The sequence below is a fragment of the Pseudomonas sp. NPDC088885 genome (genome assembly GCF_044750025.1).
Taxonomy (GTDB): Bacteria; Pseudomonadota; Gammaproteobacteria; order Pseudomonadales; family Pseudomonadaceae; genus Aquipseudomonas; species Aquipseudomonas rustica.
Window position 1 is genome coordinate 240,629 of the sequence record NZ_JBIVJB010000002.1, and the last position, 47,426, is coordinate 288,054.

The 47,426-nt window shown below is 58.5% G+C and carries 41 protein-coding genes, 1 tRNA gene and 2 pseudogenes; 21 read left to right on the forward strand and 23 right to left on the reverse strand.

The window, feature by feature from the left end:
* Positions 1–259 (forward strand): annotated as a pseudogene (locus tag ACIP1X_RS03445) (hypothetical protein); the annotation flags it as partial.
* 102 nt (positions 260–361) lie between these two features.
* Here ACIP1X_RS03445 and ACIP1X_RS03450 read toward each other — a convergent pair.
* The 3 genes from ACIP1X_RS03450 to ACIP1X_RS03460 form a co-directional block, all read right to left on the reverse strand.
* A complete protein-coding gene (locus ACIP1X_RS03450) occupies positions 362–1,054 on the reverse strand; it encodes an anti-sigma factor domain-containing protein (RefSeq protein WP_400749385.1) in 693 nt (230 codons plus the stop codon).
* The gene (locus tag ACIP1X_RS03455) at positions 1,051–1,587 is read right to left on the reverse strand and encodes a sigma-70 family RNA polymerase sigma factor (RefSeq protein WP_053121868.1); all 537 of its coding nucleotides are present in this window, start codon (positions 1,585–1,587) and stop codon (positions 1,051–1,053) included. The genes ACIP1X_RS03450 and ACIP1X_RS03455 overlap by 4 nt, the downstream gene beginning before the upstream one ends.
* A 145-nt stretch (positions 1,588–1,732) precedes the next feature.
* The gene (locus ACIP1X_RS03460; protein WP_053121866.1) at positions 1,733–2,254 is read right to left on the reverse strand and encodes a DUF3455 domain-containing protein; all 522 of its coding nucleotides are present in this window, start codon (positions 2,252–2,254) and stop codon (positions 1,733–1,735) included.
* 201 nt (positions 2,255–2,455) lie between these two features.
* Here ACIP1X_RS03460 and ACIP1X_RS03465 point away from each other — a divergent pair, with 201 nt between their 5' ends.
* Positions 2,456–3,079, forward strand: coding sequence for a glutathione S-transferase N-terminal domain-containing protein (locus ACIP1X_RS03465; RefSeq protein ID WP_212545692.1), 624 nt, complete (start codon positions 2,456–2,458; stop codon positions 3,077–3,079).
* Positions 3,080–3,218: 139 nt separating this feature from the next.
* Here ACIP1X_RS03465 and ACIP1X_RS03470 read toward each other — a convergent pair whose 3' ends face one another.
* A complete protein-coding gene (locus ACIP1X_RS03470) occupies positions 3,219–3,659 on the reverse strand; it encodes a CBS domain-containing protein (protein ID WP_053121863.1) in 441 nt (146 codons plus the stop codon).
* A gap of 227 nt (positions 3,660–3,886) precedes the next feature.
* On the opposite strand from ACIP1X_RS03470, the gene ACIP1X_RS03475 reads away from it, so the two are divergent.
* Entirely contained in the window at positions 3,887–8,806 is a 4,920-nt protein-coding gene (locus ACIP1X_RS03475; protein WP_400749388.1) for an NEL-type E3 ubiquitin ligase domain-containing protein, read from the forward strand.
* A gap of 64 nt (positions 8,807–8,870) precedes the next feature.
* On the opposite strand, the gene ACIP1X_RS03480 is transcribed toward ACIP1X_RS03475, so the two are convergent.
* A complete protein-coding gene (locus ACIP1X_RS03480; protein ID WP_400749391.1) occupies positions 8,871–11,585 on the reverse strand; it encodes an RHS repeat-associated core domain-containing protein in 2,715 nt (904 codons plus the stop codon).
* A 183-nt stretch (positions 11,586–11,768) separates the two neighbouring features.
* Between ACIP1X_RS03480 and ACIP1X_RS03485 the strand changes: the two genes are divergently transcribed.
* Positions 11,769–14,129, forward strand: coding sequence for a DNA polymerase II (locus ACIP1X_RS03485; protein WP_400749394.1), 2,361 nt, complete (start codon positions 11,769–11,771; stop codon positions 14,127–14,129).
* On the opposite strand, the gene ACIP1X_RS03490 is transcribed toward ACIP1X_RS03485, so the two are convergent.
* From ACIP1X_RS03490 to ACIP1X_RS03500, 3 genes are all read right to left on the reverse strand, one after another.
* Positions 14,094–14,564 (reverse strand): DUF1810 domain-containing protein, encoded by a 471-nt coding sequence (locus tag ACIP1X_RS03490; protein WP_053121859.1) that lies wholly within the window; start codon positions 14,562–14,564, stop codon positions 14,094–14,096. The genes ACIP1X_RS03485 and ACIP1X_RS03490 overlap by 36 nt on opposite strands.
* A gap of 25 nt (positions 14,565–14,589) precedes the next feature.
* Positions 14,590–15,411: an aldo/keto reductase gene (locus ACIP1X_RS03495; RefSeq protein WP_400749396.1), complete on the reverse strand. Its 822-nt coding sequence runs from the start codon at positions 15,409–15,411 to the stop codon at positions 14,590–14,592.
* A gap of 276 nt (positions 15,412–15,687) precedes the next feature.
* Positions 15,688–16,836, reverse strand: a complete 1,149-nt coding sequence (locus ACIP1X_RS03500) for an aldose epimerase family protein (RefSeq protein WP_400749399.1) — start codon at positions 16,834–16,836, stop codon at positions 15,688–15,690.
* Between the two features lie 350 nt (positions 16,837–17,186).
* Between ACIP1X_RS03500 and ACIP1X_RS03505 the strand changes: the two genes are divergently transcribed.
* The 3 genes from ACIP1X_RS03505 (at position 17,187) to ACIP1X_RS03515 (ending at position 20,343) form a co-directional block, all read left to right on the forward strand.
* Positions 17,187–17,936 carry a hypothetical protein gene (locus ACIP1X_RS03505; RefSeq protein ID WP_400749401.1) on the forward strand — a complete coding sequence of 250 codons (750 nt, stop codon included), beginning with the start codon at positions 17,187–17,189 and terminating at the stop codon, positions 17,934–17,936.
* Positions 17,937–18,131: 195 nt separating this feature from the next.
* Entirely contained in the window at positions 18,132–19,346 is a 1,215-nt protein-coding gene (locus ACIP1X_RS03510; RefSeq protein WP_053121850.1) for an MFS transporter, read from the forward strand.
* Positions 19,347–19,557: 211 nt separating this feature from the next.
* Positions 19,558–20,343 carry a sulfite exporter TauE/SafE family protein gene (locus ACIP1X_RS03515; protein ID WP_053121848.1) on the forward strand — a complete coding sequence of 262 codons (786 nt, stop codon included), beginning with the start codon at positions 19,558–19,560 and terminating at the stop codon, positions 20,341–20,343.
* A gap of 314 nt (positions 20,344–20,657) precedes the next feature.
* On the opposite strand, the gene ACIP1X_RS03520 is transcribed toward ACIP1X_RS03515, so the two are convergent.
* A complete protein-coding gene (locus tag ACIP1X_RS03520) occupies positions 20,658–21,128 on the reverse strand; it encodes a GNAT family N-acetyltransferase (RefSeq protein WP_159815637.1) in 471 nt (156 codons plus the stop codon).
* Positions 21,129–21,336: 208 nt separating this feature from the next.
* Here ACIP1X_RS03520 and ACIP1X_RS03525 point away from each other — a divergent pair, with 208 nt between their 5' ends.
* Positions 21,337–21,903 (forward strand): DUF4174 domain-containing protein, encoded by a 567-nt coding sequence (locus ACIP1X_RS03525; protein ID WP_400749404.1) that lies wholly within the window; start codon positions 21,337–21,339, stop codon positions 21,901–21,903.
* Positions 21,904–22,018: 115 nt separating this feature from the next.
* On the opposite strand, the gene ACIP1X_RS03530 is transcribed toward ACIP1X_RS03525, so the two are convergent.
* The 3 genes from ACIP1X_RS03530 to ampC all read right to left on the reverse strand — a co-directional run bounded on the left by ACIP1X_RS03530 (position 22,019) and on the right by ampC (position 27,798).
* Positions 22,019–25,597 (reverse strand): ATP-binding protein, encoded by a 3,579-nt coding sequence (locus tag ACIP1X_RS03530; RefSeq protein WP_400749406.1) that lies wholly within the window; start codon positions 25,595–25,597, stop codon positions 22,019–22,021.
* A 3-nt stretch (positions 25,598–25,600) separates the two neighbouring features.
* Entirely contained in the window at positions 25,601–26,224 is a 624-nt protein-coding gene (locus ACIP1X_RS03535) for a response regulator transcription factor (protein WP_159815634.1), read from the reverse strand.
* Positions 26,225–26,643: 419 nt separating this feature from the next.
* The gene (gene ampC / locus ACIP1X_RS03540) at positions 26,644–27,798 is read right to left on the reverse strand and encodes a class C beta-lactamase (RefSeq protein WP_400749430.1); all 1,155 of its coding nucleotides are present in this window, start codon (positions 27,796–27,798) and stop codon (positions 26,644–26,646) included.
* 172 nt (positions 27,799–27,970) lie between these two features.
* Between ampC and ACIP1X_RS03545 the strand changes: the two genes are divergently transcribed.
* Both ACIP1X_RS03545 and ACIP1X_RS03550 read left to right on the forward strand, forming a co-directional pair.
* The gene (locus tag ACIP1X_RS03545; RefSeq protein ID WP_400749408.1) at positions 27,971–28,843 is read left to right on the forward strand and encodes a LysR family transcriptional regulator; all 873 of its coding nucleotides are present in this window, start codon (positions 27,971–27,973) and stop codon (positions 28,841–28,843) included.
* 190 nt (positions 28,844–29,033) lie between these two features.
* Positions 29,034–29,264 (forward strand): hypothetical protein, encoded by a 231-nt coding sequence (locus tag ACIP1X_RS03550; protein ID WP_053121836.1) that lies wholly within the window; start codon positions 29,034–29,036, stop codon positions 29,262–29,264.
* A gap of 317 nt (positions 29,265–29,581) precedes the next feature.
* On the opposite strand, the gene yegQ is transcribed toward ACIP1X_RS03550, so the two are convergent.
* The gene (yegQ, locus tag ACIP1X_RS03555; RefSeq protein ID WP_400749410.1) at positions 29,582–30,919 is read right to left on the reverse strand and encodes a tRNA 5-hydroxyuridine modification protein YegQ; all 1,338 of its coding nucleotides are present in this window, start codon (positions 30,917–30,919) and stop codon (positions 29,582–29,584) included.
* A 205-nt stretch (positions 30,920–31,124) separates the two neighbouring features.
* Here yegQ and ACIP1X_RS03560 point away from each other — a divergent pair, with 205 nt between their 5' ends.
* The gene (locus ACIP1X_RS03560) at positions 31,125–32,186 is read left to right on the forward strand and encodes an AI-2E family transporter (protein WP_159815807.1); all 1,062 of its coding nucleotides are present in this window, start codon (positions 31,125–31,127) and stop codon (positions 32,184–32,186) included.
* On the opposite strand, the gene ACIP1X_RS03565 is transcribed toward ACIP1X_RS03560, so the two are convergent.
* The 3 genes from ACIP1X_RS03565 to ACIP1X_RS03575 all read right to left on the reverse strand — a co-directional run bounded on the left by ACIP1X_RS03565 (position 32,183) and on the right by ACIP1X_RS03575 (position 33,247).
* Positions 32,183–32,365: a hypothetical protein gene (locus ACIP1X_RS03565; protein ID WP_159815806.1), complete on the reverse strand. Its 183-nt coding sequence runs from the start codon at positions 32,363–32,365 to the stop codon at positions 32,183–32,185. The genes ACIP1X_RS03560 and ACIP1X_RS03565 overlap by 4 nt on opposite strands.
* Positions 32,366–32,468: 103 nt before the next feature.
* Positions 32,469–32,663 carry a hypothetical protein gene (locus ACIP1X_RS03570; RefSeq protein ID WP_053121828.1) on the reverse strand — a complete coding sequence of 65 codons (195 nt, stop codon included), beginning with the start codon at positions 32,661–32,663 and terminating at the stop codon, positions 32,469–32,471.
* A gap of 230 nt (positions 32,664–32,893) precedes the next feature.
* Positions 32,894–33,247 (reverse strand): hypothetical protein, encoded by a 354-nt coding sequence (locus ACIP1X_RS03575; protein WP_053121826.1) that lies wholly within the window; start codon positions 33,245–33,247, stop codon positions 32,894–32,896.
* A gap of 257 nt (positions 33,248–33,504) precedes the next feature.
* On the opposite strand from ACIP1X_RS03575, the gene ACIP1X_RS03580 reads away from it, so the two are divergent.
* Positions 33,505–34,323, forward strand: a complete 819-nt coding sequence (locus ACIP1X_RS03580) for a shikimate 5-dehydrogenase (RefSeq protein ID WP_400749413.1) — start codon at positions 33,505–33,507, stop codon at positions 34,321–34,323.
* A 199-nt stretch (positions 34,324–34,522) separates the two neighbouring features.
* Entirely contained in the window at positions 34,523–35,041 is a 519-nt protein-coding gene (locus ACIP1X_RS03585) for a cupin domain-containing protein (protein WP_400749433.1), read from the forward strand.
* Between the two features lie 137 nt (positions 35,042–35,178).
* On the opposite strand, the gene ACIP1X_RS03590 is transcribed toward ACIP1X_RS03585, so the two are convergent.
* The gene (locus ACIP1X_RS03590; protein WP_400749416.1) at positions 35,179–35,826 is read right to left on the reverse strand and encodes a YceH family protein; all 648 of its coding nucleotides are present in this window, start codon (positions 35,824–35,826) and stop codon (positions 35,179–35,181) included.
* 126 nt (positions 35,827–35,952) lie between these two features.
* Here ACIP1X_RS03590 and ACIP1X_RS03595 point away from each other — a divergent pair, with 126 nt between their 5' ends.
* The gene (locus ACIP1X_RS03595; RefSeq protein ID WP_053121818.1) at positions 35,953–36,462 is read left to right on the forward strand and encodes a DUF1993 family protein; all 510 of its coding nucleotides are present in this window, start codon (positions 35,953–35,955) and stop codon (positions 36,460–36,462) included.
* 72 nt (positions 36,463–36,534) lie between these two features.
* Here ACIP1X_RS03595 and ACIP1X_RS03600 read toward each other — a convergent pair.
* Both ACIP1X_RS03600 and sstT read right to left on the reverse strand, forming a co-directional pair.
* Positions 36,535–37,681 (reverse strand): annotated as a pseudogene (locus ACIP1X_RS03600) (integrase core domain-containing protein).
* A gap of 398 nt (positions 37,682–38,079) precedes the next feature.
* Complete coding sequence (gene sstT / locus ACIP1X_RS03605) at positions 38,080–39,312, reverse strand: serine/threonine transporter SstT (RefSeq protein ID WP_400749418.1); 1,233 nt, start codon at positions 39,310–39,312, stop codon at positions 38,080–38,082.
* A gap of 337 nt (positions 39,313–39,649) precedes the next feature.
* Here sstT and ACIP1X_RS03610 point away from each other — a divergent pair, with 337 nt between their 5' ends.
* Complete coding sequence (locus ACIP1X_RS03610) at positions 39,650–40,813, forward strand: MFS transporter (RefSeq protein WP_212545706.1); 1,164 nt, start codon at positions 39,650–39,652, stop codon at positions 40,811–40,813.
* Here ACIP1X_RS03610 and nhaR read toward each other — a convergent pair.
* Positions 40,808–41,707, reverse strand: coding sequence for a transcriptional activator NhaR (nhaR, locus tag ACIP1X_RS03615; protein WP_212545707.1), 900 nt, complete (start codon positions 41,705–41,707; stop codon positions 40,808–40,810). The two genes, ACIP1X_RS03610 and nhaR, sit on opposite strands and share 6 nt — an antisense overlap.
* Before the next feature lie 236 nt (positions 41,708–41,943).
* On the opposite strand from nhaR, the gene ACIP1X_RS03620 reads away from it, so the two are divergent.
* A complete protein-coding gene (locus ACIP1X_RS03620; RefSeq protein WP_053121810.1) occupies positions 41,944–42,186 on the forward strand; it encodes a hypothetical protein in 243 nt (80 codons plus the stop codon).
* A gap of 30 nt (positions 42,187–42,216) precedes the next feature.
* Positions 42,217–42,966, forward strand: coding sequence for a TerC family protein (locus ACIP1X_RS03625; RefSeq protein ID WP_053121808.1), 750 nt, complete (start codon positions 42,217–42,219; stop codon positions 42,964–42,966).
* A 247-nt stretch (positions 42,967–43,213) separates the two neighbouring features.
* Here ACIP1X_RS03625 and ACIP1X_RS03630 read toward each other — a convergent pair whose 3' ends face one another.
* The gene (locus ACIP1X_RS03630; RefSeq protein ID WP_400749420.1) at positions 43,214–43,381 is read right to left on the reverse strand and encodes a hypothetical protein; all 168 of its coding nucleotides are present in this window, start codon (positions 43,379–43,381) and stop codon (positions 43,214–43,216) included.
* A gap of 234 nt (positions 43,382–43,615) precedes the next feature.
* On the opposite strand from ACIP1X_RS03630, the gene ACIP1X_RS03635 reads away from it, so the two are divergent.
* The 3 genes from ACIP1X_RS03635 to ACIP1X_RS03645 all read left to right on the forward strand — a co-directional run bounded on the left by ACIP1X_RS03635 (position 43,616) and on the right by ACIP1X_RS03645 (position 44,802).
* Positions 43,616–44,287: a peptidase C39 family protein gene (locus ACIP1X_RS03635; RefSeq protein ID WP_282357044.1), complete on the forward strand. Its 672-nt coding sequence runs from the start codon at positions 43,616–43,618 to the stop codon at positions 44,285–44,287.
* Between the two features lie 89 nt (positions 44,288–44,376).
* Positions 44,377–44,583, forward strand: a complete 207-nt coding sequence (locus ACIP1X_RS03640) for a DUF6021 family protein (protein WP_053121804.1) — start codon at positions 44,377–44,379, stop codon at positions 44,581–44,583.
* A 12-nt stretch (positions 44,584–44,595) separates the two neighbouring features.
* Positions 44,596–44,802 carry a hypothetical protein gene (locus tag ACIP1X_RS03645; protein ID WP_053121802.1) on the forward strand — a complete coding sequence of 69 codons (207 nt, stop codon included), beginning with the start codon at positions 44,596–44,598 and terminating at the stop codon, positions 44,800–44,802.
* Positions 44,803–45,002: 200 nt separating this feature from the next.
* On the opposite strand, the gene pbpG is transcribed toward ACIP1X_RS03645, so the two are convergent.
* On the reverse strand, positions 45,003–45,941 hold the full coding sequence (gene pbpG, locus ACIP1X_RS03650) for a D-alanyl-D-alanine endopeptidase (RefSeq protein WP_053121800.1): 939 nt from the start codon (positions 45,939–45,941) through the stop codon (positions 45,003–45,005).
* A 230-nt stretch (positions 45,942–46,171) separates the two neighbouring features.
* The gene (gene folD / locus ACIP1X_RS03655; RefSeq protein WP_053121798.1) at positions 46,172–47,026 is read right to left on the reverse strand and encodes a bifunctional methylenetetrahydrofolate dehydrogenase/methenyltetrahydrofolate cyclohydrolase FolD; all 855 of its coding nucleotides are present in this window, start codon (positions 47,024–47,026) and stop codon (positions 46,172–46,174) included.
* A 276-nt stretch (positions 47,027–47,302) separates the two neighbouring features.
* Between folD and ACIP1X_RS03660 the strand changes: the two genes are divergently transcribed.
* Positions 47,303–47,379 (forward strand) — tRNA-Arg (locus ACIP1X_RS03660).
* Positions 47,380–47,426 lie beyond the last annotated feature (47 nt).

A 47,426-nucleotide genomic window follows, 5' to 3' on the forward strand; every position in this document is an offset into this window, starting at 1 on the left:
GCAAGCGATCAGAACCATCTGCCGCAACTGCGTTCTGGTACAGACGATCCGAGCCGTCGGCGGCGATCATCGTGTGGGCCGGGGTAGCGGCGAAAGCGTTAACTGCGAAGACCGAGAAAGCGATGCTGAGAAGAGTTTGGCGTTTCATGATGGTGTGCTCCGGGGTGTTGTTGGTTGGTATGGAGCTGATGTTACGCCGGGGATTTTTTATGAGAACTTCATTGACGTGATGGTGAACATCGACAGCAATGATGGTTGAAACGCACCCGTGTAGGAGCTGCCGAAGGCTGCGATCTTTTGATCTTGATTTGAAAGGGCAAGAGCAAAAGATCGCAGCCTTCGGCAGCCCCTACCGGGGATTTCAGAGGACTTTTACTGCGCGGCCAATCGCCTGAATCGGCCCGGTCGGTTTGCCGATAGGCGAGCCATTGGCGCCTTCCAGCGTCAACTCGAACAGCTGATTCGGCTGCAGCGGCGGCAGTTTATCCAGCGGTACCCGCAACGCCTCGCCCGGTTTGACCAAGCCCAGCGACACCGGGCCTTGCCAGCCATCGGCCTTGGTCCAGAACTCCAGCGCCTTGTCCGCCGGCACCTCGACCACACCCAGCGGAATCAACTGTATCTCCCGCGCATCGCTCGCCTGAATCACCCAGCCCGGCGCTTTGTCCTGCGGCGCCACCAGCACCACCAGATAACTCGGCTTCGGCGTGGTCTGGGTCAGCAACATCGCGCCCAGCACCAATGTCGCCGCCAACCCGGCAGCGCTCAACCCACGCCACAATGGCAACAGATTCCACCAGGACGATGCCGGCGCTGTCTGCGTCAGCCGATCCACACTGCGTTCGATCCGCCGCCACAGCTGCGCCGAAGGTTGCTGCGGCTCAGCAAGATCCGTCAGCTCCAGCAAACGCCGCTCCCAAGCATCCACAGCCGCGCGCAAATCCGCGTCATGCTGCAGGCGTTGTTGCACCTCGATGCGCTGCTCGGCCGACAGGGTGCCGAGCACATATTCGCCGGCCAGTTCATCTCGATCCTGCGCCGATTCAGTGGTCATCCCATGCACTCCCGCAGCGCAGTGAGGCTGCGTTTGATCCAGGCTTTGACGGTGCCCAGCGGCGTGTCGAGGCGCGCGGCAATCTGCGCGTGGCTGTAGCCGTCGACGTAGGCGTGAAGGATGCAGTGGCGGCGCTGCGGCTCCAGTTGCTCGAGGCAACGGTGAATGCGCGCCGAATGCGCGTGGGCGTCGAACGCATCCTCGTCGTGCGCAGGCATTTCATGCGCTTCGTTGAACGGCGTTTCCCGCGCCTGATTGCGCAACTGATTCAGCGCCAGATGGCGGGTCACGCTGAACATCCAGCCGCGCGCCGAACCGCGCGCCGGATCAAAACCCGCCGCACCGTTCCAGATTTTGATAAAGGCTTCATGGACGATGTCCTCCGCCAGCGCCGTATCACGCACCAGCCGCTTGGCCACACCGAGCAGACGCGGGCCTTCCTGCACATACAAATCGCGCAGGGCCGCACGCTCGCCCCGGGCACAGGCGGCGAGGCGGGCTTGGTAATCGAACTCGGATTCGGCTAAAGGCATGTCGTGCAATCTAGCTCACATTCCCCAAAACACCACAGAACCTTGTAGGAGCCGAGCTTGCTCGCGAAGGCGGTATGTCAGTTGACCCGTGCGTCACAGACCTACCGCTTTCGCGAGCAAGCTCGGCTCCCACAAAAGCATGGGATCAGTTGGCGGCCCAGAAGATGTAATCGGCCTGATACTTCACCACTTCCTGCTTGCCCTTGTTCGCCGCCGTGCATTCACTGCCCGGCGCCACGCCGCCCTTGAGCGCAACCCGCTGGATATAACTCACACCACTCATCGCGCCTTTACCTTCAGCCGGATTGGCCTTGACCAGTTGATAAGGCAGGTTCCCCGGTGTCGAAGGCGCCACGGCCAGTTGCGTGCCGGTGACTTTTGAACCGTCCTTGGCCTGCCACGTAGCCGGCGGGCCGAAATAAGTGCCGACCTGCTTGCCGCTACGATCATTGAGCACCGCTTTCGGGCCAACGAACGTCCACTCGGTCTGCCCGGCGGCGTTGGGTTTGTCGCGGCATTCATAAGTGATCTCGCCAACCCCGGTGGTTTCCATGGCGATCTTGTGGCCGTCCGGGACTTTGATCGCATCGGGATAACTGCTTTGGGCGAAGGTCGTCGAAGTGACGGCGAGCAAACCGGTGAAGCCAATCAGTTGGGTGATGTTCATCAGGTGTTCTCCGAAAAGGGTAAACCGCTGACAGCCGAGGAGGGCTGTTACAGGGACTACCCGTGGCGGAGCGGTTTGGATGCAGTGCCTGAAAAATAAAATTCAAACACCCTCAAGCCCCACTGGGCAGGGAGGTAGACCCAAAGGCTGCAAATGCACTACAACTGAAGTGGGCGGATAACCAATCGAAAGGGGGGAGCTATGTATCAACTCTACGGACATCGAAATTCCGGCGCAGCCGCCATCGAAGCGGCACTGGAGCTGTGCCAGATCGCCTATCGCTTCATCGATATCGAAGCCAGCAGCGAGGCCGCCGAGGCGCTGGCCAAACTCAATCCGCTGAAACAGATCCCGACCCTGCAATTGCCCGACGGCAGTGCGCTGACCGAAAGCGCGGCGATTCTGATTCACCTCGGGCTGACCTTTCCCAAGTCCGGTTTGCTGCCAGTCGAGGCCGCCGAGCGCGACCAGGCGATTCGCGGCATGGTTTATATCGTCAGCAATTGTTACGCAGCAATTGGCGTGATCGACTACCCCGAACGCTGGCTATTGATGCCCGACGAAGCGTCGCGACAGAACCTGATGGCCGGCGCCCGTGAGCGATTGCACTGGAGTTGGGAAGTGTTCGCCGACCAGTTCTCCGCCGAGCTGTACCTGGACGACGAAACGCCGGGGGCGCTGGATGTGCTGGCGGCGGTGGTAACCCGTTGGGCGGGGAGCCGCGAGCATTTGCGCCAGACGCGGCCGGGGTTTTACGCGTGGCTGCAACGCATTGACCGGCACCCGGTACTGGCCCCGGTGTTTGCCCGGCATTGGCCTGCTTGAACCTGGCGCAAAACCAAAATGTGGGAGCGGGCTTGCTCGCGAATGCGGTGGGTCAGTCGACAGATAAATTGACTGACCCACCGCATTCGCGAGCAAGCCCGCTCCCACAGGGGATTTTTGGCAACTGGCCGAAAGTGGATTACTCCCCGCGAATGTACTGCTCCAGCTGTTTGATCAGCTCAGCCTGCTCGGCAATGGCTTCCTTGACCAGGTCACCAATCGACAGCAGCCCGATCAACTTGCCATCCTGCACCACCGGCAAATGGCGCAGACGCTTGTCGGACATGATGCCCAGGCACGTGTCGACGGTCTGGTGCGTATCGACGGTGATTACCGGCGAGACCATGATGTCGCGCACCGGCGTACCCACCGACGAACGGCCATGCAGCACCAGCTTACGGGCGTAATCGCGCTCACTGATGATGCCCAGCACTTCATCGTTCTCCACCACCAGCAAGGCGCCGACGTTTTTTTCGGCCATCTTCATCAGCGCTTCGAGCACCATGTGATCAGGTTTGATCTGGTGCACTTCCTGATTTTTCTGATCTTTGAGCTTGAGCAGTTGGGCGACGGTCTTCATGGCGGTTACTCAGGTGTTGTCGTTGTTATCCAAGCATCGTAGACGCAAGCGCGCAGGGCAAGGTGGCAAAGCGGCAGATAACACGCAAAAAACGTCATTTGGAGGTTTTTTCCACATCAGGCGGCTCCAGCAACGGTGAATGGCTTGAAACAGAACCTGCAAATGAACCTTGGGAGGTTTCGATAGACTTGGGCAACTCACTGTATTTCATGGATGAAAAGCCGTAGATGTCGAAACTCCATTTGAGCAACAAAAATATCCTGCCCGCGCTGCCGGACTCGCTGAATGACAATGCCGCGTTCAGTTTCATGGCGGGGAAGGTTCCAGACTGGTTATTGAACACCACAGCGCAGCAACGAGACGCACTAAGTCGGTCGATCGGGCCCGACATGCCATGGTTTCACCTCGCCTCGGTTACCCAACGCAAAGAAATGCAACGCGTCCTGGAAGCGAGCTGGCTTGCCCGGCAGGCAGTGGACAGGATCTTCGAGCGGTTGACGCCGGTCGAGGTGTTCGCAGGATCATTGCTGACGGCCGCGCTGAAAGACCGCTACGACATCACCGTGGATGTCCATTCGACCTGTTTGAGGCTGTACCGCTCAACCGGCATGACAGGTGGGTTTGAAGTACGAACCCTATCGTTGATCGAAGGCTGTTTGCATAACTTCGAACTGCAGGAAACCCGCCCCGGCTATTACGACAAATCGAGCGACTTCATTACCCGGCCCACGGCCTCAGGACAGTTCGACATCGTGCCGATCAAGTCCGTAATCTCTGTGGAGGCTTTTGCAACGTTGTGCCGGGAACTGGATATCGGCGCTGCGTACCAGACATATCTCGACAATTTTTTCGACTTGGCCAACCCCGTTGCCAGAGCCTGGCTGGAACAAAAGATCCAGGCCAATGAAAAGAGCGCCATGCGCGTGTCCAGTGATCTCGCGTTGATGAAACACGACATTGATCAAGACACCCATTGCCTGTTGTTGAGGCTGGTCGCTGCAGAGCGTCCGCTGATCTGGAAAAGGAAAACCGTCCTCTGCCATACGTTAACGATGTTGGGTGTCGAATTGACGGGGATCGTGTTGTTCTGCGGCGACCTCGAGCGAAGTTCGGCGGTTGTCCCGTTGATTGCCTACGTCCCGCATGATCCCGATCACCCGCTAAAACAATATGCGTCTTCGGCGCAATTCGTCGCCGAGCTGACCCGGCAGCTGCGCGCACCTGAGTACCAGCAATTCTTTAGTCGATTCGTGCCGCATCAACATCGAGGGCAGTTCTTTTTCCAGCTCAACAACCGCCTTTCAAAGCTGCAATGGCATGCGCCGGTGCCTTTTCAGCAGTTGCCGGCCTGGCGACCCGAGCCCGTTGCCAATCCTGATCTGCGGATAGGTTATGCACGAGTCAACGGGGATTTCTGGAACAACCAGTTCCAGCGGCAGTTGAACGCCTTGTTCGCTGATGCCCGAACCCGTGCGGTTCCCACCGGCGATGAAGACGCCAAGTCACGTTGGGCACGTTTGGACAGCTTCCTCAAAGTCGCATTGACAGTGCTGGAAGTGGGGGCATTTGTCGCCGCTCCCTTTGTACCTGGTCTTGGTGAATTGATGCTGGCGTACACAGCCTATCAAATGTTGGACGGGACGTTCGAAGGGATTATCGAGTGGTCTCACGGCAAGCTTGTTGACGCGTTTGACCATTTGGTTGGCGTAGTGGAAAGCCTGATCCAGCTGGGCGCGTTGGTCGCGGGTGGTCAACTGGTTGGGGCCTTGCTGCCGTCCAAGGCTTCTCCCTTGATTGAGCGGATGAAAGTCGTCGAGATGGCGGATGGCCGTTCGTTGTTATGGGATTCGGATCTGCAACGCTATTCACAGTCGTTGAGGCTGGATGACTCGGCCCGGCCGAATGCCGCAGGCATTTATCGTCACGCCGACCAGGACGTATTGCCGTTGGAGGGCAGGCATTTTGTCGTTCGCACCGAGCCCGGATCGGATGACTATCGCATCCAGCACCCCCAGCGCAGCGATGCCTATGCTCCGCGTTTGAGCCACAACGGTGTCGGCGCGTGGGTGCATGAAGCCGAACGGCCTCAGGCCTGGCAGGGCAGGCAGCTGATGCACCGTCTCGGCCATCGGGTCGACAGCTTCAGCGAACAGTCCCTGGAACAGATTCGCGTCGTCAGCGGCGTGGAAGAAGATGCACTGCGCAAACTGCATGTTGAACATGAACAGCCGCCGGCCATGCTGGCGGCAACCATCAAGCGTTTTGCGGCTGATCAGACCATTGACACGTTCATTGCACGGCTCGGCAGTGATGACTTGCAAGTCAATGGCATGGCCGACGTGCAGATGCAGCTCGAATTGCTGACGGGGCATCAAAAATGGCCAAAAAACCTTGCGCTGCGATGGCTCGATGAACAAGGCGATATGCTTTGGCAATCGTCTTCACAGCCGGAAATAAAGTACATCGATTTGACGCGCGGCCAGGGAATCGAATCCGATCTGTTCGCCACGTTGCTGTCGCGACTGTGCGAGGAGGACATCAAGGCGCTGCTCGATGAGGAATTTGGTCTTGGCATCGTCGCACTCAACGTCCGTGCGGCCCGGCTGCGCAGCATGATTGTCGACTGGGCCAAGGCGCAACGACCGGCGTTGGTGGACGCTCGCGCCGCACTGCAAGAGATACCCTCTGGCGGGATTTCAGTGGAAAGCCAATTGCTTCGCAACGAGTTTGCGCGACTACCGGGCGACCTCTTGGATGAGTTGCTGGTGGATGTCCTGCCAGCGGAAAAGCAATTGGCTCGCGAACAGGGGCGATTGTCTTTGCGCTTGAAAGAGGCAGCCCGTGAAGCGATGCGCGAGTGGCGCACTGCCCGCGCCTGGGAAGGGTTGTACTTGCCGCAAAATGCCAACATCGACACCTATCGATTGGCGTTGCACAACCTTGAGAAGTTACCAGGCTGGTTGCCTGAGATACGCCTGGAAATTCGCAATCAATCGTTCGATGGGCCGCTGATCGATAGTGTCGGCCCACAGTCGACGCCCCTGCGCAAAGTGTTGGTGCGCAGCGTGCAGAACACCTTCCAGCCCTATGACGCGCAGGGCTCCCACTTGCAGAGCACCGGCGATTTCTACAAAGCAGTTTTGCAGGCGTTGCCGGATGCCGAACGTCGTAGTCTGAGCCTTGAAATGGGTGACGGTCAGCAATTGCATAGCCTGCTGCAGCAGAACTCAATTACCCGTGCAGAGTTGCGTGATTTGCTGGATGACACCCCGGCGCGAATCGCTATCGGAAAACCCATGACTCAAGGCTACGCTCCGGTCAATGAGCCGTTGCTCGGTACGGGAGGTGAAATGAGTCTGGAGGACAGGTTCAAAAGCCTGTATCCGCAGGCCACTTCGGACACCTTTAGCGAATTTGTGCGCAGGTCCGGTAGGCCCCAGGACGCTTCACGTCTGATCCAGACGCGTGAACTCGCGTTCAAAAAACTGCAGAAAACCCTCGACGATTGGGTGGCGATCGAGCGCGGGGAGTTGCTGCCGATGGATCAGCGCTTTCACAAACGGCGCTTCGCCAAGGCGCTCAAGCATTGCTGGCAGGCTGCCGAGGCGCCGGGGACTGACGGGTATACGCTGGATCTGGATTTTCACTGGACCAGTGATTTTCTTGAGTACCTGCCGAAGCTGGACGTAGAGTTCCCTCACGTCAGCGCGCTGCAGTTTCGCCATGTGGAGCTTCGCAACGATATCAGCCGGTTCCTTGGCTACTTTCCTGAATTGAGGACTCTGGATCTAAGCGAAAACGCACTGACCTCATTGCCACGACTGGAGGGCAATCTGCGAGCCTTGGAAACGCTGGATCTGGGCAAAAATCAACTGACGCTGACCGCCGAAAACGTGGTCGAACTCAACCGCATGAGCCGCTTGCAGACATTGCGACTGGGCGGTAATCCGGCGTTGACGCAAGTGCCGGATATCAGTGCGATGGTCGAACTTCAAGTATTGGATCTGCATGACACCGGCATCACCGAGTGGCCGGCCGGCCTGTTCACGCTGCCGCGTCCACGGGCCTTTGATCTGGATCTGCAAGGTAATGCAATCGAACAGGTTCCTCAGGTGGCGGCCGGTTCGGAGCAGGCACGGTTGATTGCGCGAACCCGTCTGAGCCGTGATCGTCTGTCCGATGCAGGCCGCGAGCAATTTCAGACATACATGCGTTCGGTGGGTTACGACCCCGCTCGCAGCTATCCGCCCAAGGGTGAGCAGACCAGTGTGCATTGGCTGGAAGGTGTCACGGAGGAGGCACGTCAAAGCAAGCAAATACAGTGGGATGAGCTGGAACGCGAGCCCGATTCCCAAGGCTTTTTCGAGGTGCTGGAGAAAGTCGCCGAGTCTGCGGATTACGTGGAGGACGTCAGTCGACCGGGGCTAACCGAACGGGTGTGGCGGATGCTGGATGCCGCGACGCAAAACACGCCATTGCGCGAAGAGCTGTTTCGCATGGCCAGCAATCCTGAGTCCTGCGCGGACGCCGGTGCGCAGATTTTCAATGAAATGGGGATCAAGGTTCTGGTTCACGAAGCCTGGATGGCGGGCAGTCCCGAGCAGGTCGAGGCCAGTCTGGTGCGATTGGCGAAGGGTAAGGCGCGTCTGGATCAAGTCAATGAAATCGCCCGCGCCAACATTCAGGCCCGCCTGGAGGCCGGTGAAACGTTTATTGCACTCGATGAGGACGGTGAACTCACGGGCAGCATTGATGAAGTGGAAGTCTATCTGGCATTTCAGACGGGGCTGGCTGACCGGCTCGAGTTGCCTTGGCAGTCGCGGGGCATGTTGTTCCGCAGCATCGCTGACGTCAGTGAGGCGCAGATCGACGAGGCTTACCAAAAGGTGTTGTCGCTTGAGGCGGGTGATGGGTTGATCGATCGGATGATCGAACAGAAATTCTGGCGCAAGTATCTGAAGGGCAGGCATGCGCAGGCGTTTGAGCAGAATGCGAGACATTACAACGCAAAAGCTGAGGCGCTGCTTGATCGGCATTTGGCAGGCAGTGTTTCACAAAGAGAGTATGAGCAAGAACTGGTCGGGTTAGTCGAACAGCGCAAAGCGTTGTTGAAAACATTAACCAGAGACGTATTGGTGAAGGGATGATGCCTGTATAGAAAAAACGGCCTGTTGTTTGAAACAGGCCGTTTTTTTCTGCAAATAATCTTCGCTAGATGGACAGGTTCTTACGTTGGGTGGCCCAGGTTTCGTGAGTCTGTGGTGTGGCCCCCGATAATACGTCGAAAGGAACGATAGCGTTTTCGTAAGTGGCAACCAACTGTCCCGCGCAGTTGTAGCACGCTTCAAATGCCTCCGCATGGTCAGCGTCCTGCAGTCGCTGTGTCACTATCGAGATATCTGCCGGATTGGTCGAACCGGTCAGCTTCTGTTGGATATACAGTGCGGCATTCGCTGCCTGTATTTCCGCGTGAGCGCCCGGAAGACCACGACTCACAGGTATCAGCATACCGCTGGCTTTGATATGAAGCTCGATGCGCTCCAGCATTTGCTCGTGGATGGCAGGGACCTCATATTGCATTCCGCTGAGGGACTGATGCTCAGTCGATTCCCCTCTGTAGACCTTCACCGCGAGATCTTTATCGGCCAACCGTTCTATATAACGCTCTTTCATAGTGTCCTTGAATCGATTGATGTCGGTGACTTTGTAGACTCCAAGTGAAGCGAGTTCGTCAGGGTCCAGATTATTGTCAACCTCTCTGGACTTATGGATGCCATGTTTCTCTGTTGTGAGGATTTCTTTTTTTTTCAATGGAATATTAAAAAAATCAGTGACAATAATGTCCTGCTCGGCGCCAGTGTTTGAAATCTGGGCTCCCGCATGGGCCACGGCTTTGTCTCCCCTGAATTTTTTTGTGAATCTCGCATCTGGGTTTTGAGCTATAAATTTCGCTATCTTGGCCTGGGAACCTGATGGTTGTTTTCCACCTTCAATGATCATGCTGGTCGTCCGACTACTGACTTTTTCGTTCAAACCCCTAGTCAAGCCAAGTTCATCAACAAAACTCACCGGATTATTCCCAACCATCGCATACAGGTTCCACCCATCCACGGCTCCCGCCGGATCGGCGCTGATCCAGCGCTGCAACCACGGTGCGTAGTAGCGTCGTCCGTAATAGTAAAGTCCGGTGTCATCCAGTTCCTTGCCTGAATAACGAATAGTCTTGTAGCTGACTTCCAGTTCCGAGCCGGCCGCCAGTGAGGCCGTGCCGCCGAATGGGTAATAGTGTTCGTGACTGATCAGGTGGGCGTTCCGGTCGAGCTCGATCAGGCTGGAGTTCTGACTGTCTTCAAGGCAGAAACGTAGCTGGTCGTTGACGATCTCGCCGGGACGGCCACTGAGCCAATGCAGGCAGCGGATATTGCCCACTATGTTCGGCAACGAGATGACATGCAGCTCTTCGCCCGTATCGCGGGTGCGTATCTCCAACCCCGGCAGGTAACGCACTTGCTGAAAGTGGGTCGTCGTGGATCCCTGCGTCTCGTGATGCTTGTAAACGCGGGCGCCACCGCTGTAGCGATAGTTTTCCTGATCGGGCAGCCCGGATTCGCGCTCGATCAAGGTAACCGAGGCCAATTCATCCAGAATGTTCCACTGCAACCCCTGGCCGGGTTGCAAGGCCTGCTGATTGCCGTGTGTGTCGAACTGTTTGGAAAAGTCCGGCGTTGGATCACCTTCGTTCCACCGAACGCCGCGGTTGCTGTTCGGGTCGATGAACATGCGCCGGGTATAGCCGCCCACTGCGCGGGCGTGCACCAGTTTGATCAGGTTGCCGCCAGTGTCGTACTCGTAGGTCTGGGTGTAATTGAGGCGGTTGTTCGGGTCGCTCGGTAGCGGGCGGCCAGGCATATCGGTCGGCGGTGAGGTGTCATGGCCGGTGGCGCTGGTCAAGCGGTAGAGTGAGTCGTAGCTGAAGTCGCGCTTGCCATCGATGAGTTGGTTGGCAAAGAACACTGGGTTGAAGGTGTGATCCACCATGCTCAGGACGTTCCCGACGTTGTCGTAGGCGTACTGCAGATTTTGCCGCAGCGGCTGGCCAGGTACGCCGGCCTTGATGCTATTCAAGCGACTGTTGGCAGGGTCGTAGATCCAGTTGCAGACCACACCATTCCCCAGCGTCTGTTCGATCTTCTGGCCTTCGGCGTTGTAGCGGGCTTGCTTGAGGATGTCTTTTTCAGCGCTGTCACCGTTGATCTTCAACGTCACCTGCTGGAGTTGTCCGGCAACGTCATAGCGCGAGAGTTGCTGATGCCGGGCGGCATCGGTCTGACTCAGCGCGTTGCCGTTTGCCCCGTAGCGCCATTGTGTGGTGTAGCTGGCGCCATCGAACAGCGTGCGGGTTTCTTCAAAGGGCAGTGCACTAAGGCTGAACGAGGTGTAATCCAAAGAGCCCGAGGCATCGAGTTTGTGCAGTAACTGGCCACGCAGGTTGTGTCCGGCATCTGCATCGCCCAAGCCGTAGGTCAGGGCTTCGAGGTCTGCCCCGTCGTTTATCTGGACACGCTTTAAACGCAAACGCTCGTCGTAATGGAGGCTCCAGCGATTACCGCGGGCATCCCATCGCTTGACGAACTCTCCAGCCAAACCCTGCAAACTCAGCCGCCAACCAGAATCAACGCTGTCGCTCAGGAGTGTTTGTCCGGCCAGCCCATGAATAGTCATCAGGTTGGGTTTGGGCGCAGCCCCGAACAGCCGAGGATCCCAATGTTCTACCGGTCTGCCGGCGACGTCGTGACGTTGTCGGGTAATCAGCGGCTGAGCGAGCGCCCCGGCCACACTGCGCAAATAGGCGACCTGGCGAACGGGCAGGCCTCGGCCATCAATTACGCTGACCGAGGGGGTTCGCCGGTGTATGGAGAGATCCATTTCTCATATCCTTCGACGCAATGCATCGCTTGGGGGCCGATACGAGCCTAACAAGCCCGGTCGAGTGTGTAACCTGTCAACTCTGACAGGTGTCATGTGATCGTCGATAACTCTTTAGCCAGACAGCCGACTAGCCGAATGCCGCGTAGAATGCCCATCTGATTCAGTTTCGAGGTTGCAGTGGTGGATTTACCGCAGGGCTTCGTCCTGACCCGGCATTGGCGTGATACGCCGGCCGGCACCGAAGTCGAGTTCTGGCTGGCGACCGACGCCGGGCCGCAGCGTGTGCGCCTGCCGCATCAGCCGTCGGTGGCGTTTATCCCTGCCGAGCAGCGCGCCGCCGCCGAGCGTTTGTTGCACGACGAGAAGAACGTCGAACTGCGTCCGTTGGCGCTGCAGGATTTCCAGCATCGCCCGGTGCTTGGCCTCTATTGTCAGCAACACGGCCAGTTGATGCGCCTGGAAACCGCGCTCAACCGCAGCGGTGTCGACGTCTATGAAGCCGATGTGCGTCCGCCGGAGCGTTACCTGATGGAGCGTTTCATCACCGCCCCGGTGTTTTTCAGCGGTACGACGGACGCCGACGGCGTGCTGCTCAACGCCCAGCTCAAACCAGCGCCGAGTTACCGGCCGAAGCTGCGGCTGGTCTCGCTGGACATCGAAACCACCGAGACCGGGGATCTGTATTCCATCGCCCTCGAGGGCTGCGGCCAGCGTCAGGTGTACATGCTCGGTACGCCGAACGGCGACGCCAGCATCGTCGACTTTGACCTCGAATACTGCGACTCGCGCACCGTCATTCTGAAGAAACTCAACGACTGGTTTGCGCTGCATGACCCCGACGCGATCATCGGCTGGAACGTCGTGCAGTTCGATCTGCGCATCCTCCACGAACACGCGCGACGCCTCGGTGTGCCGCTGAAAATCGGCCGTGGCGGTGAAGAGATGCAGTGGCGTGAACACGGCAGCCGCAATCACTACTTCGCCTCGGCGGCGGGGCGGCTGATCATCGATGGCATCGAGTCGCTGCGTTCGGCGACCTGGAGCTTCCCCTCGTTCAGCCTGGAAAACGTCGCCCAGACCCTGCTCGGCGAAGGCAAGGCCATCGACAACCCGTACCAGCGCATGGACGAAATCAACCGCATGTTCGCCGAGGACAAACCGGCGTTGGCCAAGTACAACCTCAAGGACTGCGAACTGGTCACGCGAATCTTCGCCAAGACCGAACTGCTGACCTTCCTGCTCGAACGCGCCAGCGTCACCGGGTTGCCGGTGGATCGCAGCGGCGGCTCGGTCGCCGCGTTCACGCATTTGTATATGCCGTTGATGCACCGACAGGGTTTCGTCGCGCCGAACCTCGGCACCAATCCACCACAGGCCAGCCCGGGCGGTTTTGTCATGGATTCGCAACCGGGCCTGTACGAGTCGGTATTGGTGCTCGATTACAAGAGTCTGTACCCGTCGATCATCCGCACTTTTCTGATCGATCCGGTGGGCCTGATCGAAGGCTTGCAACACCCGGACGACGCTGACTCTGTACCGGGTTTCCGCGGCGCGCGCTTCTCACGCACGCGCCATTGCCTGCCGTCGATCGTCTCGCGCGTTGCCGAGGGGCGCGAGACCGCCAAACGCGAGCACAACGCCCCGCTGTCGCAAGCGCTGAAAATCATCATGAACGCCTTTTACGGCGTGCTCGGTTCCAGCGGTTGCCGGTTTTTCGATACGCGGCTGGCCTCGTCGATCACCCTGCGCGGTCACGAAATCATGCTGCGCACGCGCAAGTTGATCGAAGAGCAGGGCCACGCGGTGATCTATGGTGACACCGATTCCACCTTCGTCTGGCTGCGTCGCCAGCATGCTCAGGAAGAGGCGGCGAAGATCGGCCAGGCGCTGGTCCAGCACGTCAATGACTGGTGGCGCGAGCATGTGCGCGATGAGTACGGGCTGGAAAGCGCCCTCGAATTGCAATTCGAAATTCACTACAAGCGCTTTCTGATGCCGACCATCCGTGGCGCGGAGGAGGGCAGCAAGAAGCGCTACGCCGGCCTCGTCACCCGCGCCGACGGCAGTGATGAAATGGTCTACAAAGGCCTGGAAACCGTGCGCACCGACTGGTCGCTGCTGGCCCGGCAATTTCAGCAAGAACTGTACGAGCGGATTTTCCAGCGCAAGCCGTATCAGGATTACGTGCGCGACTACGTGCGCAAAACCCTCGCCGGTGAATTCGATGATCGGCTGATCTACCGCAAACGCCTGCGCCGCACCCTCGATGATTACGAACGCAACGTGCCGCCTCACGTGCGCGCGGCGCGGTTGGCCGACGATTACAACACGCAGCACGGTCGGCCACGGCAATATCAGAACGGCGGCTGGATCAGTTACGTCATCACCTTGGCCGGCCCCGAGCCGCTGGAAGTGCGCCGCGCGGCCATCGATTACGACCACTACATCACCCGGCAGCTGCAACCGGTGGCGGACGCGATTCTGCCGTTTGTCGACGACGATTTCTCAACCCTGATCGGTGGGCAACTGGGCCTGTTTTGAGTCGAGCAGTTGCAGCGTCCATTCATCGAGAATGCCGTGGAAGTAGCGCTCCAGCGCCTGCGCGAACAGGCTGTCGTCGGCGCTGAACTGAGCGAACAGCGTCATCGAAGAATGAAATTTCAGGTCATCGGGATGACCGAAAATCTCCGCGATTGAACGCTGGCGCACGTTGAGCACCAACTGCGTGCAGGTGCGCAAGCGGGCGCCGAGCAGTTCATGGTCGAGGTAGGCCTGCGCTTCTTCGGCCGAACCGATGGCGTAGCGTCGGGACATTTCACTGCCGCCCAAACCGGCGAACTGCGGGAAGACGAACCACATCCAGTGGCTGCGTTTGCGGCCGTCTTCGAGTTCGCGCTGCACCCGCTCGAACACCGAGTCCTGGGCCAGCACAAAACGTTGCAGGTTGAACGGGTCGTTCTGATCCGTGCTTCTCATCGCGAAGCCCTCGCCAGTCGGCGGCTCAGACCATGGCCAGCCGCTGCTTGCGTTGTGGCGCTTGAAACACCTGATCCAGCGCCGCCAGATCCCCGGCCTCCAGTTGCAGCTGCGCCGCTTGTGCATTGAGTTGCACGTGTTCGGGTCGCACAGCCTTGGGAATCGCAATGACACCATCCTGACGCAGAATCCACGCCAGCGAAACCTGCGCGGGGGTAACGCCGTGACGAGCGGCAATCTGTTTCAGCACCGGTTCCGCCAGCATCGCGCCGCCCTGGCCGATCGGGCAGTAAGCCATCAGCGGCATCCGCTGGTGCTGGCACCACGGCAGCAGATCGAATTCAATGCCGCGCTCTTCAAGGTTGTAGAGCACTTGATTGGTGGCGCAGGCGGAACTGGAGAGTTCTTCGAGGTCATCGACGTCGAAATTGGAGACGCCCCAACGGCCGATCTTGCCTTCTTCGCGCAGACGTTCGAAGGCTTCGACGGTTTCTTCCAGCGGATACTGGCCGCGCCAGTGCAGCAGATAGAGGTCGATGTAATCAGTGTCGAGACGGCGCAGACTACGCTCGCAGGCTTGCGGGATGCCTTTGCGGCTGGCGTTGTGCGGGTAGACCTTGCTCACCAGAAACACTTGATCGCGCAGACCGGCAATCGCTTCGCCGACCACCGATTCGGCACCGCCCTCGGCGTACATTTCGGCGCTGTCGATCAGGGTCATGCCCAGCTCGATCCCCGTGCGCAACGCCGCCACTTCACGCTTGTGCGCCGAACGGTCTTCGCCCATGCGCCATGTGCCCTGACCAATGACTGGAACCTGCACACCGGCCAATTCGAGGGTACGCATTCAAACCTCCTATCTGAAAGAGTCGATACCTTTAAGTGGGCAGCAGGATAGCCCAGGGGTTCCGAAAGCTTCCAGATCAGGAGTCTTTATGAAGTGGCTGAAATACATTGTGGCGAGGGGATTTATCCCCGCTGGGTTGCGCAGCAGCCCCAAAACCATCCAACGCGGAGTATCAGGTAAACCCGGTTGTCTGGTTTTGGGCCCGCTGCGCAGGCCAACGGGGATAAATCCCCTCGCCACAGGGGACTCAACTCATCACAGATGTTGTGTTGGCAGTTATTTCGAGGAGAACTTCAACACCACGCTGTGGTTGTAAGTCTGCCCCGGATCCAGTCGCGTGCTCGGGAAGTTCGGCTGATTAGGCGAGTCCGGATAGTGCTGCGTTTCCAACGTAAACGCGCCCCAGTGCGGATACACCTTGCCGCCCTTACCCTTGACCGTGCCATCCAGGAAGTTGCTGGTATAAAACTGCACACCCGGCTCGGTAGTGAACAACTGCAAATGCCGCCCCGACTGTGGATCGCGGACTTCGGTGGCGACTTTGCTCACATCGCCCTTGGCATCCAGCGCCCAGTTGAAATCGAAGCCACCCTGTTTCGGCTCAGCAAATTTCAGTTGCTCATGATCCGCCTTGATGTGCGTGCCAATCGCCGTCGGTTTGGTGAAATCCATCGGCGTACCGGCGACGGGCGCGAGTTCACCGGTCGGGATCAGTTTGGCCGTCACCGGCGTGTAATGGCTGGCGTAGAGGGTCGCGACCTGCTTGAGAATGTCGCCATTACCGGCGCCGGCGAGGTTGAAGTAACTGTGGTTGGTCAGGTTGAGCACCGTCGGTTTATCGGTGTTGGCCTTGTAGTCGATGCGCAGCTCGTTGTTGTCGGTGAGGCGATAGGTGACCTCGGTGGTGAGGTTGCCGGGAAAGCCCATTTCGCCGTCCGCCGACAGATACGTCAGGGTCACGCCGACCGAATCCTTGCCCTTGGTTTCCTGTGCTTTCCAGACTTTCTTGTCGAAACCCAAGGTGCCGCCGTGCAGCGCGTTGCTCTTGTCGTTCTGCGGCACTTGATAGCGCTTGCCGTCGAGTTCGAACGCGCCTTCGGCGAGGCGATTGCCGAAACGGCCGATGGTCGCGCCAAAGTACGCGGTGCCTTTCTGATAACCCTGCACATCGTCGAAGCCGAGCACGACGTCGTCGAACTTGCCGTGTTTGTCCGCCACCAAGAGCGATTGCAGGGTCGCGCCGTAAGTGATGACGGTGGCTTGCATGCCGTGGCTGTTGCGCAGGATGTATTGCTCGACGGGCGTGCCGTCATTGGTTTTGCCGAAGGCTTTGTGCTCGGCGCTGAGGCCGGCGGCATTGGCGGAAAGGGTGGCGATCATCAGGGACAGTCCGAGGCCGGAGAGCAGGTGTCGGGATTGAAGCATGGTTGACCTTCCTTTTTGTTGTTGTTTTCAAAAGTGGCACTACCCCCTGTAGGAGCTGCCGAAGGCTGCGATCTTTTGCTTTTAAGAAGATCAAAAGATCGTCCGAACGCGGCCCGAGCCTTCGGCAGCTCCTACAGGTGTTCAATAGTCATGCTATTTGTGGTTTTGCAGAATATTTATAGTGGATTAATCGTTTATTGCAAAAGTAAAAGTCAGACTAGTGTGTGCGGCAATCAGCGCCGAAGGTCGGATCAACGCTCGCACACTGCACTTTTTCGAATTTCCCGGCTCTATCCATGGCCAGGATGCGGTGACCCCCGCCGCACAGGAATGTGCCTGTTCGAGACTACATGCCGAGAGTTTTTCAGCTGATTGCCGACCTTTTTCACCGACCGTGCCTGCCGCTCGCCTGTCTGTCATTGCTGTTGTTCAGCGGTTGCAGCCATCAGGACGGCAACGGGTTTTTCGCGCAGATGCGTGACGGCCAGCCGCAGGAGTTCATGCAGACCAGCGTCGACCGTATGGCCACGCTGGCAATGCGCGACAACCTCAACAGCCTCTACCGCCTGATGGGCAAGCTGTACCTGCGCAATCCAGAAGAACTGAAAAAATCGGGTTTCCTCAGTATTAGCGTGGCGGTGAAACAGGTGCGTCTCGCTGTTGAACAGCAGCAGCCATTACCGGTGCTCGGCGGAAGAAAGGATCTCGCAGCGCTGAGCTACGCGATGAGCCCGGAGTTTCGCGGTGACCGCGTCGGCGCGTTCATCTATGCGATCGGCAGCATGCTGGTGACCGCCCACGGCAATCGCACCGAGTTCTACATGACCGATGCGATCAACCCGACCTTCGTCCACAACGCCGCGCGCAACATCGAAAAAGCCACGTGGATTCTGTCGCAACGGCAGAACAAGGACGGCCAGCCATTGCTGTTCTCCAATGAGATTTCCGAGGAGGGCAGCAACCTCAGCTTTGCCACCGAGTTCGGCAAAATCGTCGCGCGGCTGGATCTGATCACGCAGATGCTTGATGAGCGCTACCGGCGGATCGGCCTGAATTACGCGCAGAGCCTTCTATTCCTGAATTTCCTCCCAGTGCAGTGAGTTCCACGAAACCTGTGGCGTGCAGAGATCCAATGTGGGAGCGAGCCTGCTCGCGAAAGCGGTGGTTCTGTCAACACTTCCACGCCTGAGAGACCGCATTCGCGAGCAGGCTCGCTCCCACATTGATCAAACGGTGTGCCTGGTTTTTGTATACAATCCGTCACCGCTATTGATCGAAAGGGAGCTGCACCCGTCATGACCGACCCCGCAAGCGCCGATTTCACTCGCGTTGACCGCGCCGTCCGCTCGGACAAATTGCCTTATGCCGCGTTGCTGGCGTTCGCCATGACCGGTTTCATCGCCATCCTCACCGAAACCCTGCCAGCCGGCCTGCTGCCGCAAATCGGCGCCGGGCTGAATGTCAGCGAGGTGCTCGCCGGGCAACTGGTGACGCTGTACGCGCTGGGCTCGATTGTCGCGGCGATTCCGCTGACCGTCGCCACGCGCGGCTGGCCTCGGCGGCGGGTGCTGTTGATGACCGTCGGCGGTTTTCTGGTGTTTAACACCGTCACCACGTTTTCCAGCCATTACGGCCTGACCCTCGCGTCGCGGTTTCTCGCCGGGATGGCGGCGGGGCTGTCGTGGGGGATCATGGCCGGCTATGCGCGCGGCATCGTGCCGGTGCATCAACAGGGCCGCGCGCTGGCGATTGCCATGCTCGGCACGCCGGTGGCGCTGTCATTAGGCACGCCGGCGGGAACATGGCTGGGTAATCTGATCGGCTGGCGTGCCTCGTTTGGCATCATGTCGGCGCTGGCATTGGTGCTGGCCGCGTGGATTGTGATCGCGGTGCCGGATCGTCCGGGGCAAACCAGCGAAGAACGCCTGCCGTTGCTTGAGTCCCTGCGTCTACCGGGTGTGCGGCCAGTGCTGTTCGTGGTGCTGACGTGGATGCTCGGGCACAACATTCTCTACACCTACATCGCGCCGTTTCTGATGCAGGCCGGGCTGGCCGAACGGGTTGATCTGGTGTTGCTGGTGTTTGGCCTGTGCTCGCTGGTGGGCATCTGGATCATCGGCATGCTGGTCGATCGCTGGCTGCGTTGGCTGACGTTGATCAGCCTTGCGGTGTTTGCCGTGACCGCGCTGGTGTTGGCGCTGCTGGCGCCGTCACCGTGGCTGATTTACACGTGCATGGCGGTGTGGGGCTTGTCCTTTGGCGGCTCGGCGACGTTGCTGCTGACCGCCGCGGCGGACTCGGCGGGCGATCACGTCGACGTGGTGCAGGCGATGCTGACCACGTCGTGGAACGTGGCGATTGCCGGCGGCGGCTTGTTTGGTGGCTTGCTGCTGGATCGAGCGGGGGCGATGTCGTTTCCGTGGGCGCTGCTGATTCTCTCGCTGATTGCGCTCGCCACCGTTTGGATCAACAGCAACCACAGCTTCAAACCGGGCCGCCGCCAGCACTGACAACGCAGTCTCTCTGTAGGAGCTGCCGCAGGCTGCGATCTTTTGATGTGCGGTATTGAAAAACAAGATCAAAAGATCGCAGCCTGCGGCAGCTCCTACAGGGGGAATGGTGGGTTGCGGTATAACGATAGACCGCATTGATATATGTGGTTATAAGAAAAATCGCTATGCTGCGGGCCAGATTTTTCCTGTCGTTTTTGTGGACGGTTTAATGGAATTGGCAAATTTCGGCCTGGTGATTGCCGGGCTGGTGGTGGGGTTTATCGTCGGCATGACCGGTGTCGGCGGCGGTTCGTTGATGACGCCGATCCTGCTGTGGTTCGGCATCAACCCGGCAACGGCGGTGGGCACTGACCTGTTGTACGCCGCCATTACCAAATCCAGCGGCGTGCTGGTGCACAAAAAGAACAAGAACATTGACTGGGCCATCACCGGCTGGCTGACCCTCGGCAGCGTGCCGGCGGTGGCGATGACCTTGTGGTTCCTCAGCACCCTGCACACCGCGCCGGATGCGATGAACGCCATCATCAAACAAGCCCTGGGCTTTGTGTTGTTCGCCACCGCGCTGGCGATCTTCTTCAAAAAACGCCTGCTCGCATTCGCCCACAAACGCGCCGGCGGCAACTACAACCCGAGCGGTTCGCGCCTGAACGTGTTGACCGTGATCACCGGTCTGATCCTCGGCACCATGGTCGCGCTGACCTCGATTGGCGCGGGTGCGCTCGGCACCGTGGCGCTGTTCATTCTTTACCCGCTGCTGCCAACCCGTCGTCTGGTCGGCACCGAAATCGCCCACGCCGTTCCGCTGACACTGGTTGCAGGTCTCGGTCACGCGAGCATGGGCAATATGGATTGGGGTGTGTTGGGCTTTCTGCTGATCGGCTCGTTGCCGGGCATCTGGCTCGGCAGCCACCTGACCGGACGCATTTCCGACGAAGTCCTGCGCCCGTGTCTGGCGACGATGCTGGTGTTGATCGGCTACAAGCTGGCGTTCTGATCAACCCGATTTTTCGAATGGAACAAAATTGTGGTGAAAGTCACTTACCTGTGGCGAGGGGATTTATCCCCGTTGGGCTGCGAAGCGGCCCCATTCGGTCTCCCGCATTTTTGCTGATACACCGCATGTGCTGGTTTTACGACTGCTTCGCAGCCGAACGGGGATAAATCCCCTCGCCACAGAAACCCCGCTAACCACAAGTTTTTGTGCTGCTGAATATCCCTTTGTAGGAGCTGCCGAAGGCTGCGATCTTTTGATCTTGATCCTAAAAAAAAGATCAAAAGATCGCAGCCTTCGGCAGCTCCTACAGGTTTTTATGACGGGTTTTGAATGGTGTATTTCATCACCGTCACCGGCAATTCCTCGTACACCATTTCCTCAATCACCTCCCATCCCAACCGTGCATACAGCGATTGCGCGGCATCGGTGTACAGATACAACTCCTTCACCCCCAGCGCCGCCGCTTCTGCAACCACACGGTTAACCAGTTGCGAAGCAACCCCGCGTCCGCGTTCTTCAGCTTTCACATAAACCCCGGCCAGCCAGGGCGTCAGGTTCGGGCGCAGTTTAAGATCGTTTTCAATCAGCAGTGCGCCGCCGAGCAAGCGCGAACCTTCGAGTGCCACCACAACGCTGGGGATCGCGCCTTTGCCGCAAGCTGCACGCATGCGTTGTGTACGCGCCTCCAAGGTATCTTCGGGGCGATATTTACCCCATTCCTCGAAGTTGAGCGTGGCCAGTTCTTCAATCAATTCGGGGTGATCGCACAGGTAATCAATGTGCATGCGGGTGAACTCCATTTCGGTGGTTGATCCATCACCCTAATGCGGTCATAAAAGGTAATCAAATCTGCCTTGCGATCGTGTCTGCGATGTTGCGCAATGTCGGCCCTGACCTAAGCTTCTGACAAGGCGACACCTATTTGCCAGATAGCCCCGGAACAATCGCCACGATGCGCAATCATTAGAGCGTGGATATTAAAAGGAGATGCGCATGCTCATCAGGTCACTGACCCTGACACTCTTGCTGGCGATTGCCGGCCCTCTGTTCGCCGCTGACAACGATTCGCCGATTGCCGGCGACATGGGCCGCGCCCGACCGCTGATCGTGATCGCACAAAGCACCGTTGACCCCGTGTGGGTCGGCCTGAAAAAGTCGCTGGAAGATCCCGCCAACAAAAAAGGCGTCGCCGATCGCAATATCAAGGTTTACACCATCCTCAACATGTCCGGCCAACTCGACGGCAAAGACCTCGGCCAGCAGGACACCATGGCGCTGCTGCGCTCGCTGAAGCTGGGTGCCGGCGCGTATCCGAAAGTGTTCCTGGTGGGCAAGGACGGCGAGACCAAACTGTCGGCGTCGGGGGATGAAGCGAAAGCGGTGGATTTGAAGAAAATCTTCGACACCATTGATGCCTTGCCGGCGACCGAGAAAGACATCGCGCCACCGTCCGTTGCAACCACACCGGCAGCCGCAGAACCGGCCGCAAAGGGCGCAAAAGGCACCAAAGCAAGCAAACCTGCAAAACCCACCAAACCACCGGAAATGCCGGATGACTAACTGAAGTCAACGCAAATCTCCCTGTAGGAGTGAGCCTGCTCGCGATAGCGGCATGTCAGTTGATACATGTGTTGACTGATACACCGCTATCGCGAGCAGGCTCACTCCTACAGTTTTAAGCTGCGTGTTCTTGTAATGCTGTCTGCAATCGCTTCATCTCTTGCACAAACCCCTCATACAACCGATGCGCCTCCTGCTGAGTCGTGCTCGACTTGCACGCCACCTCCAGTTGCTCACACGCCGCAATCAACGGCGTCGCATGAATAATCCGCGCGCTCCCCAGAATCTTGTGGCAACGCCGCGCCATGCCCGCAAAATCCCCCGCTTCAAACAACAATTCCATCGCCTCGACATCCTGCTGATTGGTGCGTAACACCGTCTCCAGCAATTGCCGGGTCAGCCCCGGATCGCCAGCGGTAATGTCGCTGACCTTGGACGGATCAAAACACGCCGCACTGGCCTGACGTTCACGTTCGGATTCACGCAGATAACGCTCCAGGGCACTGCGTGTCAGCGGTTTGAACAGGCAGGCGTTCATGCCCGCGTCGAGACAGCGGCGGGTTTCCTCTGGCTGCGCATTGGCGGTCAGACCGAGCACATGAGTCGGCGTGCGCCCCTCGGCGGCTTCGATGGCGCGCAACTGGCGGGTCATTTTGTCGCCATTGAGCAGCGGCATATTGCAGTCGGTGATCAGATAATCGAAGGATTCTTCGCTCCACAGGCGCAACCCTTCGAGACCGTTTTCGGCGCAGGCCACGCGCATCCCCAGCGATTCCAGTTGCCGCTGCAGCACCACCCGATTGAATTCGTGATCCTCGACAATCAGCACATGCCGCGACGGCAGCGGTGGCAGATCTTCAGTCGGCGTCGTCGGCAGGGTTTGTGTCTCGGTGTGCAAGCGGGTGCTCAGGTTGAGGGTAAAGCACGAGCCGAGCCCCGGCTCGCTTTCGCAGGTCAGTTGCCCACCCATCAACTCGGTCAATTGCTGACAGATCGACAACCCCAGCCCGGTGCCAATCTGTGTTTCGCTATGGCCGTCAGCGAACTGGGTGTACGGCTGAAACAGGCGCTGGCGCTGTGGCTCGTCCATGCCGATGCCACTGTCGCGCACCGCCAGGCGCAATTGCACCAGATCGCCATGAGTTAGCAGGCTCAACTCGACGCTGACCTTGCCTTGGGCGGTGAACTTGATCGCGTTGCTCAGCAGGTTGGAAAGAATCTGCCGAAAGCGCAGCGAATCCAGTTCCACCGCTTGATCGGCATCGTCGGTGATCACCGTCAGTTCGATGTTTTTCTGCTGCGCGAGGCTGGCGAACGCCTGCACCACGGTGCGCGCCAGACGCTCGGGATAGCAGCGGCTGCTGCGCAATTCGAACTGGCCGGCTTCAAGTTTGGTCAGGTCGAGAATCTCGCCGATCAGCTCCATCATGCCGCCGGCGGACTTCTGCGCGATGTCGATCAACTCGCCATCGCCGGTGCGCTCGGGATGACGATTGCGCAGCAGTTCGAGCACGCCGATCAACGCGCTCATCGGCGTGCGGATCTCGTGGCTCATCACCGCCAGAAAATGGCTTTTGCCACGGTTCGCCGCCTCGGCCTGGTGCTTGGCGGCCAACAGTGCGTGTTGCAGATGCTGTTGTTCGGTCAGGTCGATCCAGCCGCCAATCACACCGGTCATTTTGCCGTCGGAGTCGCGGTAGGGCAGGGCCCAGTGGTAGATGTGGAAGGTGTGGCCCTTGACCGAGAGCGGGAAATTGTCGAACGACGGCTCGCCGCTTTCCAGGGTGGCGCGGTGGATGCGTTTGTAGTTGTGGGCGTTATCCAGCGGCAGCACGTTGGCCTCGATCAGGCCTTTGTGCAGCACCTGCTCAAGCTCCACGCCCATCACCTGCAAATAGGCGCGGTTGCAAGTGAGCAGCAGGCCTTTGCGGTCGCGCACGTAAATCGGGTGCGGCGTGCCATCGACCAACGCCTTCATAAACAGCAACTGATCGCTCAAGGCTTTTTGCGCTTTGAGCCGCTCGGCGATTTGCCGGCGCAGGCCGAGGTTCCACGCGATGAAACCGAGCAAAACGGCCACCAAAACCATCGCCGCCCGCAGAATCCAGCGCTTGTAAGTGCTCCAGCCGTCTTCACCGTTCTGTGGGTTTTGCCAGCGATTGGCCAAATCGCTGAACTCGCCGGGGGCGATGTCGAGCATGGCTTTGTCGAGGATCGAAATCAGCGTGGCGTTGTGTTTGCCGGTGGCGAAGGTGATCAACGCCGGTTGTGTGCCGAGCACTGAGTCGATTTGCAGGCGTCCACGAAAGTAGCGATCGATCAGATAGGCCGCGCCCATCTGCGGCTGAATCACGCCCTCGACCTGTCCTTCGGCGAGCAGTTCGTAAGTCTCGATCGACGTATCGACTTCGACTGCGCGCAACTCCGGCCATTCCCGCGCCAGCCAATGCGCGGCTTCCGAGCCCTTGATGATCGCCACGGCCCGGCCTTTCAGACCGCTCATGCCCTCACGGTTGGGCTTGACCCGTGTAACCAGTACAAACGGATTGACCACGTAGGCGCGGGAGAACTTCAGATCCTTGTGCCGGCGCTCGCTGTAAGTCAGCGCCGCGATCAGGCTGGGTGGATCGCGTTGCGCACGACGGGTCATGGCGTCCATTGAAGTGATTTTCTTTGGCTGAAACGCGAGGCCCGTGCGGTCGTTGATCAGCTCGAGCAAATCGGCGGACATGCCGCGCATTTCGCCTTCGGTATCGAAGAAGCTGAACGGCGAATACATGTCGTTGGCCAGCACCTCGACAATCGGATGATCCTTGATCCACTGCTGTTCGACCGGCGTCAGTTGCAGACGGCCGTAACCGAGTTTCGGGTTGGAACCGATGCCCCAGCGCCGGGCGATTTGCGCGCGTTCCGCCGGGGAGATTTTTGCCAGAACGTTATTGAACAGATTGAGCAACTGCGCGTCTTCGCGCTGCATGGCGAAGCTGAAACCCAGGCCTTCGGAATCGCGCTGAATGGTCTGTTTGAGGCTCTGCTGGTAACTGCGTTCGAGCAGGTATTGCGCGGAGATCGCATCGGTCAGCAGCACCTTGTTTTCGCCGTAGGCCACTAGACCCAGGCCGTACGGTGTCGACTCCACCGCCTCGCGGGCATGATCAGGAAACAGTGCGGCAACGCGACCCGGAATCATCCAGTCCGAATCGAACAGAACGGTGGTGTCCTTGGGCAGTTGATTGTTCGCCCAGTGAGTGCCGAAGCGGCTGACCAGCACCGCTTGATCGTACGCATACGCCGCACTCATGCGCAGTTCGCTGTACTGGTTTTCCAGATGATTGATGCGTGGCACCACATCGATGTCGCCACGTTGCAGGGCGGCGAGGGCTTCGGCCTGATTGGCGAACCGTTCGATCTGCACCCGCAGGCCCAGAGTGCGAGCGATGATGTCGAGGTAATCGGCGGACAGACCTTGGTATTCACCACCGTCGGCGGTGATGTCGAGCGGAGGGCGATCCGGCAGATAGACCCCGGCGCGCAACACGGCTTTTTGCGTCAAAAAATGCCGTTGCGTGCTGCTCAGGGGCAGGGTTTGTTGATTGCTGGTCGCGCGGCTGAGCAGGCTCAGCGTGTCGGCCTGGGCGCTCAATGCCAGCCAGCCGAGGCAGAAAACAGCGAGCAGTTGTCTGAACCGGTTCATCGCTCAGACCAGATGATTGCGTTTGGCGAACTCGACCAGATCAAGCAGCGTGTGGGTGTCGAGTTTTTGCATCAGGCGAGTCTTGTAGGTGCTGATGGTTTTGTTGCTCAGCAGCATGTCGTTGGCGATCTGCATGTTGGTCTTGCCTTGGGCCAGACCGTGCAAGACTTTGAGTTCGCGGCGGGTGATGGTGTCGATGCGCTTGGCATCGTCCTGGGTGTATTCACTGTGATTGACCGAATCCAGCGTCCCCGGTGGAAACCAGCGTTCGCCATTGGCCACGGCTTTCAGTGCGGTGAGAATCTCCCTCGGATCATCGCCCTTCGACAGATAACCCGCCGCCCCGGCGCGCAGGCATTGCGTGGCGTAGGCCATACTTTTCAATCCGGTGTGTACCAGCACGTGCGCCGTACTGCCGCCGATGCGCAAACGGTCGATCACCGCCATGCCGTCGAGTTGCGGAATGTCCAGATCCAGCACAATCGCATCGGGCTGCAGCTCGAACGCTTTGCTCAAGGCATCGACGCCGTTGTCGCATTCAGCCACCACGACATGGCCCTCGCGCGCCAGAATCATCGCGATTGCCATGCGCACCACAGCGTGATCATCGACCAGCAGCACTTTCATCGATCAGTCCTCAAGCCCGGTTTCAGCATAGCCCGCACGCTGGGAAGAGCACGGCGCGGGCGCGACCGCGAAAAAAGAGCGCGATGCTACTTGGTTTGAGGGGGGATGCAAGAAAAGAGGGTAGTCACGGGCTACCCCAACCTCCTGTGGCGAGGGGATTCAGCGAAACGTCGCACCGCCCCGTTCGGCTGCGCAGCAGTCGCAAAACCATTGCATGCGGTGTGTCAGTAGAAATGCAGGGTATGGATGGGGCCGCTGCGCCGCCCAACGGGGATAAATCCCCTCGCCACAGGGAATTAGTGTCACCAGGGGATCAGTGTCACAAGGGGCTAGTGCCACAAGGGGCTAGTGTCACCAGGGATCAGTGTCACAGGGGATCAGTGTCACTAAAGGGAGTGCCACAGGTTTGGTGCCTGCCTTTATCGAGTAATTGCACTCAGGATCGTGTGCGCAATTTTCACCCGCTCGGCGTTCGGGTAGTTCTTGTTCGCGAGGATGACGATGCCGACATCTTTCGATGGCACGAACGCCACGTACGCACCAAAACCTCGGGTTGCGCCGGTTTTGTTGTACAGCACGTTCTGCGGCTCGGGCTGCGCCGGAGTCAACCATTGCACCTTGTGCGGCTCCATGGCCATTGGCGTCGAGTTGCCCACTTGCAGACGAGTGAGGCTGATCGGGTAGGCGTAACGCTCCCAACCCAGGCCCTGCGTCATGTCGCCAACGGTGTAGTAACCGGTGTGCGTCGTGGCGATGGCCGTTTGCATCGAATGTTCGAAGTGTGCGGGTTTCAGGTTCGCGTCGATAAAGCGCAACATGTCGGCGGCGCTGCTTTTCAAACCGTAAGCCTCTGAGTCCAGCGCACCTGGGCCAACGCGTACCGGTCGATTGTCTTTGTCGTAACCTGATGCGTATCGCTTTGCCTGAGTATCCGGTACATGGATAAAGGTGTGTTTCAGGCCGAGTTTCGGCAGCAGGATATCGCCCATGGCCTGATCAAACGGCTGACCCAGGCTTTTCGCTGTCAGGTAACCGAACAGCCCCAGGCTTGGGTTGGAGTACTGGCGCTGACTGCCGGTCGGATAAACCGGTCTCCACTGTTGGAAATAGCCGAGCATTTTGTCAGCCGAATCTGCCTCAGCGGGAAACTGCAGCGGCAAGCCGCCCGCCGTGTAGGTGCCCAATTGCAACAGGCTGATCTGGTCAAACGCACTGCCGCGCAGGTCGGACAGGAGTTGGCTGGCGTTGTTGTTCAGCTCAAGTTTACCGCTGGCTTGAGCGTAACCCGCCAGCGTCGCAGTGAAGGTTTTGCTCAGCGAACCGATTTCAAACAGGGTGTTTTCGTTGACCTTCAGTCCGCTGTTTTTATTGGCAACGCCGTAGTTAAAGTAATGCGGTTTGCCATTGATCGTCAGTGCGACAGCCAGACCAGGAATATTCTGCTGCTGCATTACCGGTGTGACGACCCCGTTGACCAATGCTTGAAGTTGCTCATCGGTGGGCGAGGCGGCCGAACAGGCGGTAGTACTGAAGAACAGTCCGAAAACGCTGTAGGAAAAGAGTTTGCTCGGCATGATTGAACGCATAAGTGAACCACTCTCCATGAGTGTTGATTATTCTATCCCGCTACACTGCGGTCGATTTCCCGGTAGGGCGGCTGATCAGCGCCGCCAATTTAGGCAGTCCGGCGCCAATCGACAAACGAGGAAATCTCGCATGAGCCATTAGAAAAATTTGGGACTGGGCATGATTCGACCGCAATTGCCGCTGAACGCACTGCGCGCATTCGAAGCTTCAGCGCGCCATCTGAGCTTCACTCGCGCGGCGGTGGAGTTGTGCGTGACCCAGGCTGCCGTCAGCCATCAGGTCAAAAGCCTTGAGGCGCAACTCAACGTAACTCTGTTCAAACGCCTGCCCCGTGGGCTGATGCTGACCGGCGAGGGCGAAACGCTGTTGCCGGTCTTGAGCACGTCGTTTGATCACATCGCGCAAATTCTTGAACGCCTCGCCGACGGCCAGTACCGCGAAATGTTGACCGTGGGCGCGGTCGGCACGTTCGCCGTGGGCTGGCTGTTGCCGAGGCTGGCGGACTTCCGGGCGAAACATCCGCTTATAGATTTACGGCTGTCGACTAACAACAATCGCGTGGATGTCGCGGCGGAGGGGCTGGATTACGCGATCCGGTTTGGCGCGGGAGCGTGGCATGGCATCGAGGCGACACGCTTGCTCGACGCGCCGCTGTCGGTGTTGTGCGTGCCGGAAATCGCCCGGCAATTGCATGCGCCTGCGGATTTGTTGCAGCAGACGTTGTTGCGTTCCTATCGCACCGATGAATGGCCGGAATGGTTTCACGCGGCCGGCATGGCCACCCACGCAGCACCGCCGCAGAGCATCGTGTTCGACTCGTCGCTGGCGATGATGGAAGCGGCGTTGCAGGGCAGTGGAGTGGCATTGGCGCCACCGCTGATGTTCGCCCGGCAACTGGCGGCGGAGACGATTTGTCAGCCGTTCGCGATTGAAATCACCACCGGCAGTTATTGGCTGACGCGTTTGCAGTCACGCCCGGAAACGGCGGCGATGGAAGCCTTCAAATCATGGCTGCAGAACGCTTCCTTGTAGGAGCAAAGCTTGCTCGCGAAGACGGCAGCGGATTCAATCATGATGTCGTCTGCCAGGACGCTTTCGCGAGCAAGCTTTGCTCCTACAGGTCATGGTTTGCGCCGTTGGTCTGTTCGATAGCACCCGCCGCCCGGCAGCGCTTCCAACCTGTACGACCCGGATCTTCCGGGCCTCCTTGGTGAGGTGTGTCATGGCTAACGATCTGCTGTTTCAGGGTGGTGTACTTCCAACCGATCCAACCCAACCGGTGCCCGGTACCGATGAGCCGACACTCGGAGATCATGATTCACCGATGGGCATGCCACCAGGGCGCGATCCGCTGAGCGATGGCGACCGGCCTGACGACTGGAAGGATCCGGCTGCCGACGACGATGTGCCGCCAGCGGATGAGCCAACGCCGTTGTCGGATGATCGACGCTAGTTGATGCGGTGTTTGTCCGGGCCTCTTCGCGAGCAAGCCCGCTCCCACAGGAGAATGCATTCCAAATGTGGGAGCGGGCTTGCTCGCGAAGGCGGCTTCCCTCACCCCAGCCCTCTCCCGGAGGTAGAGGGGGCCGACCGAGGTGTCTGGCGTCAAACATCGACCTGAAGCATCGAGTCGATTATGGATTCAGCAAAGCAGAAAAAAACCAGTCAATTTCGGATTCAGCAAAGGAATCCCACGTCGGTGTACCTCCCCAATATCCCCCAATCAGTCCCCTCTACCTCTGGGAGAGGGCTAGGGTGAGGGCCGCTTTTTCAGGCCACCGCCAAATCCCGCATCAACAAGCCAAAGCGCAAATCCACCGCATCCGGAATCGGCAAATACACCGTGTGCCCATCCCCCGGCGCCACCTCGATCGCGCCGCCCTGAGCGTTGTGCAACTCATGCAGATCAAAATGAAAGTTGCCCTTGGGCGTCATCAATTCCAGATGATCACCGACCGCAAAACGGTTCTTCACCTTGACCTCAGCCAGCCGATCACGCCGCTCCCCGGTCAGTTCACCGACAAACTGCTGACGCTCCGACACCGAGCTGCCGTGCAGATAATTCTGATACTCGTCATGCACATGCCGGCGCAGAAAACCTTCGGTATAACCGCGCTGGGCCAGTGACTCCAGATCCGTCATCAAGCTGCGATCGAACTCGCGCCCGGCCACCGCATCATCAATTGCCCGTCGGTACACCTGCGTGGTGCGCGCGCAATAGAAGTGCGATTTCGTCCGACCCTCGATCTTCAGCGAATGCACGCCCATGCGCGTCAGCCGTTCGACATGCTGCACCGCGCGCAGATCCTTGGCGTTCATGATGTACGTGCCGTGCTCATCCTCGAACGCCGGCATCAACTCATCCGGGCGATTGGCCTCCTGCAACAGAAATACCTGATCGGTAGGCGCGCCAATACCAAGGGTGGGCTCGGGCTCAAAGGTCTGCACGATCTCGCCGAGCTGATTTTCCGTGGCTTGCTGCGCCGAGTATTTCCAGCGGCAGGCGTTGGTGCAGGATCCCTGATTGGCGTCGCGCTTATTCATATAGCCCGACAACAAACAGCGCCCGGAATAAGCCATGCACAACGCGCCGTGGACGAAAACCTCCAGCTCCATGTCCGGCACTTGCTGGCGAATCTCGCCGATCTCTTCCAGCGACAATTCCCGCGACAGAATGATCCGGCTCAGCCCCTGCTGCTGCCAGAACTCCACGCTCGCCCAGTTCACCGTGTTGGCCTGCACCGACAGGTGAATCGGCATCTGTGGGAAGTGCCGACGCACCAGCATGATCAGCCCCGGGTCGGACATGATCAGCGCATCCGGCGCCATCTCGATCACCGGCGCCAGATCCTTGAGGAAGGTTTTCAGTTTGGCGTTGTGGGGCGCGATGTTGACCACCACATAGAAGCGCTTGCCCTGCGCCTGCGCCTCTTGAATGCCCAGCGCCAGATTGGCGTGATCGAATTCGTTGTTGCGCACGCGCAGGCTGTAACGCGGCTGGCCGGCATACACCGCATCGGCACCGTAGGCGAAGGCGTAACGCATGTTTTTCAGGGTGCCGGCGGGAGCCAGCAACTCGGGCGCGGCGAGGGGCAGGGTAGGCGTCATGGTGGAGTCGGTCGCAAAAGCCCGGCAGGTTAGTGCAGACGTCGGTGCGGGTTATTGATCTACGTCTACGTCTACGTCTACGTTTGCGCGGCCGGCACTCAGGCGCAATCCGCAACTATGCTCAATAAATAAAGATGGCACTCGCGCGCGCGCCGGCTGACTAAGCATCGGGGCGTGCATGGCGCCTGACTGACATGGACCGGACATGAACGCAAAAAGTCTTCAATTCAAATCGCTGACAGTGCTGCTGCTGTTGGTCACCGTGGCCTTTATCTGGATTCTGTTGCCGTTTTACGGCGCGGTGTTCTGGGCGGTGATTCTCGGGATTCTGTTTGCGCCGATGCAGCGCCGCATACAGGCAAAATTCGGCTGGCAGCGCAACTTCACGTCGCTGTGTACGCTGAGCATCTGTCTGGTGATCGCAATTTTGCCGGTGATCATTCTCAGCGTGTTGCTGGTGCAGGAAGGCGCGACGGTCTACAAAAACATCGAAAGTGGCGAGTTGGATATCGCGGCGTATCTGGCGCAGTTCAAACACAGTCTGCCGCCGTACTTTCAACATTTGCTCGATCGCTTCGGCATGGGCGAGCTCAACGGTTTGCGCGAGAAAATCGTCAAAGCGGCGATGCAGGGCAGCCAGGTACTGGCCAGTCAGGCCTTCAGTTTTGGCCAGGGCACGTTCGAGTTCGTGGTGAGTTTTTTCATCATGCTGTACTTGCTGTTCTTTTTCCTGCGTGACGGTGCCGAACTGGTGCGCAAAGTGCGCATCGCCGTGCCGCTGGAGGAAAACCACAAACGTCGCTTGCAGCTGAAATTCAACCGCGTGGTGCGGGCGACGGTGAAGGGCAACCTGGTCGTGGCGATCACGCAGGGCGCGTTGGGCGGGGCGATTTTCTGGTTTCTCGATATCCCCAGTGCGTTGCTGTGGGCGGTGTTGATGGCGTTTCTGTCGCTGTTGCCGGCGGTGGGCGCGGGGATTGTCTGGGCGCCAGTGGCGGTGTATTTCCTGCTCAGCGGGATGATCTGGCAAGGCGTGGTGCTGGGGTTGTTCGGGGTGTTTGTGATCGGTCTGGTGGATAACGTGTTGCGACCGATTCTGGTCGGCAAGGACACACGCATGCCCGATTACATGATTCTGATCTCGACCCTGGGCGGTCTGGCCGTGTTTGGCCTCAATGGTTTCGTGATCGGTCCGTTGATCGCTGCGCTGTTCATGTCGAGCTGGGCGCTGTTCATTGAGACCAAGCCGAAAGTTCAGCTGCCTTAAGCGTGGAACGGCGCGCTGGCGATTTTCTCTGCCTGCGCCTGAGCGGCTGGCAATGAAGCGAGCGGGCCGCTGATCGGTTCGCCGTTGCGCATCAGGTACCAGCAGGCGAGCAAACCCGACGCTCTGAGCGAGGCGGGAACGGCGCTGCCGATAACGGACATGATTTGAACCTGAGCCATGACAAGTACCTCCAGTGATCTATGGAGCTACCTTAGGGACTCGACGGTTTAACGGACAATCAACGTTTTCGATAGTGGTCATTGACGCCAATGAGGTTTGGCGTCAGTCCACCACTTGATCGAGCATGTGCATGACTTCGCGCTCGTTGAGCAGGCCCTTGTGCACCAGATTCTCTGCCAATAACGAGAGAAACTTGGCGCAGCGGTGACCTTCCAGGTGCTTGAGTTCGGTGAGGGTGTTGTACACCTTGCCCGAGGTGCATAAACCGACAATGCGGTGGGGGTTCTGTGTTGGCATGGCTCGTCCTTGTTTTTATCAACCTGTTGTTTACGGACGGATTCAGCTTGCGGTTCCGTCTCCGTCATGACAAAAAGATGACCGTTGTGTGTTCAGCCTCAACGATTCCTGATTGATCATGACGACTTTAGCCTTTGAAACTGTCCTCACAGCGACCTTGACGAGATTTTTTCAGACGATGGCCGACAAACGGTCAAAAAAAAGCCCCGCTTGAATAGCGGGGCTCTGGTTTACCAGCGACCGTAATGCGGAGGATACGGCCGGCCGTAATAACCGCGTGGTGGCCCGTAATACACCGGGGCCGGCACGTAAACCGGTTGTTGCACGTAAACCGGCGCCGGTTGGTAGTAGACCGGTGGCGGCGGTTGTTGCACATACACCGGAGGCGGTGCGGCATACACCGGCGCTTGTTGCACGTACACCGGACGGTTCTGGTTGATAAGCGCCGAGCCAATGATGGCCGAGCCAACGATTGCGCCAAACACCGCAGGGCCTTGCCAGTAATTGCCACCGTGGGCTTGCGCTTGCCCCGTAACAGCAAAAGCACCGATCAACAGGGCCACTATGGGGAGTTTACGAATCATGATAATTCCTCGGTTCTTCAACCCGTCGTCCAGGCCTGCAATAGGCTCATGAACGTCACGGGGATACTTCTAAGACAGCGAAATTCTGAAATTCAGCACAGCCGCCAGGTAAATTTTGTGTAAGGTCTGTACCGGTTTCTTTACCGGGCATTCGACCCTTGTGGCGAAGCCTGTGCAGACACGTCGATATGATCGAACAGACCCGATGGAATGGCTAATCCCGTCCATCCGAAAGTGCGTTTAGAAGGAGAAGTTTCATGCAGATGAACCCGAACAAAGACACCCAACTGTGCATGTCCCTGTCCGGGCGCCCCGGCAACTTCGGTCTGCGGTTTCACAACCACTTATATGAGCAGTTGGGCCTGAATTTCTATTACAAGGCGTTCAGCAGCCAGGATCTGACCGGCGCTGTCGGCGGCATTCGTGCGTTGGGCATTCGTGGTTGCGGCGTGTCAATGCCGTTCAAGGAAGCCTGCATTGCGCTGGTCGATGAGCTGGATGCGTCGGCGGCGGCGATCCAGTCGATCAACACCATCGTCAACACCGCCGGGCATCTCAAGGCTTACAACACCGATTACATCGCCGTGGCGCAATTGCTGGAAACCCACGCCGTGCCGAAAGAATCGACATTCGCCCTGCGCGGCAGCGGCGGCATGGCCAAAGCGGTGGCCAGTGCCTTGCGCGATGGCGGATACAAAAACGGTCTGATCGTGGCCCGCAATGAACGTGCCGGACGTGCGCTGGCGGACTCGCTCGGTTATCGCTGGCAGGCAGAATTGGGCGATGAACGGCCTAAGATGCTGATCAACGTGACGCCGGTGGGCATGGACGGCGGGCCGGAGGCGGGGCAGCTGGCGTTTGATGCTGAGGTGATCAAAGCGGCGCAGACGGTGTTTGATGTGGTGGCGATTCCGTCGGAGACGCCGTTGATCGTGCGTGGCCGCGCGGAGGGTAAGCGGGTGATTACCGGGCTGGAAGTGATCGCGATTCAGGCGCTGGAGCAGTTTGTGCTGTACACCGGAGTACGGCCGAATGAGGAGCAGTTTGCGGCGGCGGTGGCGTTTGCGCGTAGCTGATTGATGGGGGAGGCAGGGCTGGCCTCTTCGCGAGCAAGCCCGCTCCCACAGTTGATTCTCGTCATGCCGGGATCCTGTGTTCACTGAAGATCCCCTGTGGGAGCGGGCTTGCTCGCGAATGCCGCGACGCGGTGTCAGCTTCTGTTTGCCTATACTCCCTCCTCAGCAAACACAGATAAAAACCATGACCGAGGCCCCCATGCATCCGCCCATCCTCAACCTGCATCAGGTCGAACTCGAACCCTTACCCGAAGCCCTCGCCCCTGAAGGCGAAACCGCGAGCCGCTATCAGCAACGCATGGCGCGGGTCGGTCAGCAGCTTGGCTCACAGAAACTCGGCTATCGCCTCTACGCCTTGCCACCCGGCATGCGCGGCAGTCCGTTTCACAGCCATCGGGTCAATGAGGAAATGTTCTACGTGGTGGCCGGCGAGGGCGAGGTGCGCCTTGGTGCCGAGCGCTTTCCGATTCGCGAGGGTGATGTGATTGCCTGTCCACCGGGTGGGCCGGAGAAGGCGCATCAGATCATCAATACCAGTCAGGCGGAATTGCGTTATCTGGCGGTGAGCACCCAGCAGCAGCCGGAGATCTGTGAGTACCCGGATTCGAATAAATACGCGGTGATGGATAGCTTTGCGGTCGATGCCGAGGGCAATGCCTCAGGTTTCGTCGCCGTGGCGCGGCAGGCTGATGGCGTGGATTACTGGGACGGCGAATAGCCCACAGATCCTGAATTGGATGACTAATCCTCTGTGGGAGCGGGCTTGCTCGCGAATGCGGTGGATCAGTCAAATCACCTTTGAATGACACACCGCATTCGCGAGCAAGCCCGCTCCCACAGTTTGATCTGCGTTGGTTATTCGAGGCGGGCCAGGCGCTCTTCCAGCGCGGCAATGCGTGCTTCCAGCTCTTCGATACGCTCAAGCGAAACACCGCCACTCGCACCACGTTCCTGCGGATTACTGCGCGCCGCCAGAATCGCCTCGATATCCGCCGGATCGCCCAGCGCATGGGTATAGCGATCCTCGCGCTGCCCGGCCTGACGTGGAATCAACACCGCCAACCCGCGCGCGATCAGGCGCTCAAGTTGATGCACCACCTGCTCGACATCTTCGAAATCGTGCATGCGGCCGCTGCGGGTCAGCAGTTCGTTGACGGTTTGCGGGCCGCGCAGAAACATCAAACCACTGAGAATCACCTGCGCCGGCACCAGTTCCAGCGCCTTGTCGACCTTGTGCTCCCAGCGGTCGGCGCGACTGCCCATGACCAGTTTGGCAAAACCGCGACCTTCGAGGGCGCGCAGGCTCTGTCCGACCTGGCCCTGGGTCAGGTTCATCACCGGTTCGCGGCTGGTTTTCTGGTTACACGCTGTGACCAGCGCGTTGAGGGTCAGCGGATAGGTTTCCGGGCTGGTCGCCTGTTTCTCGATCAATGAGCCGAGGATGCGGATTTCCGTGGCGTTGAGCCGTGGCTCGTCGAAGGTGGATTCTGGTTCTGTGGTCATCGCGCGTTCCCTCTGCAGTCGAAGCCGCCTAGCCTAATCCTTGCCAAACAAAAGGCAAGCCGTGCGGTCATCAAAGCATGGCTATAATCGCCTCCTTGTTCCACCCAGCCACCACACGAGACTGCCATGACCATTTCCCTGTACGCCGCATCCGTCCCGGTTTTTCAACAAATGCTCAACGCCCTGAGCGATGTGCTGAAAAAGGCTGAAGCCCACGCCACCGAGAAAAACATCGACCCGAACGCGTTCCTGCAAGCGCGTCTGTTCCCGGACATGTTCCCGCTGACCCGTCAGGTACAGATCGCCGTCGATTTCGCCAAAGGCGTTTCCGCGCGTCTGGCTGAAGTCGAACTGCCGAAGTATGACGACACTGAAACCTCCTTCGCCGAGCTGCAAGCGCTGATCGCCAAGGTCTTGGCCTTCATCGGCGAGATCAAGCCAGAGCAGATCGATGGCAAGGAAGGCATCGAAATTGTGACCCGTCCGGGCACGCCGAAAGAGAAGCGCTTCAGCGGTCAGTCGTACTTGCTGACTTACGGCCTGCCGCAGTTCTTCTTCCACGTCACCACCACTTATGCGCTGCTGCGTCATAACGGTGTGGAAGTGGGCAAGCGCGATTACATGGGCGCGTTCTAAGCGGCCAGAAGCCCCTCACTGTAGAGACCGGTACATCCTTTACAAATTAGACCGGGGACATCGTTTACACCTTTACAGGCTTGAAACGCGTTTGGCGCCCCTTTCAAGCCTGCCTAAACAGTGGCTGCAAAGGTACAGTTCCCAAGCATCATCAGCCACCTCCTTCAGCGCGATGTCCTCTCCAATCAGAGCCTCTCCTAGAAAAATCAGCTGCCCTTTCCATTTGATTTCCCCATTTGACCGAACCTTGCGCACTTCAACATCGGAACCATATTCAAGCGCAGGCAAGTAACCCGGATAAGCGCGTATCGACGGGCTATAGACAGATGCCGGTGGTTTCATGCCCAGCGCGGTATGCGGTCGGTGGGTGGTTGAAGTCTTGGATGAAATCCTGAAAAGCCAACTGCTGGCGCACCAGGTTCTCCGCCGGTGGCACTGCTGCCTTTAACGTTCGATGCATCCGTTCATGACGACCATTTTGGTCGGGACGGCCTGGCGTAATCGTTTCGACATGGATTCCAAGCCTGATAAACCAAACCGATAACTTCGAAAGTCGCGCCAGACCTGTCGACGCGAAAGGCGCGCCATTGTCAGTGCGGATCACATCCGGCAGCCCATATTCTCGAAAAGCCCACTCGAAGCCTTCCCGCGTCGGCGCTCCGTGCGTACTGGGCAAAGCGCGACAGACGAATAAAAAGCGGCTCATCTGATCGGTAATGGTCAGCGGGTAGCACCAATTACCGTCCTGCATTTTGAACTGCCCTTTGTAATCAGCACACCAAGTCTGGTTGGGCGCGTCGACCGGCCGCAAATGTGTTGGAGCACGGGGACGCGGGGGATAGGGCCGTCGCGCCACCACCAAACCAGCTTTCTTCAGCCACTCCCCGGCGGTACTCGCCGCCGGCCATTGGATATGCGAATCGGAAACGCGCAGGCGATCAATGATCTGTTTGGGTCCCCGATCGGGATGTTCGTTTTTCTTGGCCAGCAACTTGGCGATGATTTCGTCGGGCGTTTGATGAGGACAGTTCAACGGCTTGCGCGATTGCTCTTTCAAGCCATCTACGCCCAACGCTGCGTATCGCTCCAGCCACTTGTCGATGGTCGGACGGCTGACGCCATAGCGCCGGCTTAATTGGCTCTTGGTGTAACTGCCGCCAAGCCAGTCGCTGACTAACTTCACTCGTTGATCCATTGGGGACTCTTGATTCCAGGGCATGGTCAGCACCTCCTGACCATGATTGATACCTGTAAACCATGTCCCCGGTCTCAAACGTAAAGGATGTACCCGGTCTTTACCCACCCTAACCCTCTCCCGGAGGGAGAGGGGACTGACGGAGTTGTTTGTTCGAGCTGCACCGACCTGAAATATCAAGTCGAACAATCGTTTTGAACAGCACACAGATCAGCTCCCTTTCCCCTCGCCCCCTTGGGGGAGAGGGTTGGGGTGAGGGGGAAAAGATCTCCGCCACAAAAAAGCCCGCCAAGGTTCACACCATGGCGGGCTTTTGTTTTTTCTGTGGGAGCGGAGCTTGCTCGCGAAGAGGGCGGGTCAGTCGACATCATCTTCGCCTGACAGTCCGCATTCGCGAGCAAGCTCGCTCCCACAGGGTAAGGTCATGCGGTGCGTTGGGCTTTCTCTTCTTCACCCAGGCAAGCCGCTGCGGTAAACAGCACGTCCGTCGAAGAATTCAACGCCGTCTCCGCCGAATCCTGCAACACGCCAATAATGAAACCGACCGCCACCACCTGCATGGCAATCTCGCTCGGAATCCCAAACAGGCTGCACGCCAGCGGAATCAACAACAGCGAACCACCCGCCACACCCGAAGCGCCGCACGCACAAATCGCCGCGACCACGCTCAGCAGAATCGCTGTCGGAATGTCTACGGCAATGCCCAGTGTGTGCACCGCCGCCAAGGTCAGCACGGTAATGGTGATCGCCGCGCCCGCCATGTTGATGGTCGCGCCGAGCGGGATCGACACCGAATAGGTGTCTTCATGCAGGCCCAGACGCTTGCTCAATTCCAGATTGACCGGAATGTTCGCCGCCGAGCTGCGGGTGAAGAATGCGGTGATACCGCTTTCGCGCAGGCACATCAGGGTCAGCGGATACGGGTTGCGACGCAGTTTCCAGAACACGATCAGCGGGTTCATCACCAGCGCCACAAACAGCATGCACCCGAGCAACACGGCCAGCAGGTGCGCATAACCGATCAGCGCGCCGAAACCCGAGTTCGCCAGCGTCGACGCCACCAGACCGAAAATACCCAGCGGTGCGAAGCGAATCACCACGCGCACGATCAAGGTCACGCCGTTGGACAGGTCACCGAGCACTTCGCGAGTAGTGTCGCCGGCATGACGAATCGCTACGCCCATGCCGATCGCCCAGGCCAGAATGCCGATGAAGTTGGCTTCGATCAGCGCCTTCACCGGGTTTTCCACCACGCTCAACAACAAGCTCTGCAGCACTTCACCAATACCGCCCGGCGCCGTCACCGCGACGTTTTCGGTGGACAGCACCAGATGCGATGGAAACGCCATGCTCGCGACCACGGCCACTACGGCAGCGGCGAAGGTGCCCAGCAAGTACAGGAACAGAATCGGGCGAATATGGGTTTCCTGACCGTGTTTGTGGTTGGCAATCGAGGCCATCACCAGCACGAACACCAGAATCGGTGCGACGGCTTTCAACGCCGAGACAAACACTTTGCCGATGAACGCTGTGTCTTTCGCGACTTCCGGGGCGAACAGCGCCAAAGCGATACCGGCGATCAGGCCGATGAGGATCTGCGCGACGAGGCTCAGGTTCTTCAGGCGTTGCAATAGAGAAGGGGAGGAAGCTGTCATAACGGCATCTCTGATTTTTTATAGGCGCAAGGTTGAGTGAACGCGCTGGCAAATTCGGGGGCAGACCAGCGTTACGAACCGAAAGGGTGAGGCGATATCAACGCCGTTAAACGGGCGGTTGATCAGGGGTGTACGTTTTTCAGGGCGCGGACTTTATCACAGCGTAGGCGTTATCCTTCAGGCGTGTGACGATCTGCCACCCGATTGGCGGGCAAAGTCGGCAGGTTTGTGCAAGTCACTGCGGACACACTCTGTTAAGATTGCGCATCCTAATTTTAAAGTTCTGCCAGCGGGCCCTCGGGTCAACGCTGGTGTCGTCGTTTTGCTGGAGTTACCCATGCTGTTACCCATCCTTCTGTTGTCCGCCGCCGGTTTTACGGTGCTGACCACGGAATTCGTCATCGTCGGCTTGCTGCCGGCGATCGCTCGCGACCTTGAGGTCAGCATCCCGCAGGCCGGGCTGCTGGTGACGTTGTTCGCCTTCACGGTGGCGCTGTTCGGGCCATTCCTCACCGCGTATTTCGCCCGATTTGAACGGCGCAAGTTGTTCATCAGCATCCTGATCATGTTCGGCATCGCCAACACGGTTGCAGCATTGGCGCCGAATATCTGGGTGATGGCGTTTGCCCGATTGATCCCGGCCCTTGGTTTGCCGGTGTTCTGGGCTTTGGCCAGTGAAACAGCGGTGGACATCGTCGGCCCGGATTTCGCCGGTCGCGCGATTGCCAAGATCGGTTTCGGTATTGTCTGCGCCACGGTATTCGGCATTCCGGTCGGCACGCTGATTTCCGATGCGTTCGGCTGGCGCAGTGCCTTCGGCATTCTCGCGGTGATCGCGTTTGCCAAGGCTTTGCTGCTGTTTGTGTACCTGCCGAAAACCAGCCTGCACCAGCATCAGGTCAGCTTCGCTTCGCAATTCAAGATCCTGCGCAGCCCGCTGATGATCGGCCATATCGCCCTGTCGATTCTGGTGTTCAGCGGCATGTTTACCGCCTACACCTATCTGGCCGACATCCTTGAGCGCCTCGCCGGTTTCAACGGCACCGTGGTCGGCTGGTGCCTGATGGGCTTCGGCGCGGTCGGGCTGATCGGCAACTCGCTGGGCGGTCGCGCAGTGGATAAGCACCCGCTGGGCGCGTCGGTGTTGTTCTGCGCATTCATGATTGCCGGCATGGTCTCGCTGGTGCCGAACATTCATTCGCCAGTGGGGCTGGCGGTGGCGATGGGTATTTGGGGTATTACCCAGGCAGCGTTGTTTCTGGTCAGCCATGTGCGCCTGATGAAAGCCGCACCAGAAGCACCGGCCTTTGCCGCGTCGTTGAATATCGCCGGGGCCAATCTGGGGATCGGCCTGGGCGCCATGGTCGGTGGCCGGGTTATCGACGGTGCAGGTCTGGGCTTTCTTGGCTTTGCGGCTGCCGGTTTCATCCTGCTCTCGGTGTTTCTGGCCATGGTGTTGATGACGCTGAAGCCGCGCGAAGTCTGCGCCGAAGCGTCATAACGCGGTAAACAGCTCGCGTCGGGCACCTTCGGTAATCGCAACGATGCCGGGGTGCTTGACCTTGCGCTCCACCGAAATGGCGTAGAACGACTCGGTCACCGCGTCGGTCTGGCCAATCAACTCGACGCCGTATTGGCGCTTCACTTCATCGGCAATCACGCTCGGGCCAATAAAAATCCCGCTGCCGGATTGGCCGAATGCCTGCATCAAGGCACTGTCATCAAACTCCCCAACGATTTGCGGCTGAATCTGCTGTTCGGCAAACCAGCGTTGCAAACGGCTGCGCACCACGGTTTCGGCGCCGGGAATCAATAGCGGCGCACCGTGCAGGCTGCGTGGGAAATCCTGACCGTACTTCGCCGCCAGTTCGGCGGTGGCGAAGAAACTGATCCCGCATTCCCCCAGCTTCTGGCTGTAGCCCTTGATGTCGAGGTGCGAGGGCATCGGGCTGTCGGAAATCACCAGATCCAGACGCTGGATCGCCAGGTCGGCGAGCAAACGTTCGAGTTTGTCTTCGCGGCAGGTGATGCGCAGCGGCTCGCTGAGCTCCATGGTCGGCGCGATCAGGCGATAAACGATGGATTTCGGCACCACGTCCGCCACGCCAACGCGGAACAGAATCTGCTGTTCGTTGGGCTGCGCGCGCAGCATCAGCTCCAGTTCGCCGCCGAGTTGAAACATCTGCTCGGCGTAGGGCAGGGCCTGGCGCCCGGCTTCGGTCAACTCCAGTTGACGACCCACGCGCCGAAACAACTCTATGCCGTAGGTTTGTTCGAGCAGGGAAATCTGCCCGCTAATGGTCTGTGGCGTCAGGTTCAGCTGCTCGCATGCACGCACGATGCTGCCGGTCTTGGCCACGACCCAGAAGTAATGCAGTTGTCGGTAATTGAGCATCCGCCGCCCCCCCCGTGTAGGAGCTGCCGAAGGCTGCGATCTTCTGATCTTGCTCTTAAAAAAAACATCAAAAGATCGCAGCCTGCGGCAGCTCCTACATTGAATAGTGTGTGAGTTCGTAAAAACCGAAGTATAGCCGCTAAAAATACGAATTTTCCTGAAGTGTTCACCTCCCTAGAATGCCCAGCCATCGACGGCCGGTCTGTGAGCCTGTCTGTTCATTCGAAGGAAGCCTCATGAAATTCAAAAGCACTGCACTGTTGATTGCGTCTTTACTGGTTCTGGCCGGTTGCGATCAAGCCGAAAAAAGCGCTCAGCAACTGATGGGCAAAGCCGCCGAAAGCGCCAAACAGGCGATCGACGACACCCATAAAGCTGCCGAGCAAGCGCTCAGCGATGCCACCGGCGGGCTGATCGAGAAAAAACCAACCCCGGAAAAAGACTCGGACGAATCCGAATCTTCCTCCAAGACCATCTAATTTAGTCACACAAAGAGTCAGGACTGACCCATGGAATATTTGTTAGAACTCGCCGCCAGCCCTACCGCCTGGGTTGCTTTGGCCACACTGGTGGTGATGGAAATCGTGCTCGGCATCGATAACCTGATCTTTATTTCGATCCTGACCAACAAGCTGCCTAAGCAGTACCAGCAGAAGGCCCGCCGTATCGGTATCGGCATGGCGTTGATCCTGCGTCTGGCGCTGTTGAGCACCATCGCGTTTATCGTGCAGTTGACGGAACCGGTGATCGACATCCTCGGCCAGGCCTTCTCCTGGAAGGACATGATCCTGATTGCCGGTGGTCTGTTCCTGGTCTGGAAAGCCACGACCGAGATCCATCACAGCATGGATCCGGCACCGGAAGATCCAAAGTCGGCCACGTCGACCGTGACTCTGGGCTTTGCTGCTGCGATTGGTCAGATCCTGTTGCTTGATATGGTGTTCTCGATCGACAGCATCATTACCGCGGTCGGCATGACCGAACATTTGCCGATCATGATCATCGCAGTGGTGGTGTCGGTGCTGGTGATGTTGCTGGCGGCTGATCCGCTGGCCAAGTTCATCAACGACAACCCGACTGTGGTGATGTTGGCCTTGGGCTTCCTGATCATGATCGGTATGACCCTGATCGCCGAAGGCTTCGGCGCCCACGTACCGAAAGGTTATGTGTACGCGGCCATGGCGTTCTCGGCGGGTATCGAGGTGCTGAACATGTTGTCGCGTCGTGCCAAGCAGAAGAAACTTGCTGCGCAGGCTTAAACGCCAGAAGTGAAAAACCGCCTGGGCTCTCGGAGCGCAGGCGGTTTTTTTCGGTTGGAGTTTTGTGGGTGAGGCTTAGATCGAGCCCCCTCACCCCAGCCCTCTCCCGAAGGAGAGGGGGCCGATTTGGGTGGCTTCAAAACCTGAGTTCAACGAGATATTTCAGGTCGGGACACCTCTCGCAAACAACTCGGTCAGTCCCCTCTCCCTCCGGGAGAGGGCTAGGGTGAGGGGCTTTTTCGGCGACCTAATGCGCCGTAGCGTGCCGAACACTCTGCTTCTCAGCTTTCTCAACCTTCGCAGGCTCAACCGGATGATGGTGCCGCCGCGAAATCCGCAACACCCCCCACAGCATGGCCGCCGCCACGGCCAGCCAACCGGCAATCAACATCATAATGGTCATGGTCAGGCTCATCAGTGCCTCCTCTTTGCCCTGCGTCGGGCTCACTCTTTTTCAGTTCGCTCTGTTTCACTGACAGTCTAGTTGCCCGGGTGTTACACGCTATTGACCAAAGGTCGGTGATGACTAATCAGTTTGCTCTATGCAATCCCCGCCCCTGCGGTTTAAGGCTATACCGCAGCGGTTTGCCGCCCTATGATCGGTGACCTTGCCGGAACACGATGACCGGCGTCTGAACAGAGAGCAACGATGGTGCAGGTATTTTCTCGAGTGTGTGCGGCGCTGTTGGTGGCTGGCTGCGTGGCTGCATTGACGGGGTGTGCGGGCAGTGTGGCGCCGGAGGTCAAGCGTTTGCCGGAGCGTGTCGAACTCAGTGGCAGGTTCTATCGGGGGCAGGCCTTCCAGAGCGGGCCGCAGGTATTGGCCAGTCTGTTGTCGCAGCAGGGCGTGGTGATCACCCCGGGTTTGCTGGAAAAACCGCTGCATGTGCCGGGCGCTGAAGACAAGTTGCAGCAGAACATTCAGAACCTTGCCCGTGAATACGGCATGGTCGTCTATCCGCTGGACAGCAATCTGCCCGCGCTGCTGACTCAGGTGGCGGCCGGTTACCCGGTGATGGTGCGTTTCAGCGAAGGCTCGGCGTTCTGGGCGGAACCGCGATATGCGATCCTTTCCGGCTACGACCGCAATAAACAGAAAGTCCTGCTGCGTGCCGGCATGAACCGTCGCGAGTTGATGGACTTTGCCTCCTTTGAATCAGCTTTCGAAAAATCCGGCGGCTGGGCAATTCTGATTCAAAAACCGACGCAGATTCCCGCTGCGGTGGATCGCGCGCGTTGGCTCAAAGCGGCCGATGAACTGGCGCAGGCCGGTCAGGAAAACGAAGCGGCGCAGGCCAAAAAGGCCTTGGCGGCTCACTAGTTCTCCGTTCGTCATCTGCCGGGCACGTCTGTGTCCGGCAAGCCTCTTACCTCTATAACCCGATTTCGCGGGTGAATCAGGAGGCAAGCATGGCAGAGTCCACATCCCCAAAAGGCCCGCATTCATCCGAGCATTCCTCGGGCGATGACCTGGGTTTCGATCCCGATTCGCCGGATCTCGACGACCCGCAAGTCGATCCCGTTGGCCCGGCCAAGGCGCCGAAAGACGTGAAGCCCGGCGACGACGACAAAAAACCGGCCAAACCCTACGACCCGTTAGCCAATCTGAAACCTTGATGTGAGGTGCGTATGAGTACCGATTCAAGCTTCGATGATCAAAAACCTGACAGCGTACCGACGACGCCTGAGCCTGAAGTTGATCCAGTGCTGGATCCGGACAGTCCGCTGCGCGATCCGCTGGCCCGGCCGAATGTGCTGACGCCGGATCTGGAGCGGGATCCGAGCAAGGGGGATGGCATACCTGATGATGAACAGATGCCGTTGCCGAATGATTGAGGTCTCTCAGATTTAGTGAGATCTAAATGTGGCGAGGGGATTTATCTGTGGCGAGGGGATTTATCCCCGATGGGTCGCGAAGCGGCCCCCCGCTTTTGATTTAAAAGAAGGGCCTGCTGCGCAGTCCATCGGGGATAAATCCCCTCGCCACAGATAAATCCCCTCGCCACAGCCAAGAGTGAAAACCTCAATAAGACGTTCTACTTCGAAGCCTCAACCACGCCACTCTGGCGATTCTTCAGGTTCTTGTCGGCCTTGTACTGCTGCGCCACCGCCGGAACACTGGCACTGCGCCCAGTCTCAACCCAGCTACGAATCCGGCTCGCATCGGCAAAATGCGTGTACTTGCCGAACGCGTCCAAAATCACCAGCGCCACCGGGCGATTGCCCATGCGCGTCACCAATACCAGGCAGTGACCAGCAGGATTGGTAAAGCCGGTTTTAGTGATCTTGATGTCCCAGTCAGCCTTGTTGACCAAATGATCGGTGTTACGGAAACCCAAGGTGTAATTGGGTTTACGGAACGACACGGTCTTTTCCTTGGTGGTCGTCAGTTCAGTGAGGATCGGGTGCTTGCTCGCTGCGACCAACAACTTGCTCAAATCCCGCGCCGTGGAAACGTTGCGCTCGGACAAACCGGTCGGCTCGACGTAGTGGGTGTTGGTCATGCCCAGCGCCTTGGCCTTGGCGTTCATCGCCGCGATAAAGGCTGCATAACCGCCCGGATAATGATGCGCGAGGCTGGCGGCGGCGCGGTTTTCCGAGGACATCAAAGCGATCAGCAGCATCTCGCGGCGCGGCAGTTCACTTTTCAGTTTGACTCGGGAGAACACGCCCTTCATCTCTGGCGTGTTTTTGATGTCGACATCGATCCATTCGTCCATGTTCTGTTTGGCTTCAACCACCACCAGGCCAGTCATCAGCTTGCTGACGGAAGCGATCGGCACGATCACGTCAGGGTTGCTGGAATAAATGACTTTGTTGGTCTGCATATCCATGAGCAGGGCGCTGCCGGAAGCGATCTTCAGGGTCGAAGCGTCACGCGGGGCAGCGGTGGTTTCCGCAGCGTTGATCGTTGGCGTGATGAATGTGCCTGTGAAAGCAAAAAACAGGCTCAGAATCGAAAGACGAATTTTCACGCGGGCGAACTCATAAAGGTTGGATATTCCGTTAGTTTGTAACGGGTTATTTCTTCAAAGCGTCGCATTCTAGGAGTATGGCTGAAGATCTGTCGATGGTTGTTTGAACGACCTGAAAATCTCGTGAAAAGGCCTGTAAAAAGAGGGGTTTCCGGCGAACGGTTATAGTTTTTTCTCGAATACGAAAAACCCCGCACGGGGCGGGGTTTTGATGCTGCGAAAAAACAGTCTTAAGCGTGCAGGGTTTCTGCTGCGTAGAGGGTGTTTTCCAGCAGGCAGGCACGGGTCATCGGGCCAACACCGCCCGGGACTGGCGTGATCCAGCCAGCGCGGGGCAGGGCGGTTTCGTAAACAACATCGCCGACCAGTTTGCCGTCGTCCTGACGGTTGATGCCGACGTCAACGACGATCGCGCCTTCCTTGATCCATTCGCCCTTGACCAGGCCCGGCTTGCCGGCGGCCACGACCACCAGATCAGCACGGCCGACGTGGCCGGCCAGATCCTTGGTGAAGCGGTGGGTCACGGTCACGGTGCAACCGGCCAGCAACAGTTCCATCGCCATCGGGCGACCGACGATGTTGGAAGCGCCAACGACCACGGCGTCCAGACCATAAAGATCAACACCGGTGCTTTCCAGCAGGGTCATGATGCCTTTAGGCGTGCACGGGCGCAGCAGCGGGATGCGCTGGGCCAGACGGCCGACGTTATAAGGATGGAAACCGTCGACGTCTTTGTCCGGGCGAATGCGCTCCAGCAATTTGGAGGCGTCCAGATGCTCGGGCAGCGGCAGTTGCAGGAGGATGCCGTCGATCGCAGGGTCGTCGTTGAGGCGATCGATCAGATCGGTCAACGCTTGTTGCGTGGTTTCGGAGGGCAGGTCGTAGGCTTGAGAGAGGAAGCCGACCTCTTCACAGTCTTTACGCTTGTGCGAGACATAAACCTGAGAGGCAGGATCGCTGCCGACCAGGATCACCGCGAGGCCGGGAGTGCGCAGGCCTTGCTGGCGACGCTCGGCAACTCGTTTGGCGATCTGCTGGCGCAGGCTGGCGGCGATCGATTTGCCGTCGATTAGTTGTGCAGTCATTGCGCGTGATTAACCATCGAGAGGGGAAAAAAAGAGAACGCATTCTCGCATGTCGGGCGGTGAGGGCAAAGGCGCTTGGTCAGCAAATTCCCCTAACTCCTTTAATTAAATGAATTTTTTTCAAAAAGGATTTGACGACCTTCGGAGCGCTCTATACTATTTGTCGCACTTGTCGGGCACAGCCTAGCACTGGTTAAGAAGGTCGAGCAGGATTACGGTTTTGCGAAGACTGGAAAGCACTTAGTTTGTAGTTCTTTTAGAGTACAGATTAATAAGGCGCCCGTAGCTCAGCTGGATAGAGCATCCGCCTTCTAAGCGGATGGTCGCAGGTTCGAGTCCTGCCGGGTGCGCCATTAGGCAGCTTTGGCACAAGTAACGCGATATGGTGGGCGTAGCTCAG

Bases quoted from the DNA above. Each gene is read 5' to 3' on its own strand.
- ACIP1X_RS03450 (WP_400749385.1), bottom strand. From the start codon at position 1,054: ATGACCACTGAATCGGCGCAGGATCGAGATGAACTGGCCGGCGAATAT.
- ACIP1X_RS03455 (WP_053121868.1), bottom strand. From the start codon at position 1,587: ATGCCTTTAGCCGAATCCGAGTTCGATTACCAAGCCCGCCTCGCCGCC.
- ACIP1X_RS03460 (WP_053121866.1), bottom strand. From the start codon at position 2,254: ATGAACATCACCCAACTGATTGGCTTCACCGGTTTGCTCGCCGTCACT.
- ACIP1X_RS03465 (WP_212545692.1), top strand. From the start codon at position 2,456: ATGTATCAACTCTACGGACATCGAAATTCCGGCGCAGCCGCCATCGAA.
- ACIP1X_RS03470 (WP_053121863.1), bottom strand. From the start codon at position 3,659: ATGAAGACCGTCGCCCAACTGCTCAAGCTCAAAGATCAGAAAAATCAG.
- ACIP1X_RS03475 (WP_400749388.1), top strand. From the start codon at position 3,887: ATGTCGAAACTCCATTTGAGCAACAAAAATATCCTGCCCGCGCTGCCG.
- ACIP1X_RS03480 (WP_400749391.1), bottom strand. From the start codon at position 11,585: ATGGATCTCTCCATACACCGGCGAACCCCCTCGGTCAGCGTAATTGAT.
- ACIP1X_RS03490 (WP_053121859.1), bottom strand. From the start codon at position 14,564: ATGAGAAGCACGGATCAGAACGACCCGTTCAACCTGCAACGTTTTGTG.
- ACIP1X_RS03495 (WP_400749396.1), bottom strand. From the start codon at position 15,411: ATGCGTACCCTCGAATTGGCCGGTGTGCAGGTTCCAGTCATTGGTCAG.
- ACIP1X_RS03500 (WP_400749399.1), bottom strand. From the start codon at position 16,836: ATGCTTCAATCCCGACACCTGCTCTCCGGCCTCGGACTGTCCCTGATG.
- ACIP1X_RS03505 (WP_400749401.1), top strand. From the start codon at position 17,187: ATGCCGAGAGTTTTTCAGCTGATTGCCGACCTTTTTCACCGACCGTGC.
- ACIP1X_RS03510 (WP_053121850.1), top strand. From the start codon at position 18,132: ATGACCGACCCCGCAAGCGCCGATTTCACTCGCGTTGACCGCGCCGTC.
- ACIP1X_RS03515 (WP_053121848.1), top strand. From the start codon at position 19,558: ATGGAATTGGCAAATTTCGGCCTGGTGATTGCCGGGCTGGTGGTGGGG.
- ACIP1X_RS03520 (WP_159815637.1), bottom strand. From the start codon at position 21,128: ATGCACATTGATTACCTGTGCGATCACCCCGAATTGATTGAAGAACTG.
- ACIP1X_RS03525 (WP_400749404.1), top strand. From the start codon at position 21,337: ATGCTCATCAGGTCACTGACCCTGACACTCTTGCTGGCGATTGCCGGC.
- ACIP1X_RS03530 (WP_400749406.1), bottom strand. From the start codon at position 25,597: ATGAACCGGTTCAGACAACTGCTCGCTGTTTTCTGCCTCGGCTGGCTG.
- ACIP1X_RS03535 (WP_159815634.1), bottom strand. From the start codon at position 26,224: ATGAAAGTGCTGCTGGTCGATGATCACGCTGTGGTGCGCATGGCAATC.
- ampC (WP_400749430.1), bottom strand. From the start codon at position 27,798: ATGCCGAGCAAACTCTTTTCCTACAGCGTTTTCGGACTGTTCTTCAGT.
- ACIP1X_RS03545 (WP_400749408.1), top strand. From the start codon at position 27,971: ATGATTCGACCGCAATTGCCGCTGAACGCACTGCGCGCATTCGAAGCT.
- ACIP1X_RS03550 (WP_053121836.1), top strand. From the start codon at position 29,034: ATGGCTAACGATCTGCTGTTTCAGGGTGGTGTACTTCCAACCGATCCA.
- yegQ (WP_400749410.1), bottom strand. From the start codon at position 30,919: ATGACGCCTACCCTGCCCCTCGCCGCGCCCGAGTTGCTGGCTCCCGCC.
- ACIP1X_RS03560 (WP_159815807.1), top strand. From the start codon at position 31,125: ATGAACGCAAAAAGTCTTCAATTCAAATCGCTGACAGTGCTGCTGCTG.
- ACIP1X_RS03565 (WP_159815806.1), bottom strand. From the start codon at position 32,365: ATGGCTCAGGTTCAAATCATGTCCGTTATCGGCAGCGCCGTTCCCGCC.
- ACIP1X_RS03570 (WP_053121828.1), bottom strand. From the start codon at position 32,663: ATGCCAACACAGAACCCCCACCGCATTGTCGGTTTATGCACCTCGGGC.
- ACIP1X_RS03575 (WP_053121826.1), bottom strand. From the start codon at position 33,247: ATGATTCGTAAACTCCCCATAGTGGCCCTGTTGATCGGTGCTTTTGCT.
- ACIP1X_RS03580 (WP_400749413.1), top strand. From the start codon at position 33,505: ATGCAGATGAACCCGAACAAAGACACCCAACTGTGCATGTCCCTGTCC.
- ACIP1X_RS03585 (WP_400749433.1), top strand. From the start codon at position 34,523: ATGCATCCGCCCATCCTCAACCTGCATCAGGTCGAACTCGAACCCTTA.
- ACIP1X_RS03590 (WP_400749416.1), bottom strand. From the start codon at position 35,826: ATGACCACAGAACCAGAATCCACCTTCGACGAGCCACGGCTCAACGCC.
- ACIP1X_RS03595 (WP_053121818.1), top strand. From the start codon at position 35,953: ATGACCATTTCCCTGTACGCCGCATCCGTCCCGGTTTTTCAACAAATG.
- sstT (WP_400749418.1), bottom strand. From the start codon at position 39,312: ATGACAGCTTCCTCCCCTTCTCTATTGCAACGCCTGAAGAACCTGAGC.
- ACIP1X_RS03610 (WP_212545706.1), top strand. From the start codon at position 39,650: ATGCTGTTACCCATCCTTCTGTTGTCCGCCGCCGGTTTTACGGTGCTG.
- nhaR (WP_212545707.1), bottom strand. From the start codon at position 41,707: ATGCTCAATTACCGACAACTGCATTACTTCTGGGTCGTGGCCAAGACC.
- ACIP1X_RS03620 (WP_053121810.1), top strand. From the start codon at position 41,944: ATGAAATTCAAAAGCACTGCACTGTTGATTGCGTCTTTACTGGTTCTG.
- ACIP1X_RS03625 (WP_053121808.1), top strand. From the start codon at position 42,217: ATGGAATATTTGTTAGAACTCGCCGCCAGCCCTACCGCCTGGGTTGCT.
- ACIP1X_RS03630 (WP_400749420.1), bottom strand. From the start codon at position 43,381: ATGAGCCTGACCATGACCATTATGATGTTGATTGCCGGTTGGCTGGCC.
- ACIP1X_RS03635 (WP_282357044.1), top strand. From the start codon at position 43,616: ATGGTGCAGGTATTTTCTCGAGTGTGTGCGGCGCTGTTGGTGGCTGGC.
- ACIP1X_RS03640 (WP_053121804.1), top strand. From the start codon at position 44,377: ATGGCAGAGTCCACATCCCCAAAAGGCCCGCATTCATCCGAGCATTCC.
- ACIP1X_RS03645 (WP_053121802.1), top strand. From the start codon at position 44,596: ATGAGTACCGATTCAAGCTTCGATGATCAAAAACCTGACAGCGTACCG.
- folD (WP_053121798.1), bottom strand. From the start codon at position 47,026: ATGACTGCACAACTAATCGACGGCAAATCGATCGCCGCCAGCCTGCGC.